This window comes from Enterobacter sp. BIDMC109, from assembly GCF_001037885.1.
GTDB classification, from domain to species: domain Bacteria; phylum Pseudomonadota; class Gammaproteobacteria; order Enterobacterales; family Enterobacteriaceae; genus Enterobacter; species Enterobacter hormaechei_C.
Map to the genome: position 1 here is coordinate 2,639,665 of NZ_KQ090002.1, position 56,083 is coordinate 2,695,747.

Sequence of the window (56,083 nt, forward strand, 5' to 3'; positions counted from 1 at the left end):
ATTGGGAATGCCAGACCTGCCAGTACCGCGTGGATGATGTACAGGATCGGCGCAACGAACATGAAGGAGAACTCGATCGGCTCGGTGATACCGGTCAGGAACGAGGTCAGCGCTGCGGAGATCATGATACCGCCCACTTTTGCACGGTTCTCTGGTTTAGCAGAGTGCCAGATCGCAATTGCGGCGGCCGGCAGACCGTACATTTTGAACAGGAAGCCACCAGACAGTTTACCTGCCGTTGGGTCACCCGCCATGTAGCGTGGGATGTCGCCGTGGAACACCTGGCCTGCTGCGTTGGTGTATTCACCAATCTGCATCTGGAATGGAACGTTCCAGATGTGGTGCAGACCAAATGGTACCAGGCAGCGCTCAATGAAGCCGTAGATACCGAACGCCACAACCGGGTTCTGGTAAGCCGCCCACTGAGAGAAGGTCTGGATTGCCGTACCGATTGGTGGCCAGATGAAAGACAGAACCACACCGGTGAAAATCGCGGCCAGACCAGAAATGATCGGCACAAAACGTTTACCCGCGAAGAAGCCCAGATACTCAGGCAGCTTGATGCGATAGAAGCGGTTAAACATATACGCTGCAATCGCACCGGAGATGATACCACCGAGAACACCGGTGTCCGCCAGATGCTTAGCGGCAATCTCTTCAGCAGGTAAATGCAGTACCAGCGGCGCAACCACAGCCATGGTTTTCACCATGATGCCGTAAGCAACAACGGACGCCAGCGCGGATACACCGTCGTTATTGGTGAAGCCCAGAGCAACACCGATAGCGAAGATCAGCGGCATGTTAGCAAAAACAGAACCGCCTGCTTCGGCCATCACGTGGGAAACTACGGCTGGCAGCCAGCTGAAGTTTGCAGAACCGACACCCAGCAGGATACCTGCGATAGGCAGTACGGATACTGGCAGCATCAGCGATTTACCGACCTTTTGCAGGTTAGCAAATGCATTCTTAAACATAATTGAGAGTGCTCCTGAGTATTTGTGCTTTTTTTACGTTTTCACGCATTGGCCCGGGGGGAGTACCGCGCCGTGGACAGGACATCTAAGCGCCCTTTATTTATTACACAGAGTAAAATAATTCCCTCTGAGTTTGTTTGACGGCTATCACGTTTCAGTTCAAGACGGCCAAAAAACTTGCAGATATTTACATAAAGCATGTCTGGATGTGTCTAAAAACGCCATCACCGCCCCAAATGAGGCGGTGAACTTTACTCGTTTTACTTATTAATTACGAGCCTAAAAATAACAGGCGTATCAGACAGATTGCAGGCGGGCGGGGTCGATATGGAACAGACTGGCGAAGTTTTCCGTTGTCACGCGAGCCAGCTCTTCAATACTGACACCTTTCAGAACGGCCATATACTCAGCGACATCCCGGGTCATCGCTGGCTGATTTTCTTTGCCGCGATGAGGCACCGGTGCCAGGTACGGGGAATCGGTTTCCACCAGAATACGATCCAGCGGAACATATCGCGCCGCATCACGCAGTTGCTCAGCATTCCGGAACGTTACAATCCCCGAGAACGAGATATAAAAGCCTAAATCAAGCAGCTTACCCGCCGTTTCTCTGTCTTCAGTGAAACAGTGTAGTACGCCACCGCAATCCGTCACCTTTTCTTCCCGCAGGATCGCCAGCGTGTCGGCGCGCGCATCGCGGGTATGAACGATAACCGGCTTATTCAGTTCACGGCCAATACGGATGTGGTTGCGGAAGGATTCCTGCTGGCGAGGTTTCGTTTCCGGGGTGTAGAAATAGTCGAGACCGGTCTCGCCCATCGCCACTACGCCCTCTTCTGCGGCAAGACGGCGTAAATCCTCAACGTCGTACGCTTCATCCTGATTCAGCGGATGCACGCCGCAGGAGAAGACGACATTATCGCGCTCGCCTACCAGTTCACGCATGGCGCGGTAACCCGGCAACGTGGTCGCCACGGCCAGGCAAAATTTCACATCGCGCGCGGCGGCTTTCGCCAGCACGTCGTCCACATTTTTATGCAGGGACTGATAATCCAGGCCATCGAGATGGCAGTGTGAGTCGACTAAAAACATAACGTCTCTCTCAGAGGTGGGAAACCGGCGGTATGACGCCTGGTTGCAGGTAGTGTTCGATACGCAGTAACTGGTCGGTCAGTAAAAGCTCGCGATTGAGACCGGTTACCGTCAAAAGTTGTTCACGACTCTGGCAGATATCATGAAGGATAGCGTGCAGCGACTGCCCTGACAGGCGATTCGCCAGCGTGGTGACCAGCGCCCACACGTCAGGGTTAGTCAGAAGCGTCGCCCCCTGCTGGATTTTGAGCGCATCCAGCAGCAGCGCGGCCAGCCAGTGCAGCCGTTCCGGTGCCTGATCGCTGTTCAGCGCTGGCAGCACGCTCAGCCAGTCATGGCTGTCGAGGGCTGATTCAACCGCACGACATAGCGTTTCACGCTGGGACCACACCTCCGGCTGCAATAAGGCCAGCGCAGCCGCAGGCGCACCGCTGCACAGGCGCAACGCCGAGCGCGCCGCATCTTGTGACACCGTCACTTCTCGCTCAAGCCAGGCGAGCGCCCAGGATTCCTGAGGGACAGCGAGGTGGTGAAGAAGGCAGCGACTGCGCAGCGTCGCCAGCAAGCGTTCCGGCTCGCGGCAGGAGAGGAAAAACCAGGTATTCTCTGGCGGCTCTTCCAGGGTTTTTAACAGGGCGTTGGCTGCGGCTTCCGTGAGTAGCGCGGCGTCATTCAGCCACACCACTTTCGCCCCCCCCAGACGCGCATATTCGTACAGTTTCTCACTGACCTCACGCACCGCGTCGATACCGAGCGTATTTTTGCCCTTCTCGGGTTCGAGGGTGTAATAGTCAGGATGCGTGCCCGCCTGCATGAGCTGGCAACCCCGGCATTTACCGCAGCTTTTATGTCCTTCCGGCTGTTGGCACATCAGAAAGCGGGTGATGGCGTAAATCAACGCATCATCACCCATTCCCGGCAGCGCCTGGATCAGTAACGCATGATGCCCCCGACCAACCTGATAGCTGCCGATCAGCTGTTCAAAGTGTGGGCGCAACCATGGATACCATTTCATGCCTGCTGCTCCTGTAGCCACTGCGTAACGGTCTGCTGAATATCACGCGTAACGTCTTCAAGGGATTGCGTCGCATCGATGGTACGAATGGTCTTGTCCTGCCCGGCCAGTTCCAGATAACGCGCACGGGTGCGGTTAAAGAAATCAAAAGACTCCTGTTCAATGCGGTCCAGTTCGCCGCGGGCACGGGCGCGCTTCAGGCCCACCTCAGGAGTTACGTCCAGATACAGCGTCAGGTCAGGACGGAAATCGCCCAGAACCGCGTCGCGAAGCGTAGCCAGCATGGCCTGATCGATACCCCGGCCCCCGCCCTGATACGCCTGGGTTGAGAGATCGTGGCGATCGCCAATCACCCATTTCCCTTCTGCCAGAGCGGGTTTGATCACCGTCTCCACCAGCTGAACGCGCGCAGCATAGAACATCAGCACTTCCGCTTTGTCGGTAATAACTTCATCGCCAACGGATTTGATATCCAGAACCAGGCTGCGCAGTTTTTCCGCCAGCTGCGTACCGCCCGGCTCGCGGGTAAAGACCATGTCGACAACGCCAAGCGACGTAAGCGTATCCACCACCACGTTACGGGCGGTGGTTTTGCCCGCCCCTTCGAGTCCCTCAATGACAATGTATTTACTGCGCATTTTTTTCCTTAAGTGCCTTCAGATAGTCCTGAACGGAGCGATTGTGGCTGGCCAGGTTGGTATTAAACGTATGCCCCCCTTTTCCGTCAGCCACAAAATAGAGATACGGCGTTTTGGCCGGGTGCGCGGCGGCCTTCAACGATGCTTCACTCGGCGTCGCGATCGGTCCAGGCGGCAGGCCGCTAATCACGTAGGTATTATACGCCGTTGGCGTCTCCAGATCTTTTCTGGAAATCCTGCCGTTGTAGTTTTCGCCCATGCCGTAGATGACGGTAGGATCGGTTTGCAAACGCATGCCGATGCGCAGACGGTTAATAAACACCGAGGCAACCTGGTCACGTTCGGCAGCAACGGCCGTCTCTTTCTCGATGATCGAGGCCATCGTCATGAACTGGTTTTGATCTTTATAAGGCAGGCCCTCTGCTCGCCCTTTCCAGGCAGCGTCTACCGCCGCGACCATTTTGTTGTGCGCGCGCTTCAGAATGGCCACATCCGTCGTGCCTGCCGTATACATCCACGTATCGGGCCAGAACCAGCCTTCCACCCACTCGGGATGTTCGAATTTTAAGGCGTCTGCCACGGTCTGGTAGCGGTCATCTTTCAGCGTATGCTTAATGTATGGCGCGTCCCGCAGCTGCCTGAGGTAATCGCTCAGACGCATACCTTCCACAAAACGCAGCGGGAACTGGGCTTCTTTACCACTCTCCAGCAGTTGCAGCATCTCGCGCACGGTCATGCCAGGGGTAAAGCGATAGGTGCCGGCCTTGAAATGGGACAGGTCCGGTTCAATACGCAGCAGCCACTGGAATACGCGTGGGCGATTGATAATTTTGTCGTCATACAGCTGCTGACCAAGCGCCTGCCGCCCGGTACCCGCTTTCAGGGTAAAAATCGTCTCGTCTTTAATCAGGATCTGACTCTCCGCCAGCTGACGGACTTTCCACACTCCCGCTCCGCCAGCGATACCGAACGCAACGATAAGAAGGAGGACAAAGCGTAACATTTTCTTCATGACTACCTGGTTTGCTCACATAACGGGGCCAGAAACTGGAACAGCTCGCGGGATGACCAGCATTTGCGGCCATAAGCGCGAACGGGGACAACGGGCATCAGCGCATTGCAGATAACAACTTCATCGGCAGACAGCAGCGCCTCTTCCTTAGCGTTGACTTCGACAACGCGAAAGCCTGCACGTGCCAGCTGGTGCATACAAAACTGCCGCATAATGCCGTTGACGCCGGCCTGCTCCAGCGAAGGCGTGAACACATCACAGCCCTTCCGCCAGAGTAAATTAGCCGCACAGCATTCCGTAATGTACCCTTCGCTGTCAAGAACCAGCGCCTCCCCGGCCTCCGTCTGCTCAAGATGAGTACGAATAAGCACCTGTTCAAGGCGGTTGAGATGTTTTATGCCAGCGAGCATCGGGTTTCGCCCCAGACGTACCGGACTTAACGCCAGGGCTACGCCCTCTTCACGCCAGTGCGCATAATGGGAAGGATAATCTGAAACGGAAAGGACCCGCGTAGGATGCAGACAGGCAGAACCGCTATAGCCCCGGCCACCGCTCCCGCGGCTGATAATGACTTTCAGGACGCCGCTTGCTTTATCTGACGCCAGCCGACGCATTTCACTTTCAAGAATGTCCCACTGCGAGAAAGGGATCAGTAGTGCTTCGCAGGCTTTTTGTAAACGAAGGATATGGGCCCCGAGCAGACACACGCCACCGTCGAGAATACGCGCAGTCGTGAAACAGCCATCGCCAAACTGGGTCGCCCTGTCGCTTGCCGGCAGCGTTTCTTGCTCAAGGCCATTAATTAAAAACATGGTGGCTCCTTATGCGTGGAGGCTCAGTCTGGCAGGATGTGGACAGCCGGACAAGGGGATTTCGCCTAATAAAAAAGGCCCGGCAAGCGGACCTTTTTTTATCGTCAGCGACCAACCAGACTCAGACCTTTTTGAAGATCAGAGAGCCGTTAGTCCCACCGAAGCCGAAGGAGTTACACAGGGTATACTCCATACCGCTAACCTGGCGTGCTTCGTGAGGAACGAAGTCCAGATCGCAACCTTCATCCGGATTATCCAGGTTGATGGTTGGCGGTACAGCCTGATCGCGCAGCGCGAGAATTGAGTAGATCGACTCTACCGCCCCCGCAGCACCCAGCAGGTGACCGGTCATGGATTTCGTGGAGCTTACCATTACGCGGCCGGCAGATTCGCCGAAGATAGACTTAACAGCCTGCGCTTCTGCTTTATCGCCCGCAGGGGTAGACGTCCCATGGGCGTTAACGTAGCCAATCTGTGCCGGCGTAATGCCCGCATCGCGGATGGCGTTTTCCATCGCCAGCGCAGCGCCTGCGCCGTTCTCTGGAGGAGACGTCATGTGATAAGCATCGCTGCTCATGCCAAAGCCAACAACTTCAGCATAAATTTTCGCGCCACGTTTTTTCGCGTGTTCGTACTCTTCCAGTACGATCATGCCTGCACCGTCACCCAGCACGAAACCGTCACGGTCTTTATCCCACGGACGGCTCGCCGCCTGCGGATTATCGTTTCGGGTAGAGAGCGCACGCGCTGCACCGAAGCCACCGACGCCCAGCGGGGTACTGGCTTTTTCAGCGCCGCCCGCAACCATAGCATCTGCATCGCCGTACGCAATGATACGCGCGGCCTGGCCGATGTTATGCACGCCAGACGTACAGGCTGTCGCGATTGAGATGCTTGGGCCACGCAGGCCGAACATAATGGTCAGGTGACCTGCCACCATGTTGACAATCGTAGACGGAACGAAGAACGGGCTGATTTTACGCGGGCCGCCATTCATCAGAGATGTATGGTTTTCTTCAATCAGACCAAGACCGCCAATCCCGGAGCCGATAGCGGCGCCGATACGGGTCGCGTTCTCTTCCGTAATCTCAAGGCCAGAATCCTGCATGGCCTGAACGCCAGCGACAATTCCATATTGAATGAAGGCATCCATCTTGCGCTGTTCTTTGCGCGAGATGATCTCTTCACAGTTAAAATCCTTTACTAAGCCAGCAAATTTCGTTGCATAGGCGCTAGTATCGAAATGGTCGATTAGGCTGATGCCGCTCTGACCGGCAAGGAGAGCTTTCCAGGTGGACTCTACGGTATTGCCGACAGGAGACAACATGCCAAGTCCGGTCACAACTACACGACGCTTAGACACGCTTGTCCTCCAGGGAGGGATAAAAAAAGAGATTCGTGGGACAACAAAAGATAAAACTCAGGCGGTCGAATGACCGCCTGGAGATGTTCACTTACGCCTGGTGACCGTTGATGTAATCAATGGCAGCCTGAACGGTGGTGATTTTCTCAGCTTCTTCGTCCGGAATCTCAGTATCAAACTCTTCTTCCAGAGCCATTACCAGCTCAACGGTGTCAAGAGAATCTGCGCCCAGGTCTTCAACAAAGGAAGCGGAGTTCACAACTTCTTCCTGCTTAACGCCCAGCTGTTCGCCGATAATTTTCTTAACGCGTTCTTCGATAGTGCTCATACTCTTAAATTTCCTATCAAAACTCGCTTTCGCGATGGTTTTCGTAGTGTATAAAATGTTGAAAAATTTGCAACTAAATCCCGGCAGGTCTTACCACGATTTTACGTTATTTTGAGGCCATTTGCCCAAATAACGCAAATATTTTCGATCGTGATTAAACCATGTACATCCCGCCGTTGACGTGGAGGGTTTCACCAGTGATGTAACCCGCTTCGTCAGAGGCTAAAAATGCAACCGCGCTGGCGATTTCTTTAGGGTCGCCAAGACGACCCGCCGGAACTGCCGCCAGCGTACCCGCACGCTGCTCATCAGTCAGCGCACGCGTCATGTCCGTTTCAATAAAGCCCGGAGCAACAACGTTTACAGTAATTCCGCGGGACGCGACTTCACGCGCCAGCGACTTACTGAAACCGATCAGACCTGCTTTCGCCGCAGCGTAGTTAGCCTGACCAGCATTTCCCATGGTACCAACCACAGAACCTACAGTGATAATACGACCATGACGCTTTTTCATCATAGCGCGCATTACCGCTTTTGACAGACGGAATACAGATGACAGGTTGGTTTCGATAATATCGTTCCACTCGTCGTCTTTCATTCGCATCAGCAGGTTGTCGCGAGTGATCCCGGCATTATTGACCAGAATATCCACTTCGCCAAACTCTGCGCGAATATTTTCCAGAACAGATTCGATAGATGCTGGTTCAGTCACATTCAGTACCAGACCTTTACCGTTCGCACCCAGATAGTCGCTGATGGCCTGTGCGCCATTCTCACTGGTCGCAGTCCCGATCACCGTCGCGCCGCGCGCAACCAGTGTTTCAGCAATAGCGCGCCCAATACCGCGGCTTGCGCCGGTCACCAGGGCAATTTTTCCTTCAAAACTCATGGTATTCCTCTTTTATTGCGAGAGTGCCGCTTTCATGGCTTCCGGCTCGTTAATCGCCGAGGCAGTCAGGGTGTCTACAATACGTTTTGTCAGACCGGTAAGTACCTTACCTGGACCAACTTCATACAGATGTTCAACGCCCTGAGACGCCATAAATTCAACGGTTTTAGTCCACTGAACCGGGCTGTAGAGCTGGCGAACCAGCGCGTTACGGATAGCCTCCGGCGCGGTTTCGCACTGCACATCGACGTTATTCACAACGGAAATCGTCGGTGCGTTAAAGGTCATTTTTTCCAGCTCAACCGCCAGCTTATCGGCAGCGTGCTTCATCAGCGCGCAGTGAGACGGTACGCTCACCGGCAGGGGCAGTGCACGTTTTGCGCCCGCAGCTTTACAGGCAGCACCTGCACGCTCAACCGCTTCTTTATGACCCGCGATAACCACCTGGCCTGGCGAGTTAAAGTTTACCGGAGAAACGACCTGACCTTCAGCAGATTCTTCACAGGCTTTAGCGATAGACGCATCATCCAGACCGATGATGGCAGACATGCCGCCCGTGCCCTCTGGCACCGCTTCCTGCATGAATTTACCACGCAATTCAACCAGGCGTACCGCGTCAGCGAAGGCAATCACCCCTGCGCAGACCAGCGCAGAGTATTCACCCAGGCTATGACCCGCCATCAGCGTCGGCGCTTTGCCGCCCTGCTGCTGCCATACGCGCCACAATGCGACGGAGGCTGCCAGCAGTGCCGGTTGAGTCTGCCAGGTTTTGTTCAGCTCTTCAGCGGGGCCCTGTTGGGTCAGCGCCCACAGATCATAACCCAGCGCGTCAGAGGCTTCACGGAAAGTCTCTTCAATAACCGGATAGTTTGCTGCCATTTCAGACAACATCCCAACAGTTTGCGAGCCCTGTCCCGGGAACACAAAAGCAAATTGCGTCATTTTTTAATCCTTATCCTAGAAACGAACCAGCGCGGAACCCCAGGTGAACCCGCCACCAAAGGCTTCAAGCAAGACCAGTTGGCCCCGTTTAATTCGTCCATCGCGTACCGCTTCGTCAAATGCGCACGGTACCGATGCCGCAGAGGTGTTGCCGTGGCGATCAAGCGTCACCACAACGTTATCCATAGACATGCCCAGCTTCTTCGCCGTCGCGCTGATGATACGCAGGTTCGCCTGATGCGGCACCAGCCAGTCGAGTGCGGTGCGTTCAAGGTTATTGGCTTCCAGCGTCTCATCGACAATATGCGCAAGCTCAGTCACCGCCACCTTGAATACTTCATTACCTGCCATGGTGAGATAAATGGAGTTATCAGGATTAACGCGATCGGCGTTAGGCAGCGTTAACAGCTCGCCGTAGCGGCCATCGGCATGCAGGTGCGTGGAGATGATGCCCGGCTCTTCGGACTGCCCCAGCAGCACCGCGCCCGCGCCATCGCCAAAAATAATGATCGTGCCGCGATCGGTTGGATCGCAGGTACGCGCCAGCACATCAGCGCCGATCACCAGCGCATATTTTACGGCGCCCGATTTTACATACTGATCGGCGATGCTCAGCGCATAGGTGAAACCCGCGCACGCTGCTGCAACATCAAATGCCGGGCAGCCTTTGATGCCGAGCATGTTCTGCACCTGGCACGCTGCGCTTGGGAAGGCATGCGTGGCAGAGGTTGTCGCCACCACAATAAGCCCGATCTGTTCTTTATCAATGCCAGCCATCTCAAGCGCTCGCTGAGCGGCTTCGTAGCCCATGGTGGACACAGTTTCGTCTGGCGCGGCGATACGACGTTCACGGATACCTGTGCGCGTGACAATCCACTCGTCAGACGTATCTACCATTTTTTCAAGATCGGCGTTGGTACGCACTTGTTTTGGCAGGTAGCTGCCGGTACCTAAAATCTTCGTATACATGTACGCTCAGTCACTTTTAGCTAATACAGATCCCAGGCGAGCGGCAATCCTCTGAGGGACTTGTCGCTGCACCGCCTGCACTGCCTGTTCAATCGCGACGGTAAATGCTCGCTGATTGGCGGCGCCATGACTCTTAATCACGATGCCGCGCAATCCTAACAGACAGGCGCCATTATACTGGTCGGGGTTGAGGTGACTGAATCGCCGCGTCAGGCTTTTTTGTAACCAACGCTTTAATAAAATCAGCCACCAGGACCTTTTTTTACCTTCTCCCTGCGATTTCAGCAGAGAAAGGAACATTCGTACGACCCCTTCCATGGTCTTCAACGTCACGTTTCCGGTGAAGCCATCACACACTAATACATCCGTTTTGCCCGTCAGCAACTCATTGGCTTCGAGATAACCAATATAGTTGATGGAGGGGACCTGTTTGAGTATTTCCGCAGCGTCGCGGATACTGTCCAGGCCTTTAGTCTCTTCTTCACCAATATTCAGTAAAGCAACGCGGGGATTGTTAATCCCGACCACGTCTTCAGCCAGCACCGACCCCATAACGGCAAACTGAGCCAGCATTGTACTATCACAATCCACGTTAGCGCCCAGATCCAGCACCACCGTTTTGCCCTTCTGCTGATGCGGTAACACCGTCACCAGCGCCGGACGCTCAATGCCCTCAATCGGCTTGAGCAATAATTTCGACAGCCCCATCAGCGCGCCAGTATTTCCCGCGCTGACGCAAGCCTGCGCTCGCCCTTCTTTCACCAGCTCCAGCGCCATTCGCATAGAGCTACCGCGGCTATTACGAATAGCCTGCGATGGCCGGGCATCACTGGCAATAACTGACTGCGCAGGAATAATCTGCAGACGCGAACGTTGTTCAAAGTCAGCTTTTGCAAGTAATGGCGTGATTGTGTCGGGATTACCGACTAAAAGAAGTGTGAGTTGCGAATTAGAATTCAGTGCCTGCAATGCTGCAGGCACTGTCACGGTAGGGCCAAAATCTCCCCCCATGACATCTAACGCCAGGGTTAGACGTGTCAAGGTATCGTCGCAGCCTGGTTCGGTAAACTCCCCGTTTGCACGGGGAAGTTCCTCACTAAGCCTAATCACGCTGACGCGTGATTACTTAGTGATAACCTTGCGGCCGCGGTAGAAACCGTCAGCGGTGATGTGGTGACGCAGGTGTTTCTCACCAGAAGTCTTGTCTACAGACAGGCTGGTAACTGCGGTCAGCGCGTCATGGGAACGACGCATGCCACGTTTGGAACGGGTTGGTTTATTCTGTTGTACGGCCATGGACCTTACTCCTCAATTACTTACGCTTTAAGCTGGCTAATACGGCAAATGGGTTTGGTTTTTGCGCTTCATCAGGCAGTTCCCCAAAGACCATGTCCGCCTCGGACACTTCACAGTGTTCAGAATCATGCACCGGAACGACTGGCAGGGAGAGGATGACTTCATCTTCAACCAGCGCCAGAAGATCGATTTCACCGAATTCGTTAACCTCAATCGGCTCATACGCTTCCGGGAGTGCTTCAGCCTGTTCGTCAGAACGAACCGGACTAAAACAATACGTTGTGTGAACATGCTGTACAAACGGTTTCCCGCAACGCTGACATTCGAGCGTTACCGTCACCTTTGCATCACCGGTTAACACGGCGAGACGCTGGTTGTCGATAGCGAACGACATGGAGCATTTTACATCACTGTCCACACTGACTACAGATTCGGCAATACGCTCAGCCTGATCGGAAGAATAGATTCCTTCGTAATCGAGGCGTTTTTGAGCCGTACGAACCGGATCAAGAGTCAGGGGTAATTTTACCTTTTGCATAGGGCGCGCATATTAACTTTGTAACGTCATAGAGTCAAAGAAAAAGGCAACCAGAGCTGCCTTTTGCCAATTATTCGCACACATTGCGGCCTGTAGTTTAAAATGGCTGGCATCGATACGCTATATCTGGTGATAAAAATATGCCAAATCTCGTCCTTGCTTCCACTTCACCTTATCGCCGAATGCTGCTGGAAAAGCTCGGAATCCCGTTTGAATGCGCTGCGCCGGAGGTGGATGAAACGCCACAGCCGGGCGAGTCACCGCGTCATCTGGTGACCCGTCTCGCGAAAGAGAAAGCACAGTCGCTGGCCGTACGTTACCCCGCACATCTGATTATAGGCTCCGATCAGGTTTGTGTGCTGGACGGCGAAATCACCGGCAAACCGCATACGGAAGAAAACGCCTGCCAGCAGCTGTTGCGTGCGCGAGGCGGTATCGTGACCTTTTATACCGGCCTGGCGCTTTATAATTCGGCTTCCGGTCATCTGCAAACCGAGTGCGAGCCGTTTGATGTGCACTTCCGTCATCTTAGCGAGCAGGAGATTATGGATTATGTGCGTCGGGAACGTCCGCTAAACTGTGCAGGGAGCTTTAAAAGTGAAGGACTAGGGATTGCGTTGTTCGACAAGCTGGATGGTCGCGATCCCAACACGCTGGTGGGGTTGCCGCTGATTGCGCTGTGCCAGATGTTAAGGCGAGAAGAGTGTAATCCACTGACGGCGTGAGTTTGCCCAGCGGCGCTTCGCTTGCATGGGCCTACGGATTTCGTAGGCCGGGTAAGCGCAGCGCCACCCGGCACAAAATCAGCCGCGCAGAACTTTCAGACAGCGTTTGAGCTGCTCATCCAGCGGCGCTTCAATACGAATAATTTCACCGGTATTCGGATGGGTAAACTTCAGCGCTGCCGCATGCAGGAACAGACGCGACAGCCCGGTCCCCGCCAGCTGCTTATCAAATTCGCGATCGCCATAGCGGTCATCAAACGCAATCGGATGGCCCGCAAACTGGGTATGGACGCGAATCTGGTGGGTACGCCCCGTCACCGGACTACAGCGCACCAGCGTGGCGAATTCGTAGCGCTCTTCGACTTTAAAGCGCGTCTCAGACGGTTTCCCTTCCTGATTAACGCGAACAATGCGCTCGCCGCTTTGCAAAATATTTTTCAGCAGCGGCGCCTGCACCACTTTCACGTGGGACTGCCACTGGCCGCGAACCAGCGCCAGGTAATCTTTCTGCATCCCTTTTTCACGAAGTTGCTCGTGCAAAGAACGCAGCGCAGAACGTTTTTTCGCCACCAGCAGCACGCCAGAGGTATCGCGGTCAAGACGGTGAACCAGTTCGAGGAAACGCGCTTCCGGGCGCAGCGCGCGTAACCCTTCAATCACGCCGAAGCTCAGACCGCTCCCCCCGTGTACCGCCGTTCCGGACGGTTTATTCAGCACCAGAATGTGGTCGTCCTCATAAAGGATAACGTCGCTCAGGGCCGCGACTTTTTGCAGCTTCGGAGAAACGACCTCTTCTTCACGCTCTGCAACACGTACCGGTGGAATCCGGACTTCATCGCCCGCCTCGAGCTTATACTCTGGCTTCACGCGTTTTTTGTTCACCCGCACCTCGCCCTTACGCAAGATGCGATAAATCATACTTTTTGGCACGCCCTTCAACTGGGTGCGCAAAAAATTATCGATACGTTGCCCCGCCTCGTCGTCGGCGATGGCAACCATTTTTACGGCTGGAGTCTCTGTTTTCATGGTTGGCGATTCTAAATAGCGTCAGACATTAGCGCCACTCATTTTTCTATGCTTATATTTACTTTTATCCGGACCACTCCCCTTTCGCGCAATCGATTTGGTGGTTATTAAACCAATCACCCCGTTGAAGTGAAGAAACTGTGAGTAACCGGGTGATAATTGGTAAAAGTCATCTTGCTATAACCCGGCGAGCAGTGGAATAATGAATCCGTTTTCCGCGTTAAATCCGGGTTTTGTAAGGATGTCGACGGAATGACCAATTTTGTCTGACCGATCATCCACGCAGCAATGGCGTAAGACGTATTGATCTTTCAGGCAGTTAGCGGGCTGCGGGTTGCAGTACTTCCCGGTATAAGGATTGTTCTCTGGAGAGTTTTCCCAGGCAATTCCCCTGATAATTGCGCTGTGTTTCCGTATGAAACACAGGCAACCGACACTCTGCGCCTCTTAAGCGAGCGACAACCGTGAGGTTGGCGACGTGAATAGACACGAGGCCATCGGTTCATACCCCGGAAAGCGTCACCTTGCCCGCAGCTTTGTCGTCAATGTAAGAATAACGAGTAAGTTACGATGAAAAGAATGTTAATCAACGCAACTCAGCAAGAAGAGTTGCGTGTCGCCCTTGTGGATGGGCAGCGCCTGTACGATCTGGATATCGAAAGTCCTGGACACGAACAGAAAAAAGCGAACATTTACAAAGGCAAAATCACCCGCATTGAACCAAGCCTTGAAGCTGCATTTGTCGATTACGGTGCTGAGCGTCACGGTTTCCTTCCTCTCAAAGAAATCGCCCGCGAATATTTTCCTGCAAACTACAACTCCCATGGCCGTCCGAACATTAAAGATGTTCTGCGTGAAGGTCAGGAAGTTATCGTCCAGATCGATAAAGAAGAGCGTGGCAACAAAGGTGCCGCACTGACCACCTTTATCAGCCTGGCAGGAAGCTATCTGGTATTGATGCCAAACAACCCGCGTGCGGGTGGCATCTCTCGCCGTATCGAAGGCGATGACCGTACCGAGCTGAAAGAAGCGCTGGCAAGTCTCGAGCTGCCAGACGGCATGGGCCTTATCGTGCGCACCGCAGGCGTCGGCAAATCTGCCGAAGCGTTGCAGTGGGACCTGAGCTTCCGTCTGAAGCACTGGGAAGCCATCAAGAAAGCGGCTGAGAGCCGTCCTGCTCCGTTCCTGATCCACCAGGAAAGCAACGTTATTGTGCGTGCCTTCCGTGATTATCTACGTCAGGACATCGGTGAAATTCTGATTGATAACCCGAAAGTGCTTGAGCTGGCTCGCCAGCACATCGCCGCGCTGGGTCGCCCGGATTTCACCAGCAAAATTAAACTGTACACCGGTGAAATCCCGCTGTTCAGCCACTATCAGATTGAATCCCAGATCGAGTCTGCCTTCCAGCGTGAAGTGCGTCTGCCGTCCGGCGGTTCTATCGTAATTGATACCACCGAAGCGCTGACCGCTATCGACATCAACTCCGCGCGTGCAACCCGTGGCGGCGACATCGAAGAGACCGCCTTCAACACCAACCTTGAAGCCGCTGATGAAATCGCCCGCCAGCTCCGCCTGCGCGACCTGGGTGGTCTGATTGTTATCGACTTCATCGACATGACCCCGGTTCGCCACCAGCGTGCGGTTGAAAACCGTTTGCGTGAAGCGGTGCGCCAGGATCGCGCACGTATCCAGATTAGCCATATCTCGCGCTTCGGCCTGCTGGAAATGTCCCGTCAGCGTCTGAGCCCGTCACTCGGCGAGTCCAGCCATCACGTCTGCCCGCGCTGTTCCGGTACGGGTACCGTGCGTGACAATGAATCGCTCTCCCTCTCTATTCTGCGTCTGATTGAAGAAGAAGCGCTGAAAGAGAACACCAAAGAGGTTCACGCCATCGTTCCGGTGCCGATTGCCTCCTACCTGCTGAACGAAAAACGTGCAGCGGTAAGCGCAATCGAAGCGCGTCAGGGCGGTGTTCGCTGCATCATCGTGCCAAACGACGAGATGCAAACCCCGCACTATCACGTGCTGCGCGTGCGTAAAGGCGAAGAGACAAGCACCCTCAGCTACCTGCTACCGAAGCTGCATGAAGAAGAAATGGCGCTGCCATCGGATGAAGAGCCTGCCGAGCGTAAACTGCCTGAGCAGCCTGCATTAGCAACCTTCATCATGCCGGAAGCCCCGCCGGAAGCGACGCTGGAAAAACCAGCGGCAAAACCTGCCGTGCAAAAGGCGGCCCCTGCCGCGCCAAAAGCGCAGCCTGAGCAGCCGGGTCTCCTGAGCCGCATCTTCGGCGCGTTGAAAAAAATGTTTGCTGGCGAAGAAGTTCAGCCTGAGCAGCCGAAAGAAGCGCCAAAAGAAGCGAAACCTGAGCGTCAGCAGGACCGTCGTAAGCGTCAGAACAATCGTCGCGATCGTAATGACCGCAACGACCGTAGCGATCGTAACGAGCGCCGTGATAATCGTTCCGAGAACAACGAAGGTCGTGAACAACGCGAGGACAACCGTCGCAACCGTCGCGAGAAGCAACAGCAGAACGTTGAAGATCGTGAGATTCGCCAGCAGGCGGGCGATGAGTCCGAGAAGAGCAAACAGCGTGACGAGCAGCAGCCTCGCCGCGAGCGTAACCGTCGTCGTAACGACGAGAAACGCCAGGCCCAGCAGGAAGTCAAAAACCTGAACCGCGAAGCGCCTGTTGAACAGCAGGACACGGAGCAGGAAGAGCGTACTCAGGTTATGCCGCGTCGTAAGCAGCGTCAGCTGACCCAGAAAGTACGTGTGGGTGCTGTTCAGGCGGAAGAAAACGACGTTATCGCGGTTGAAGCAGCAGAAAGCACAACGGGTACCCAGGTTGCGAAAGTTGACCTGCCAGCCGTCGTGGAAAATCAGGTTGAGCAGGACGAAAGCAGCGAAAACCGTGACAACGCAGGTATGCCGCGTCGCTCCCGTCGTTCTCCGCGTCATCTGCGCGTGAGCGGTCAGCGTCGTCGTCGTTACCGTGACGAGCGTTACCCGACTCAGTCGCCAATGCCGCTGACCGTGGCGTGCGCGTCACCTGAGATGGCATCCGGCAAAGTCTGGATCCGTTATCCGGTTGCTCGCCCGGAGCAAGCTGTTGAAGAACAGGCTGTGACCGAAGAGGTGATTGCACCGGTAGCAGCGGTGGAAGACGTCGTGACTGAAGCGGCAACCGTGGTTGAACCGCAGGTTGTTGACACGGCGGCACCGCAGGCTGTGGAAGTGGAAACGACCCATCCTGAAGTGATTGCTGCGCCGGTTGATGCCGCTCCGCAGATCATTGCCGAAGAAGATACCGTGGTGGCTGAAGAAGTCGCGGAAGAAGCTGAACCAATCTCCGCAGCAGAAGAACCCGCAGACGTTGCCGTCGAGACGGTGACGGAAGAGGTTGTTCAGGACGTCGAGATTCAGGTTGAACCTGTTGTCGAAGAGGTCAAAGCGCCTGAAGTGAAATCCGAGCCGGTTGAGGTCGTTGCCGCTCCAGCGCCTGCTCACGTAGCTACCGCGCCGATGACTCGCGCCCCGGCACCTGAGTATGTACCTGAAGCGCCACGCCATAGCGACTGGGTTCGTCCGGCATTCAACTTCGAAGGCAAAGGTGCTGCCGGTGGTCACAGTGCGACGCACATGGCTACTGCGCCAGCTACCCGTCCTCAGCCTGTTGAATAACGCACGCTAAGTAAGACTGAAAGCCGACCTTCGGGTCGGCTTTTTTATGGCTGTTGCAGGGGCTTTCTCATCCCGGTGACCTCCGGCATTATCTGCCGCATCAGCTCCAGAAAACGCCGCAAACGCGCCGGATAATAACGAGACCAGGGGTAAACCAGATGTACCGGTAACGCTGCCGGCTGCCACTCTGGCAGTAGATGCACCAGTCTTCCTTCCCGAATATCATCCTGTACCGTCCAGCTGGATACCACCGCTACGCCAAGCCCGGTGAGTGCCGTATTGCGCGCCACATACAGGCTGTCGGTACTCAGGCGTGGCGTAATGGTAACCCGCGCCGGGGCGGATGATGTGTCGTGGAAAAGCTCCACATGGCGTTGATAAAAAGAGCTGATGGCAATCCAGGGAAGCTGTTGCAAATCTTCCGGCGTTTTAACAGCGGGATAACGGGCCAGTAATTCCGGTGACGCCACCACCGAGCGCGGCACTTCAGCCAGCAGCACGGACACGGTTGCCGGATCGACTTCCACACCCACCCTAATAGCACAGTCAAGGTTGTCGCCGAGGAAATCAACCGAGCGATCGTTGAGCATCCACTCAACAGAAAGCTGGGGATAGCGCTGTAAAAATTCGGTTAACGGTTTCAGAAGCTGATCCTGGCCAAACGCGTGCGGGGCGCGCACCCTCAGCACCCCAACCGGTTCATCTTCCGTCTGCCCTACCTCGTCTTCCAGCGCCAGCCAGCTGTCAATCACCCGTCGGGCATGCTGATAGCAGCGTTCGCCGTCATCGGTCAGCCGGGTCGTATGGGTTGTGCGCAGCATCAGGCGTACTCCCAGCATGGTCTCAAGCGACTGCAACCGTCGGCTCACCGTGGCCTGGGTTGTTGCCAGCTGACGTGCCGCCGCAGAAAGAGACCCCGCCTCCACAATGCGAACAAACGTTCGCATCAGTTCTACCCGATCTATACGCTCAGACCTTTTCATACCATTTTTACCCATACGCCACACGTATAAGCGTTTTACCACCGCGCCCGCTACCGTCGCAAGGCGTACTGATAAAAAATAGCCGCACACGACGAATGAGGAACATCTTATGAACACAACCACCACCCGGGCCGTAAGCCGCTGGGTAATCTTAATGCTGGCGCTCGGTGCGGGCTTTAGCGTGGCATCCATCTATTATGCCCAGCCTCTGCTGCCGCTGATGGGCTCAGACCTGCATCTGAGCATCGAAGGCATGGGCATGGTCCCGACGCTCACCCAGGCGGGTTATGCCCTGGGCATCCTGTTTCTGCTCCCGCTCGGCGATCGTCATGACCGCAGAACGCTGATCCTGATAAAAAGTGCGGCTCTGGCGCTGTTCCTGCTGGGTTGTAGCCTGACCGGACAACTGCACTCCCTGCTGCTCACCAGCCTGCTGATTGGCATGGCCGCCACCATGGCGCAGGATATTGTCCCGGCCGCAGCGATCCTCGCGCCGGAAGGTAAACAGGGAAAAACGGTCGGCACGGTGATGACCGGCCTGCTGCTGGGGATTTTGCTCTCCAGAACCGTGAGCGGCGTGGTGGGTGAGGCCTTTGGCTGGCGGGTGATGTATCAGCTTGCCGCCACAAGTATTGCCTTTATTGGCGTGGTGATGTGGGCCGTGCTTCCCCGCTTCGCCGTTCACTCCACGCTGAGCTACCCGGCGCTGATGCGCTCCATGGAACACCTCTGGCGCCGCTATCCGGCGCTGCGTCGGGCCGCGCTGGCCCAGGGTTTTCTGTCGATTGCCTTTAGCGCATTCTGGTCAACGCTGGCGGTCATGCTGCTGGAACGGTATCACCTTGGCAGTGCCGTAGCGGGTGGATTTGGTATTGCCGGAGCCGCTGGCGCGCTGGCCGCACCGCTGGCGGGTGGTCTTGCCGATAAGCTGGGCGCAGGTAAAGTGACCCAGCTGGGTGCCGCGCTGGTGACCCTCTCGTTTGCCCTGATGTTCATGATGCCGGCACTGGGTGTACACGGTCAGTTGATCCTGATTGCCCTCTCCGCGGTCGGTTTCGATCTCGGCTTGCAGTCCAGCCTCGTGGCCCACCAGAACCTGGTCTACAGCCTTGAGCCGCAGGCCCGCGGACGCCTGAACGCCCTGCTGTTTACCGTCATTTTCATCGGAATGGCGCTGGGTTCGGCATTAGGCAGCAATATCTATACGCTGGCAGGCTGGTCTGGCGTGGTGGCTCTGGCAACCCTGTGTGGTGCCATTGCGCTGGCTATCAGAGTGATTGAAAGCGCCCGGGTGCTGTCCGCACAGGCAGAAAGTGTGTAAAAAAAATGCCCAACCCGGACGGGTTGGGCAGTCAAAACATGCCCAGTTTCAAGACATGTCAAACAGGTCAGAGTCTTATTTGTTCATCTGGAACAAAGACATACCCTGCATATCGCTAAAGGCTTTATACGAGGCCTGCAACGCCGCCTGCTGCATGGTGTAGGACGAAATCACCGAGTTCCAGTCCACGTCAACCAGGTTACTCATCTGCTGCGTCTGACCCAGCGCGCGGTCTTCACCCAGAGCGTCCAGCTTGCCCAGCTCATCCAGCTTGATGCCGAGGTCGGCGCGCACGGTCAGCACGTTGTTGAGGGAGTTGCTCAGGCCACGGTTGGCTTTATCAATAGCCGCCGTAAACGCCTCGGCTTTCGTTTCGTCCTCCCCAATCGGCGTATTCAGCGCTTCAATTGCGGAGTCGAGGATCTTGAACAAATTCGTTTCCGGCGCACTACCATCTGGCTCTGGCTTGGCATTGCTGGTGAAGCTATCGAAAACTTCAGTGCCCGTATGGCTAATTTGCATCGTGCGCGCGGAGTCAACCTGCTGGCTGATTGGCGTTCCGCCGCCCTTATAATCACCCGTCGCCTGGTCGAAAGCCGCCGCTTCGGTCTTGTAACCGGAAAAAATATAGCGACCGTTACCGTCCGTGCTGTTAGCCAGGTTCATGAGCTGATCGCGAATACCTTGCAGGTTCGTGGCCAGCGAAGCGCGGTCATCGTCACTTAACGTACCGTTGCCCGCATTGACAATCTTTTCCTGAGCAGCCTGGATGGCGGTTGTCACTTGCGATAACACGTTCTCTTCCAGCGAGACTTTCGTCGTAGCGAAGGAGCGTGCCAGCGCATACTGGCTGTTTTGCGTTTGAGCCTGAGAGAGCACAACGGCCTGCGAGGCGGCAATCGGATCGTCAGACGGACGGTTGATACGCTTCCCCGTAGACATCTGCTCGCCGTAGCTGAGCCAGAGACTTTGGGAGTTCGTCACACCGCGCATGCTTTGCTCATACATCATTTGAGTACTAATACGCATTTTTTATGCCTCAGCCTTAGCGGATATTGATCAATGCATCAAACAGCGTGCTCGCCGTTTGCAGCACCTGCGCATTCGCCAGATAGTACTGCTGATAGCGTTGCAGGTTGCCATACTCTTCATCCAGGTTAACCCCGGAGATTGACTGCTGTTGTTTGGTCAGCTGCGTCACCACGTTAACTTTGGTTTCGCTGCTGGTTTTCAGCGACGCCGTGGTGCTGCCCACCGTACTGACCAGCGCGGCATAAGCATCGTTAAAGGTTTTGCTCCCTCCCACCAATTTGGCGCTCTGTAAATCCAGCAGCTTCTGGCCATTGGTATTGTCGCTTTCGCCGCTTCCTTTCGCGGAGGCCATCGCCAGTTTGGATTCGTCGCTGATCGCAACGTCCATTTTCACGATGACGTCATTCACCGGCTTCACGATAAAGCTGTCTTTATTATTGGCCGAACCGCTAATCTTAACGTTGAGACCATCAAACGACAGATTACCGCTGGCGTCAGGCTTGGCCGTGAAGCTGGTGTTGTCCGACAGACGCGTAATTGTCCAGTCTGTACCGTTGTATTCAACTTTATAGTTTGTCGCCTGGACCTTTGTACTGTCCGTCATCGTGGCCGTAACGGACGCGCTTCCGGTGTTTTTACCGTTACTCAGCACTGCCGGGGAGCCAAAATCAAACAGCTTACCGCCTGGATCCCCGTTGGCATCAAAGCCTGCCTGGTGCTGGGTATTCATGGCATCGGCAAACGCCAGCGCCATCTGGTTAAGGGTGTTTCGCGCCTGATCCAGATCCTGAGAACGGAACGTTAACAGCCCGCCAAGCGACCCCGTGGTGATCTGTTTTTCTGAGATCTCCACGTTGCCCGCTGCGGCATCCACATACGCAATTGTTGTACGCGCTGGGTCCGCACTGGATTTCACCGCCGCCAGCTGGCTGGCGTTGCTGCCCTGTACCAGGGTGTAACCGTTGGCGATAGAGATGTTGTAGGTGCCGCTGTCCTGTACGGTGACATCCACACCGACAATCTTGTTCAGTTCACTCACCAGCTGATCGCGCTGATCGAGCAGTTCATTCGGGGATGCGCCCGCACCGACGCCAGTCAGCCGGGAGATCTGATCGTTAAGATTGGCAATCTGTTTCGCGTAGTTATTGATCTGATCGACGCTGGTAGAAATCGCCGTATTGACCTGCGCATCCTGATCGCGGAGGTATTGATCGTTGGTTTTAAACTGGTTTACCAGACCATCCGCCTTCCCGAGTACCGTCTGGCGTGCAGCCGGATCTTCTGCGTTACTCACCAGCGTTTGCAGGCTTTTAAAGAAATCCTGGAGGTTGGCAGAAAGCGAGTTCGTGGTATCAGAAAGCACGTCGTCAATTTTTGACATCTGCTGGTAGCGCGTGGTCAGCCCACTGCTCTGGTTCTGCGCCGCGCGCAGCTGGTTGGTGATAAACGCATCATATTCACGCTGAACACCGGAGACATAGACCCCGTTACCCACCCAGCCACCGCCGGTCAGGGTGCTGTTTGATGCCCCCAGAATGGTGGTCTGGCGGGTATAACCTGCCACGTTGTAGCTTGAAATATTATTACTGACGGTATTGAGTGCCGACTGCGCAGCACTGAGGCCACTCATGGCGCTGTTAATCAAACTGGACATGGGGGTTCCTTTTATACGTTCAGACACGAGTCCTGATGAAGGTTATCGGCAACCTCCACCGGGACTTGAGAACTTTCAGAACAGATTTTCGAGATCTGTGCTATACGCTTTGCTGACCTTCTCAGACATGGATTTCAGCTGCTGGATCATGCTGGTCAGCTTGCGCGCATAGTTTGGATCGGTCGCGTAGCCAGCATTCTGCAATGCCTGAGCGCCCTGCTCTGGCGTGGCGGCCTGGGTCACGGCGGTGTAGCGCGGATTCCGGCTCAGCAGCCCGACATAATCCGACAACGCTTCCAGATACGAGCTGTAGACGCGGAATTTGGCTTTCACCTTCACTGCCGCACCGTTCTCATATTCGGTGGTGGTGATTTCCGTGGTCGGCCCTTTCCAGCTGGAGGTGGCCTTCACGCCAAAGATGTTGAAGCTCGGCTCGCCGTTCTCCCTGCGGATCTGACGTTGCCCCCAGCCCGACTCCAGCGCCGCCTGCGCCAGAATCAGATGGTGCGGCACGCCGCTCTCTTCACTGGCAAGACGCGCCGGGAGGGAGAGCTGCGCCAGGAAGTCTTTGCTGTCGCCGGAGAGCGGCTCGTCACGCGTTTCTGCCGGTTTCGGCATCGCCTTACGCACCATCTGCGTCAGCGCCTGATTTTGATAACTGGTCACCTTTTCCAGATCAAACTTCAGCGGCACCTGCGGCGGGGCCTCTTCAGGCGGGAGCCCCTGAGCGGCTGCGGTCTGCTTCACGATCATGTCCGCCAGGCCGAGCCCCTTTCCGGCGGTCATTTGCTGGGCAATCTGCTGATCGTACATGCTGGTGTAAAGCCGCGTGGAATCGCTGCTGAACATGCCATCTTTCGGCAGGGTTTCACGCATGCTTTTCAACATCATCTGTACGAACATGCCTTCCACCTGACGGGCCACCGGGCGGATATTCGCCGCCGGATCCTTGCCCGCTTTGGTTTTCAGCTCGTTGAGCGACTGGGCATCCCAGGCGGCACTGGTCAACAGTTTGCTATCGGTCAGCATTTAGATGATTTCCAGTCTGGCGCGCAGGCAGCCTGCACTTTGCATGGATTGCAGAATGGACATCAGATCCATTGGCGTTGCACCCAGCGCATTCAGAGCACGCACCACGCTGTTCAGGTTGGCGCTGGAGCGCACGCTCTGCAACGAACCGCCGCTCTGTCGTAAATCAATCTGCGTTTGCGGGGTCACTACCGTCTGACCGCCACCAAACGGGGTATCCGGCTGGCTGACGTTGGCCGAGCGGTTAACCGTGACGGAGAGATTGCCCTGCGCCACGGCGCAGCTGTCCAGCGTCACTTCGCGGTTCATCACCACCGAGCCGGTACGGGAGTTGATAATGACTTTCGCATCCTGCACCGGCACGTTCACTTCCATATTCTGGATATCGGCCAGCAACCGCACCTGGTTGCTGCTGCCGGTTGACGTGCGGATCTGCACGGTACGGGCATCCAGCGCGGTGGCGCTGCCGTAGCCCCGGCTGCGGTTGATGGTGTCAGCGATCTGCTGCGCCATCGTAAAGTCTTCGTTATTCAGTTGCAGGTTAATGGTGTTGCCGGTGCCGAACTGGGTCGGCAGCTCACGTTCGATGATCGCGCCGTTGGTAATACGTCCCCCGTTCAGCTGGTTCACCTGCACGCTGCTGCCGCCCGCCGACGCGCCTGCTCCGCCAACCAGAATGTTGCCCTGCGCCAGAGCATACACCTGGCTGTCGACGCCTTTCAGCGGCGTCATCAGCAACGTACCGCCGCGCAGGCTTTTGGCGTTACCCATCGACGAGACAACCACGTCGATGGTCTGCCCCTGACGCGCAAAGGCCGGATAAGACGCGGTCACCATCACGGCCGCCACGTTTTTCAGCTGCATGTTGGTCCCGGCCGGTACGGTAATACCGAGCTGCGAGAGCATGTTGTTCAGGCTCTGGGTGGTGAACGGCGTCTGGGTCGTCTGGTCACCCGTCCCATCCAGCCCCACCACCAGGCCGTAGCCAATCAGCGAGTTTTCGCGCACGCCCTGCACGCTGGTGAGATCGCGTATGCGATCGGCCTGCGCAACGGTAGCGACCAGCGACAGCGCCACGGCGAAGAGAAATTTATACATAGGTCACCTCGCTTACATCGGCGATAAGTTAAGGAAGAAGCGTTGCAGCCAGCCCATATTTTGCGCTTCGTTGATGTAGCCGTTGCCGACGTACTCAATGCGCGCATCCGCCACCTGGGTGGACGGTACGGTGTTGGTGCCGCTGATAGTGCGAGGGTTAACCACACCGGAGAAGCGAATGAATTCCGTACCCTGGTTAATGGCGATCTGTTTTTCGCCCACCACGTGCAGGTTGCCGTTCACCAGAACCTGATCAACCGTAACCGTCAGCGTTCCGCTGAAGGTGTTGCTGGCGTTCGCACCACCTTTACCGTTAAAGGTGTTGCCGCCGGAGGCTTCCACATCCGCACGGGCGTTGCCGAACAGCCCTTGCAGATAGCGCGGCACGGTGTCGAAGCCAAAATTGGTTTTGCCATCGCGGCTGGCGTTCGCCGACGAGCTCTTACTCGCACTGACGTTTTCCTGCAACACAATGGTCAGCGTATCGCCAACGTTACGCGGACGACGGTCTTCAAACAGCGGCTGATAACCGTAGTTAATCGGCTGCGCGGTCTGGAAAATAGAGCCGTTCACCACCGGCGCGGGGCCGGGAACGGGTTGGGCGGTAGTCGCACCCTGTACCAATGGTTTAGACGGGATCCAGGCACACCCGCTGAGGGTGACGGCCAGAACAGTCAGGATCGGATAACGAAACGCCGCGTTTTTTTGCATTGCCTTCATCTTCGAAAACAGGGAGCCGGTGCGACGTTTACCGCACCGGGCTACACCTTAGAGTTGCGTCAGTTTTTGCAGCATCTGGTCGGTCGTCGACACTGCTTTACTGTTAATTTCATAGGCGCGCTGGACCTGGATCATATTCACCAGCTCTTCCGCCACGTTAACGTTCGAGGTTTCCACATACCCCTGATACAGCAGCCCCGCCCCGTTCAGGCCCGGGGTACTTTCATTTGGCGTGCCGGAAGACTGCGTTTCGGTGTAGAGGTTCTCGCCGATGCTTTCCAGTCCGGTATCGTTCATGAAGGTGGTCAGGTTGAGCTGTCCAACCTGGACCGGCGCGGCCTGACCTTGCTGAGTGACGCTGACGATGCCGTCACGACCAATGGTGATACTCAGCGCGTTCGCCGGGATGGTGATCGCAGGCTGAACCTGGAAACCGCCCGCCGTCACCAGCTGGCCGTTCTGATCCACCTGGAACGAACCATCGCGGGTATAGGCGGAGGTCCCGTCAGGCAGCTGCACCTGGAAGAAACCCTGACCTTTAATGGCAACGTCTTTACTGTTGTTGGTCTGCGACAGGTTGCCCTGGCTGTGCAGACGCTCGGTGGCGACCGGGCGCACGCCGGTACCAATTTGCAGACCGGACGGCAGCGTGGTTTGCTCAGAAGACTGCGCCCCTGGCTGACGAATCGTTTGATAAAGCAAATCTTCGAAAACCGCACGCTGGCGCTTGAAACCATTGGTGCTGACGTTTGCCAGGTTGTTGGCAATCACATCCATATTGGTTTGCTGTGCGTCCAGACCGGTTTTCGCGATCCATAAAGAACTGATCATAGGGAGTCCTGTTAACTCATAGCCAGAAGTTGGTTAGCCTTGCCTGCGTTTTCATCGACGCTGCTGATGATTTTCATCTGCATTTCGAAGCGGCGGGCGCTGGCGATCATGTCGGTCATGGCTTCCACCGGTTTGACGTTACTGCCTTCCAGCACGCCGGACATCACGCGGATGGTCGGGTCGGCCTGTAACGTGGCGCCACGCGTGGCCTGCGCCGCCTGGGTCAGACGGAACATCCCGTCATCGCCACGCTGCACTTCGTTGCCTTCCGCTTTCACCAGCTTCAGACGACCGACAGGCGCAACGGTGTTCGCCGGGTCGCCCGGGTTTAACGCCGAGATCGTCCCGTCTGCCGCAATGGTCAGCTCTGACCCTTCCGGCACCGTCAACGGACCGGCTTCGCCCATAACCGGATGCCCCTGAATCGTCAGCTGCCCGGTGGCGCTCACCTGGATATTACCGTTGCGGGTATACCCTCCCCCGCCGTCAGCCGTTTGCACCGCCAGCCAGCCGTCCTGCTGAAGGGCAACGTCCAGCGGACGCGCGGTGTAATCCATCTGACCTGGCGTCATGTCGGCGCCCGGCGTGGAGGCGGTGACCAGCGTACGCGTGGGCAATGACAGCCCTTCTACCGGCACCGCACGCAGCGCGTTGAGCTGCGCACGAAAACCTGGCGTGGAAGCGTTCGCAAGGTTGCTGGCGGTAACAGCTTGCTGATTGAGCGTCTGGCTTGCTGCGCCCATCGCTGTATATATTGCGTGATCCATTGCGCTTTCCCGTCAGCTGCTTAACGCAGGTTAACCAGCGTGTTGAGGATCTGATCCTGGGTTTTGATGGTCTGCGCGTTGGACTGGTAGTTACGTTGCGCGACGATCATGTTCACCAGCTCTTTACTCAGATCGACGTTGGAGGCTTCCAGCGCGCCGTTAGTCAGCGTGCCGAAGTTACCGGAACCCGCGGTTCCCAGCAGGGCAACCCCGGAAGACTGCGTGGCAGACCAGACGTTATCCCCTTCGGATTTCAGGCCTTCGTTGTTGGCGAAGTTTGCCAGCACGATCTGGCCCAGCACCTGGGTCTGTTCGTTCGAATAGTTACCGACAACGGTACCGTCATCGTTGATCTGGTAGCTCACCAGATCGCCCGGCTTATAGCCGTTCTGGCTCGTCGCCACGATGTTGTTCGCACCGGTGTTTTGCTGCATGGAGTTGGCGAAACTCATGTCAAACGTGGCTGGCGTCGCGCCCGGAACGGTGCCCGTTGTGATCTTGATATCATCGCCACCCGTCAGCACACCACTCTCGTTAAAGGTCAGCGTGGTTGCCAGTTTCGCTGCATCTCCCGCTACGCTGCCGTCCTGCGAATACACCTTCCAGGAGTTAGCTGGCGTCTCGTTTTTGACATAAAACAGGTTCATGTTGTGCGCATTACCCTGGCTGTCAAACACCGTCACGGTGCCTTTCTTGTTGTAAGAGTCAGGGTTGGACGGATCGAAGGCGACGGTTGGCGCGGTATCGGTGGAGTTCAGGTTGATCTGCTGAGAGGCAGTGGTGGTGGACTTCGCCGCCATCAGCGTCGTTGGGATGGAGATCGCCTGCGGATTCGCACCGGTTTGCACCGTAGGCGGCGTGCCGGCAACCGGATAACCGGTTAACTGAAGCCCCTGCATGTTCACCAGGTTACGGTTTTCATCCAGCTTGAACTGGCCGTTGCGGCTGTAGAACACGGAACCGTTGGCATCCACCATACGGAAGAAACCGTTCTGGCTGATGGCGACGTCCAGACCGCGACCGGTGTTGGTGGTCGTCCCGTCGGTGAAGTCCTGGGTGATACCCGCAACCTTCACGCCCAGACCCACTTTAGAGCCTGCAAACATATCTGCAAAAGACGCAGAACCGGATTTAAAACCATAGGTCGCGGAGTTGGCGATGTTGTTGCCAATGACGTCCAGGTTGGTGGCCGCAGCATTCAGGCCGCTGACCGCTTGAGAAAAGGCCATGACTTACTCCTGATAAGTATTAAGGCTTAGATAATCTGCCGAACTTCGTCGAGTGTGGTGGTACCGGAGGTACCCAAATCCAGTTTGTTGCCATCGCTACCCTTGATGACGCCCTGAACCAGGGCAAACTGTAGCGGCTGAGCCACCAGCTGAGTGGTGCCGTTGCTGGCGCTAATCGCAACCTGATACGAGCCGTTAGGCGCTTTAGTGCCGTCGGTCAGGCTGCCATCCCAGGTAAAGGTATGAACGCCCGCTTTAAGCTCGCCAATCTCAATCGTGCGCACCACGTTGCCGCTGGCGTCTTTGATTGTGGCGGTGACTTTGTCGGCCGGCTGCTGCAACTCAACGCCAAACGGCGTCGTGGTGGTGGTGGACGTGCCATCGGTAGTGCTGGTGCCCGCCAGAATCGTGGTCCCCGGGATCATCACCCCGTGACCGATCAGGTTGGCGGCCTGCAAGGACTGGCTGTTATCGATTTGACCGGAGACCGAGCCGAGCGTGGTGTTCAGTTTCTCAATGCCGCTGACGGTACTGATCTGCGCAAGCTGCGTGGTCAGTTCGTTGTTCTGCATCGGATTGGTCGGGTCCTGATTTTTCAGCTGCGCCACCAGCAGGGTCAGAAAGCTGCTCTGTAAATCGGAGGCATTGCTCCCGGTGAGAGAGCTGGAACCGGTCGCACTGCTGGTGCTGTTGACGCCGGTATTTGTCGGGTCATTCACGTTTACGGCGATGGACATGCGTGTCTCCTTTACTGGCCGAGAGTGAGTGTTTTGAGCATCATGCTCTTCACGGTATTAAGCACTTCGACGTTTGCCTGGTAGCTACGCGACGCGGACATGGAGTTCACCATCTCCCCGACCACATCCACGTTCGGCATTTTCACGTAGCCGCTGGCATCCGCGAGCGGGTTGCCAGGCTCGTAAACCAGCTTGTCGGGTGCCTGGCTCTCAACCACGTCCGCCACTTTTACGCCGCCCGTTGCCGCACCCGGTGCAGCATCAACCTGGAAGACAACCTGTTTAGCGCGATACGGTTGCCCGTCAGGGCCGGTCACGCTGTCGGCGTTGGCCAGGTTACTGGCGGCCACGTTCAGCCGTTTGGACTGCGCCGTTAATGCCGAACCGGCGATATCAAAAATATTCAGCAAGGCCATTTACTAATTGCCCCCCTGTAGGACGGTCATCATGCCTTTAATTTGCCCGCCGAGTAGCGTCAGACCTGTCTGGTATTGCAGGCTGTTATCGGCAAACTGTGTGCGCTCCCGGTCCATGTCGACGGTATTGCCATCAAGTGAGGGCTGATCGGGAATACGGTAAAGCAGGTCGGTCGTTGGCGCGGTCATCGCCTGAGCGGGAATATGACGTGAGGATGTCAGGGCCAGTGAGACACCCGTTCCTTCGGCACGTCCACGCTCCATCACTTTTTTGAGTTCACTGGAAAAATCAATATCGCGCGCCTGATACCCGGGGGTATCCGCGTTGGCGATATTGGCGGCTAAAATCTCCTGCCGCTGGGCGCGTAAATTGAGCGCTTCCTGCTGAAAACGTAACGCGGCGTCGAGTTTATCGAGCATGTCTCCTCCGCTGATGAGAAAATTTCAGTTCACAGCTTAAATCTCACCCCGTCTCCCCTATCGACGGAATAAGCGCAAAATGCGTCGCTATTTGTTGCGTTGATGGAAAACCACTGCGGGTAGAATTTGCTAAATTCTGGACATGGTGGAACGTGCGATGCGGACTTTTAAACGTGGCCTGGCGGCGACCCTACTGCTTTTAAGCCCTCTGGTGCAGGCTGAGGGGTTAGAGGACCAGCTCAATGCATTCTTTGCGCAGAAGCTGGCCGGTTTCAGCGATGACGTACGCGTGACCGTGCGCACCCCGCCTAACCTTTATCCTTCCTGCGAAGCCCCGTCATTTAGCGTGACCGGCAGCACCCGCTTATGGGGCAACGTGAACGTGCTGGCGCGTTGCGCCAATGAAAAACGCTACTTACAGGTTGCGGTTCAGGCGACGGGCAATTATGTTGTCGCCGCCGTTCCCATTCCCCGGGGCAGCCTGCTGCAACCTGACAGCGTAACGCTGAAGCGAGGCCGTCTGGATCAGCTTCCACCGCGGACGATGCTGGATATCAACCAGGCTCAGGAGGCGGTCAGCCTGCGCGATGTCGCTCCTGGACAGGCGATACAGCTATCCATGCTGCGCCAGGCGTGGCGGGTGAAAGCAGGACAACAGGTGATGGTGGTCGCCAATGGCGAAGGCTTTAGTATCAACAGTGAAGGAAAAGCGCTGAATAATGCCGCAGTGGCGCAAAATGCCCGGGTCAGAATGTCCTCAGGCCAGGTGGTCAGCGGCACGGTCGGTCCTGATGGGAATATTCTGATTAACCTGTAATCTTTTTAAAGATTTCGCGGCGACTGCCGATAAATATTCAACAAATGATGATGTCAGGCGCAAACGCCGCGAACCCTCGATGAGGACAACACTATGAGCATTGATCGTACATCAGCCCTGAAGCCGGTTAGCACTGTACAACCTCGCGAAACGAATGAGGCTGCCCCGCATAAAACGCGTCTGGAAAAAACGTCGACGGCTAACAGCACCAGCGTCACGCTGAGCGATGCGCAGTCGAAGCTGATGCAGCCAGGCAGCAGCGATATCAACATGGAACGTGTTGAAGCGCTGAAAACGGCTATCCGTAACGGCGAACTGAAAATGGATACCAGCAAAATCGCTGATGCGCTGATTCAGGACGCACAGAGTTTCCTCCAGAGTAACTAACCGTATGAGTCGACTGTCAGAAATACTGGATCAGATGACGGTGGTCCTGAACGACCTGAAAACGGTGATGGATGCAGAACAGCACCACCTCTCTTCTGGTCAAATCAACGGCAGCGCGTTGCAACGCATAACTGAAGATAAAAGCTCGCTGCTGGCGACCCTGGATTATCTGGAAAAACAGCGACGCGCTGAGCAAGACGCGAAACGCAGCGCCAATGATGAGATCAACGAACGCTGGCAGACCATTACAGAAAAAACCCAGCATCTTCGCGATCTTAACCAGCATAACGGCTGGCTGCTGGAAGGACAGATTATCCGTAATCAGCAGGCGCTTGAAGTGTTAAAGCCCTATAAAGAGCCGGGGCTGTACGGTGCGGATGGTCAGACGGCCACGGCACGTATCACGGGTGGGAAAAAGATTTCGATTTGACGCAGTAGCGGCACGTCATGAAGCGGGGAGCACCTTCTGGTGAACTCCCCTTTTGGCGTTTATACCGTGCGGCGGGTGAACTCTTTCACTTTGAAGCCAAGCACCGCCAGCGTGGCAAAGTACGCCACCACACCGACCACCACCACGGCCATCAGACGCATCAGGCGGTAAGGCATGGTGCCCTGCGCCCACTCAGGCATGACATACAACATGCCAACCAGCGCGGCCGCCATCACCACTACCGCAATCGCCAGACGCAGCAGGAAGCTTGCCCAGCCCGGCTGCGGTGTGAAGATATCCTGCTTGCGCAGCTGCCAGTACAGCAGCCCGGCGTTCAGACAGGCCGCCAGACCAATCGACAGTGACAGCCCCGCGTGTTTCAGCGGTCCAATAAACGCCAGGTTCATCAGCTGCGTCATGATCAGCGTCACAATGGCAATCTTAACCGGCGTTTTGATGTCCTGACGTGAATAGAAACCGGGCGCAAGCACCTTCACGACAATCAGCCCCATCAGCCCCACCGAGTAGGCTACGAGCGCACGCTGGGTCATGGCGGCATCAAAGGCGGTGAACTTTCCATACTGGAACAACGACACCGTCAGCGGTTTCGCCAGGATCCCCAGCGCCACCGCGCTTGGCAGCGCCAGCAGAAAACAGAGACGCAGGCCCCAGTCCATCAGGCGGCAGTATTCATCGTGGTTGCCGCTGGCGAAACTTTTCGACAGCGACGGCAGCAGAATAGTCCCCAGCGCCACGCCCAGCACCCCGGATGGAAACTCCATCAAACGATCGGCGTAGTACATCCAGGACACCGAGCCCGACACCAGGAAAGAGGCGAAGATGGTATTGATGATCAGCGAGATCTGGCTAACGGACACACCGAGTATCGCCGGTCCCATCTGTTTGATAACGCGCATTGCGCCCGCATCTTTGAAATTAATGCGCGGCAGAACCAGCATGCCGATTTTTTTCAGGTGCGGAAGCTGGTAAGCAAGCTGTAACACGCCGCCGACGGTCACGGCCCAGGCCAGCGCCAGCACCGGTGGGTTAAAATGCGGCGCGGCGAACAGCGCAAAGCCAATCATGCTGACGTTGAGGAACGTGGGGGCAAAGGCCGGAACGGAGAAGCGGTTCCAGGTATTCAGTATGGCACCCACCAGCGACGCCAGCGAAATCAGCAGAATATAGGGGAAGGTTATACGCAGCAGTTGGGTGGTCAGGGTAAATTTATCCGCTGTGTCAGCAAAACCCGGCGCCGTCACCATGATCACCCAGGGCGCTGCCAGCATCCCCAGGACGGTCACGATCGCCAGCGCCAGCGTCAGTAACCCGGAAACGTAGGCCACAAAGACGCGGGTGGCATCTTCGCCCTGTTTGCTTTTATATTCTGCGAGGATCGGAACAAATGCCTGTGAAAAGGCCCCTTCGGCAAAAATACGGCGCAGCAGGTTTGGCAGCTTAAAGGCGACGAAAAAGGCGTCAGTCGCCATCCCGGCGCCAAAAACCCTTGCCACAATGGCATCGCGCGCAAAGCCAAGCACGCGGGAAAACATGGTCATCGAGCTGACGGCCGCCAGCGATTTTAATAAGTTCATTAACGTGAAGTTCCACAACCCTACGGATTTCCAGGACGGGCAAGCGTTAGCGCCACCCGGCAAAGCCAACAAGCGGCGCTTAGTCTAACCGGATTTCAACGAATTACTATCGGCAGATGTTACAACGCGTTATTCCGACATGGCTTCGCGCCAGAGTCGTTCCACAATGCGCTGCGCCAGAATAGCCTGCTCCCCGGACGTTTCAGGAACCGTCTGATTCTGCACGCAGGTGATGAAGTGACGCGCGCAGCCCACAAAGCCACGCTGCTCCAGGGTGCTTTGCCAGCCGGGAACCGGTAACGCGACCACGCCATTGCCCTTCTCTTCCCGCCACTCTCGCATATCGGTGACGTCATACAGCGCGCCATCCGTAACGGCCTGCACGGACTCGCGCTGGCTGCCCGCCCGACGATGCATGCTGGTCGTCACCTGCAAATGCTCAACGGCAAAATGATGTTCGGCGTAAACCATCTCACCCTGCTCGTTAGTCAGCAGCGTGCCGCTTTGCAGCTGGGCTTTTCCGTTACTCAGCCAAAGGGCCGTATCCACGACGTGGAGATAATCATCCAGCAGCGTGAAGTGCAGATCGTTCGGCCCCACGCTGTCGGTACGGTGCTTATCCATACGCAGGGAGGCGAACGAGCCGGACTGCGCTTTAAGCTGCTGATAGAGCGGCGCAAAACGGCGGTTGAAGCCGACCATCAGCGTCAGCTTTTTACGCGCGGCCAGCTCAATCAGTCGCTCAGCATCCTGTACATTTTCCGCCAGGGGTTTATCCACGCAGACGTGAACGCCTGCGTTAAGCAACTCGCTCACCACCTGGTAGTGCGTCGCGGTTGAGGTATGCACAAATACCGCATCACATTCACGGGCTAAATCCTGTAGCGAACCGGCATAAGGGATGCGCCAGGTTTTGCAGATGCGCTCTGCTTTCTCGCGGGTGGGCGACCACGCCCCTTGCAGCGTCCAGTCGGACGCGGCGCCTAAAACGGGCAGCCAGGCTTTTTGCGCGATCCCTCCCAGCCCCACAACACCAATGCGTAATGTTGTCACGATTAATCTCCCAGATGTGCGAGTAACGCATCCAGACGCTGCTTCAGCCCGGCAACCTCGTCTTCCAGGGCCGCCACGCGCGCGTTCAGGCTGTCGTTTGATGCTGGCGTGTCGGATTCTACGGCCAGCGCAGAGGGCTCAACGTCGCCGCTAAAAAGGTGCATGTAGCGGCTTTCACGCTTGCCCGGCTCGCGTGGCAGACGCACCACGTAAGGACCGTCCTCGCGTGAGGCTAATCGCTCCAGCGTCTGTTCAACGTCCTGCATATCCTGAAACTCATGCATGCGGGAGGCGCGCGTGCGCAGTTCACCCGGCGTCTGCGCCCCGCGCAGCAGCAGCGTGGTGATCACTGCCACTTCCGCGGCACTGAGTTTTAAATCGCCAAATTCGGAATTACAAAAGCGCTGTTCATATTTAGTGACGCGATTACCGAAGCCGCTGACGGTGCGCAGGTAGTGGCGCTTCACCAGCTCATCAAGGATATCCTGCACCTCGTGCTCGCCAAGGTTCATCACCGGCTCACGGTTCGTCTTCTGGTTGCAGGCCATCGTGACGGAATTCACGGACAGAGGATACTGTTCCGGCGTGGTGACCTGCTTTTCCAGAAGGCAGCCGACCACGCGCGCTTCGGCGCCATTTAACTGATATTTCATTTTTTCTCCTTAACGACCCGCGGTCCACTCCTGGGTGGTGAGCGCGGTGAGCACATGGTCCCGCCACTCGCCGTCAATCAGCAGATAATCTTTGGCATAGCCCTCTTTCTCAAACCCCAGGCGGGCCAGCAGATCGCCGCTGCGCTTATTGTGCGGCATGTAGTTGGCCATAATGCGATGGATATGTTGCGTGCGCTGCATGTAGCGAATCGCCGCCGTCAGCGCCTCAAACATGAGCCCCTGCCCCTGCCATTTCTGACCGATGGAATACCCGAGGTAACAGGCGTGAAACGACCCGCGTACCACGTTTGAAAAATTGGCAATGCCAACGATCTCTTTCTCTTCCGGATCGAGAAGCGCGAAATAAAACGCACTTCCCTGTTTATGAAATTCTGCAATCATACTGAGGCGCGCCTGCCAGCCAGAGGGGTAGCAGTGGCTCTCGTCCCGAACGGGTTCCCAGGGTTTTAAAAACTGGCGATTCTCGGCGTAATAATCCGCCAGACGCCAGGCATCACGCTCATGCACCAGACGAACGACCAGCCTGTCCGTCGTCAGACGCACTTTTGGCACATTACTGCGATAGCCAAACATCGTTACCACTCCTTCCCGTCGCTTCTGCTCTGCCTGTTAGCTTTACTATACCTGCGCCTGTGCCTTCTGTGAAAACAGTGACATACCATTTTGATCGCTTTTCACATTTTTCGATGAGAACTCTCTATCAAAGCACCTTTTTGATAAAAAAATATTGTCGCCAGCGGGTATGGGAAAAAGCCCGGCGACACCGCAGAATGTTAGCGTGCTCACCTTTTATTTTCCCTGGAGGGAAAATGTCCCGCGTATCACAGGCCAGGAGCCTTGGTAAATATTTCCTGCTCGTCGATAACATGCTGGTCGTGCTCGGCTTTTTTGTCGTTTTTCCGCTTATATCGATTCGTTTTGTCGATCAAATGGGCTGGGCGGCATTGATGGTCGGGATCGCGCTGGGTCTACGCCAGTTTGTACAACAGGGTCTGGGCGTGTTTGGCGGCGCAATAGCCGACCGCTTCGGCGCGAAACCGATGATCGTCACCGGCATGCTGTTACGTGCGGCGGGATTCGCCACCATGGCAATCGCTCATGAACCCTGGCTGCTGTGGTTCTCCTGTTTCCTTTCCGGGATTGGCGGCACCCTTTTCGACCCACCGCGTACCGCGCTGGTGGTTAAGCTTATCCGTCCGCAACACCGGGGGCGCTTCTTCTCCATTTTGATGATGCAGGACAGCGCTGGCGCGGTGGTGGGCGCCCTGCTGGGAAGCTGGCTGCTGCAATACGATTTCCGCCTGGTCTGCGCCACCGGCGCGGTGTTGTTTATTCTCTGCGCGCTGTTTAACGGTCTGTTTCTGCCCGCGTGGAAGCTGTCGACGGTGAAGGCGCCTGTGCGGGAAGGGCTTGACCGCGTGCTGAGCGATAAACGCTTCGTCACCTATGTGTTAACCCTGACTGGCTACTACATGCTCGCCGTGCAGGTCATGCTGATGCTGCCCATTATGGTTAACGATATTGCCGGCACGCCGGCAGCGGTGAAATGGATGTATGCCATTGAGGCCTGCCTCTCTCTGACGCTGCTCTATCCGATTGCCCGCTGGAGCGAGCGCCGTTTCCGACTTGAGCACCGTCTGATGGCCGGGCTGTTGCTGATGACGCTGAGCATGATGCCCATCGGCCTGGTGAGTTCGCTTCAGCAACTGTTTATGCTCATCTGCACCTTCTATATTGGCTCAATCATTGCCGAGCCAGCCCGTGAAACGCTGAGCGCGTCACTTGCCGACGCCCGGGCCCGAGGCAGCTACATGGGCTTCAGCCGTCTCGGGCTGGCGCTTGGCGGCGCACTGGGTTACACCGGTGGTGGCTGGCTGTTTGATGCCGGAAAAGCGCTCCATCAGCCGGAGCTGCCGTGGGTCATGCTCGGCATGGTCGGCTTTATGACGCTGATTGCCCTCTGGTGGCAGTTCAGTGATAAACGCAGCACCCGCGGGATGCTGGAGCCTGGCGCCTGACCCCTTTCATTATCAGTTTTTTCTGCTGGTTTCTGTTGGATCACCCTGACATACTGGCGTATCAGGACAGATGCGCCGATTTTATGTTGAGGAACGCCATGAAAAAGATCGTTATTGCCGCTGCGTTAATTGTCAGTGGTCTGCTGGTGGGATGTAACCAGCTTACGCAGTACACCGTCAGTGAGCAGGAAATTAATCAGGCGCTGGAAAAACATAATAACTTTTCAAAAGATATCGGCGTGCCCGGCCTTGCGGATGCGCATATCGTCCTGACGAATCTCGCCAGCCAGATTGGGCGCGAGGAGCCTAACAAAGTCACCCTTTCCGGCGATGCCAGCCTCGATATGACCTCGCTCTTCGGCAATCAGAAAGCGGATATCAAGCTGAAGCTCAAGGCGCTGCCGGTCTTTAATAAAGAGAAAGGGGCCATTTTCCTGCAAGAGATGGAAATCGTCGATGCAGTTGTGACGCCGGAAAAAATGAAACCGGTGCTGCAAACGCTGATGCCGTATCTCAACCAGTCGTTGCAGAACTACTTTAACCAACAGCCTGCCTATGTTCTGAGCGAAGACAAGAGCAAAGGCGAATCCCTGGCGAAAAAATATGCCAAAGGGATAGAGGTGAAACCGGGTGAAATCATCATCCCTTTCACCGACTAAACACTCCGGGCGCTCAGGCGCCCGTTTTTTTTAACGGAATAGTGTGCAAACGAAAACGTTTCCGCTTATGATTTGTGTCCGGCAAAAACAGCCCTCTTATGACTGATCTCTTTCAAGCCGGAGCTTCCATGACTGTACAATCCCAGGTTCTCAAAATCCGCCGCCCAGACGACTGGCATATCCATCTTCGTGATGGCGACATGCTGAAAACCGTCGTGCCGTATACCAGCGAAATTTATGGCCGTGCGATTGTTATGCCTAACCTGGTTCCGCCAGTCACTACCGTCGAGGCCGCGATTGCCTATCGCCAGCGTATCCTTGACGCCGTTCCGGCCGGACACGATTTTACCCCATTGATGACCTGCTACCTGACGGACTCGCTGGATCCGAATGAAGTTGAGCGCGGGTTTAACGAAGGTGTATTCACCGCCGCGAAGCTCTACCCGGCGAATGCCACCACCAACTCCAGCCATGGGGTGACCAGTATTGATGCCATCATGCCTGTTCTGGAGCGTATGCAAAAACTGGGCATGCCGCTGCTGGTGCACGGGGAAGTGACCCACGCTGACATTGATATTTTCGATCGCGAAGCACGTTTTATCGAAACGGTCATGGAGCCGCTGCGCCAGCGTCTTCCGGGACTGAAAGTGGTGTTTGAACACATTACGACTAAAGATGCCGCAGAGTATGTCCGGGATGGAAACGAGCTGATTGCCGCCACCATCACCCCGCAGCACCTGATGTTTAACCGTAACCACATGCTGGTGGGCGGCGTTCGCCCACATCTGTATTGTCTGCCAATCCTCAAGCGCAACATCCACCAGCAGGCGCTACGTGAGCTGGTCGCCAGCGGCTTCCCGCGCGCGTTCCTCGGCACGGATTCCGCCCCGCATGCCCGTCACCGTAAAGAGGCGAGCTGCGGCTGTGCAGGCTGCTTTAACGCCCCGACCGCCCTGGCAAGTTACGCAACCGTGTTTGAAGAGATGAATGCGTTAGACCATTTCGAAGCCTTCTGCTCCCTTAACGGCCCGCGTTTCTACGGTCTGCCGGTTAATGACACGTTCATTGAGCTGGAGCGCAAAGAAAGCCAGGTTGAAGCGTCGATTGCGCTCACCGACGATACGCTGATCCCCTTCCTGGCCGGTGAAACCGTAAACTGGACGGTAAAACGCTAAAAAAATCGCGCCCCCTGTTGTCAAAGCGACAATATAACTGTATAAATAAACAGTATATTACACAGGGGGCATTTATGCGTATCGAAGTCACCATTGCCAAATCCACCGTCCTGCCTGCTGGCGCACTCGACGCTCTGGCGGGTGAACTATCCCGACGTATTAGCAGCACTTTTCCTGAAAACGATGGCGCCGTAACGGTACGTTATGCGACAGCAAACCATCTTTCCGTCATCGGCGGCGCGAAGGAAGACAAAGAACGCATCAGCGAAATTTTGCAGGAAACATGGGAAAGCGCCGACGACTGGTTCATCACTGATTAAAATTTGCTCCCTCATTGTGTTTTTTTGCCGGGTCGCCCCGGCTTTTTTTCGTTTCGTCTCCTGAAAGTTCAAAATATTTCAGCATCTTCTTAGAAAATCGTGAACAAGATGGCGTTTTATTGTTCGAACAATCCTAAAAAGCATAAAAATGTGTTGCTACCCGTTTATTTTTTCCTTCTGAACCCTTATTAATTGATATACTGAAATTGCTTTCAGAAAAATATGCATTGAACCTCAAAGTCGTTGTCTTCTAACACGCATTAAGGGGGTTATAATGGAAAAGAATAGTGAAGTCATCCAGACCCATCCGCTTGTTGGCTGGGATATCAGCACCGTAGACAGCTACGATGCGCTGATGCTGCGTTTGCACTACCAGACCCCAAATCAGCAAAACCGTGATGAAGCGGAAGTTGGACAGACGCTGTGGCTTACAACAGACGTCGCCCGTCAGTTTATCTCTATTTTAGAAGCAGGCATCGCAAAAATAGAATCTGGCGACTATCAGGAAAATGAGTATAAACGGCATTGACCTTATGCCCCTTTTCACTCAACAGGCACCCTCGCGGTGCCTTATTTATTTCGCTCTTGTATAAGCCCACTTAGTTAATTACTCTGCTAACAAAGCGTTAGTAAAGAGAAGCCTATGAAATACGATTTAATCATTATCGGAAGCGGCTCCGTAGGATCTGCCGCCGGTTATTACGCCACGCAGGCGGGTCTGAAAGTGCTGATGATTGACGCCCACCTTCCCCCCCACTCTGAAGGAAGCCATCACGGCGATACCCGTCTGATCCGTCACGCTTACGGCGAAGGTGAACGTTATGTACCGCTGGTGCTTCGGGCTCAGACGCTGTGGGATGAGCTGGCCACACTCACCGAAGATCGCATTTTTGAGCGCACCGGGGTCGTTAACCTGGGGCCAGCCAGCTCCACGTTTCTGGCGACCGTCGAGGAGAGCGCGAAAGCCTACCGCCTGGACGTCGAGCGTCTGGATGCAAACGGCATCATGGCGCGCTGGCCGGAAATTTCTGTCCCTGACGACTACATTGGGTTGTTTGAAGCCAACTCTGGCGTGCTGCACAGCGAAACGGCCATTAAGACCTGGATTGATCTCGCCGCCAAAGCGGGCTGCGCACAGTTGTTCAACTGTCCGGTCACGGGCATCACCCACCATGCAGAGGGTTCAACCGTCACCACCTCTGAAGGTGAATATACCGCCACGCGTCTGCTGGTGAGTGCGGGAACGTGGGTGACGAAACTGCTGCCGGACCTACCCATCCAGCCGGTGCGAAAAGTCTTCTCCTGGTTCCAGTCTGACGGGCGTTACAGCAGCCAGAACAAATTCCCGGCGTTTACAGGCGAGTTACCCAATGGCGACCAGTTCTACGGTTTCCCTTCGGAAAAAGACGCGCTCAAGATTGGCAAACATAACGGCGGACAGGTAATTTCCTCTACGGAAGAACGCAAGCCTTACGGTGCTTATCCGCAGGATGGTTCCGAAGCCTTCACGTTCCTGCGTAATATCCTGCCGGGCATAGGCGGGTTGCTTTACGGCGCAGCGTGCACCTACGACAACACCCCGGATGAAGATTTTATCATCGACACCCTTCCGGGACACGATAACACCCTGCTCGTAACCGGACTCAGCGGTCACGGGTTTAAATTTGCCTCTGTGTTAGGTGAAATCGCCGCCCAGTTTGCGCAGGGGATCGCGCCTTCGTTTGATCTCAAGCCCTTCGCGCTCTCGCGCTTTGATCGATAATACCTCTACAGGCTCCGAATAACCGGGGCCTGTTTAGCGATAGAGGCATGATGCGCAGACTGGTGAATTACTTTATCAATAACATCCGCGAGCATTTTATGCTCTACATTGTTCTTTGGTCGCTGCTGGCGATCATTGACGTTATCTATATTGTATTCTTCTGAAAATTCTCGCTGACGTTTATTGACACTCCTTTAAATTTATTTAACTTATATTTTTTAAAAAACGTCACCTCAAATTTATTGAACGAAGCGATTGAAATACATTGCGGAAACACATTCAAATTCGCTGAAATAAATTAAATAAAAAACATTATTCATTTTTTTCAGTTGCATTATTTATTTAACCCGTCCATTTTTATTGCTCAGTCATTTGAGAACGGAAATTCATATGCAATGGCGTAACTCCTCCCGTCGCTACGGAATAATATCCATGTGTTTACACTGGCTATTTGCACTTGCCGTCTATGCCATGTTTGGTCTCGGCCTCTGGATGGTGACATTAAGCTATTATGACGGTTGGTATCATCAGGCCCCCGAATTGCACAAAAGCATTGGGGTTCTGCTGATGATGGGTCTGGTTTTTCGCGTGATCTGGCGACATATCTCTCCGCCCCCTCCAGCGCCCAAAAGCCATGGCCGCCTTACCCGCATAAGCGCTGTTGGCGCACATATCGCACTCTATGCCCTGCTGTTCGCCATTCTGATCAGCGGCTATCTCATTTCGACCGCAGACGGTAAACCGATCAGCGTGTTTGGGCTTTTTGACGTCCCAGCCACGCTGGCTGACGCCGGTTCACAGGCTGACACCGCAGGTGTGGTTCATCTGTGGCTGGCATGGAGCGTGGTGATCCTTTCTGTCCTGCATGGCCTTGCGGCCCTGAAACATCACTTTATTGATAAAGACGATACGCTGAAGCGCATGCTTGGCCGTTCGTCAGTTGACTCTGGAGCATAAAATGAAAAAACGCCTGTTGGGTATCGCATTAGGTTCGCTGCTATTTACCACCGGTTCGGCCATTGCCGCTGACTATAAAATTGATAAGGAGGGCCAGCATGCCTTTGTCAATTTCCGTATTCAGCATCTGGGTTACAGCTGGTTATATGGCACATTCAATGATTTCGATGGCACATTTACTTTCGACGAGAAAAACCCTGCTGCCGATAAAGTGAACGTCACCATTAATACCAACAGCGTCGACACTAATCACGCCGAGCGTGATAAACATCTGCGCAGCGCTGAATTTCTGAACGTGGGCAAATTCCCGCAAGCTACTTTCGCGTCGACAGAGGTGAAGAAAGACGGTGATAAGCTCGCTATTACCGGTAATCTGACGCTGAACGGCGTAACAAAACCGGTCACACTGGATGCCAAATTAATTGGACAGGGCGACGATCCGTGGGGTGGCAAACGTGCTGGCTTTGAAGCCGCAGGCAAAATTCATCTGAAAGATTTTAATATCACCACGGATTTAGGCCCGGCATCGCAGGATGTTGAGTTGATTATTTCGGTGGAAGGCGTTCAGCAGAAGTCATAAAACAGGCCCGGCAGGCTTTCGCGCCGCCGGGCAGTGTTTTACTCCGGGTCCGGAATACCCAGTTTGGTATTCAGTCGGCCCCGGGATTTATTAAAGATCTTATTCCCGTTCTCGCGTCCGGCACGGCGACGACGTTGCTCTTCTTCAGGCAAGATACTCTCTTCACTGCACAGCTCGCTACAGCAGCCATTAAACTTCTCGGCACATGCAGGGCACTGAATAAACAGCAGATGACATCCGTCGTTTTTGCAGTTGGTATGCGTATCGCACGGCGTACCGCACTGGTGGCAGTGCGCGATCACGTCCTCTGAAATTCGCTCGCCCATACGCTCGTCAAACACAAAGTTCTTACCGATAAAACGCACCGGTAAACCCTGCTCACGGGCGCGACGGGCATACTCAATGATCCCACCCTCAATGTGCCAGACTTTATTAAACCCGTTGTGCTTCATCCAGGCGCTGGCTTTTTCACAGCGGATCCCCCCGGTGCAGTACATAACGATCTTTTTGTCTTTATGCTCCTGCATCATCTCAACGGCTTTTGGCAGTTGCTCGCGGAAGGTGTCGGCAGGAATTTCCATCGCATTCTCGAAGTGCCCCACTTCATATTCGTAGTGGTTACGCATATCAATGAACACCGCATCCGGATCGTCGAGCATCGCGTTCACTTCAGCGGCCTTCAGGTACTCCCCCACATTAGCGGCATTGAAGCTCGGATCGTCAATGCCATCCGCCACAATACGCTCGCGCACCTTCATGCGCAGCACCCAGAATGATTTACCGTCATCATCCAGCGCAATGTTCAGGCGTAAGCCGTTAAGCGCCGGATCAAACCCGTAAAGGAGGTCGCGGAAGGCGCTGACCTTGCTTTCCGGCACGCTGATCTGCGCGTTAATCCCCTCACGCGCCAGATAGACGCGACCAAACACGTTCAGGGCGGTAAAAGCCTGGTAAAGCGCATCGCGGGTCGCCTGGGGATCATCGATGGTGAAATACTTATAGAAAGAGATCGTTGTGCGCGGTTCGGTTTCGGCCAACATACGCGCTTTCAACATCTCATTCGAAACGCGGTTGTGTAACACTGGCATGGTGTACAAGTCCTGCAATCGTTGAGAAATAAAAATCGGTCGGCATGATATAGCAAACAAAGACAATTTACATCCACACAATTTACGCTACATTTCAGTCAACCTGATTAATCAGACTTAACATTTGCATATTCTTTCATGTTTCGATGACAGACATTTTGGCTATGCCTTAAAAAATGAGACAATATCCTTTCAGGACGTTAGAACACAGGACAGACATGACCCAGTTACCGAAATTTACTGCCGCGCTTTTGCATCCCCGCTATTGGTTAACATGGTCAGGCATTGGCTTGTTGTGGCTAATTGTACAGCTGCCTTATCCCGTCATTTTCCGCATGGGTAAAGGACTGGGCCGCATTGCTCAGCAGTTTATGAAGCGTCGCGCCAGGATCGCGTATCGTAACCTTGAGCTTTGTTTTCCTCAGATGAGTGAATCTGAGCGCCACGACATGGTGATTAAAAACTTCGAATCTGTCGGCATGGGGCTGATGGAGACCGGTATGGCCTGGTTCTGGTCGGATAAACGCATGGCGCGCTGGACGGAAGTGGCCGGGACCGGCATGGAGCCGGTGCATACTCTTCAGGCCAACCAGACTGGCGTCCTGCTGATTGGCGTTCATTTCCTGACGCTCGAAATTGGCGCGCGCATGTTCGGCATGCAGGCGCCGGGTATAGGCGTTTATCGTCCTAACGATAATCCGGTGATCGATTTGATCCAGACCAACGGACGCATGCGCTCCAATAAAAGCATGATCGATCGCAAAGACCTGAAAGGGATGATCCGCGCCCTGAAAGCAGGTGAAGTGGTCTGGTATGCCCCGGATCATGACTATGGCCCGCAATCCAGCGTGTTTGTCCCGTTCTTTGCGGTGGAAGATGCAGCGACGACCACCGGGACCTGGATGCTGGCGCGGATGTCCAAAGCGGCTATCGTGCCGTTTGTGCCGCGCCGTAAACCAGACGGTTCAGGCTATCAGCTCATCATGCTGGAGCCGGAACTCGCGCCACCGCTGATTGATGCAGAAACCACCGCCCGCTGGATGAACGGCGTTGTCGAGAAATGCATTATGCTCGCGCCGGAGCAGTACATGTGGCTGCATCGCCGCTTTAAAACCCGGCCTCAGGGCGTCCCTTCCCGGTATTAACCTGCGTGCGGCCTTCCGGGCCGCATGTTGTTTTAGCTTTAAAAGCTCCCCGTCATTGCGGCAATCATACCCCGGGCGCATAATTAGCAGGCTTATTACCTCACTGTTCACGGTGCCCTGCACCTCATTATGCGGATAGTTATGTCCCCCACAGATGCTCCCATAAACTGGAAACGTAACCTGACGGTTGCGTGGCTGGGTTGTTTTCTTACTGGCGCCGCCTTTAGCCTGGTGATGCCCTTCCTGCCCCTCTACGTTGAACAGCTCGGCGTCACCGGACATAGCGCCCTGAATATGTGGTCCGGCCTGGTGTTCAGCATTACGTTCCTGTTCTCCGCCATTGCGTCGCCTTTCTGGGGTGGGCTGGCGGATCGCAAAGGCCGCAAAATTATGCTGCTGCGCTCCGCGCTCGGCATGGCGATCATTATGCTGCTGATGGGGGTGGCGCAGAATGTCTGGCAGTTCCTGATACTACGCGCGCTTCTGGGCCTGCTCGGGGGATTTATCCCTAACGCCAACGCCCTGATCGCCACCCAAATCCCGCGCCAGAAAAGCGGCTGGGCGTTGGGCACGCTATCCACTGGCGGCGTAAGCGGCGCACTGCTGGGCCCACTGGCGGGCGGGCTGCTGGCCGACCACTACGGACTGCGGCCGGTATTCTTCATTACCGCCAGCGTGCTGTTCCTCTGCTTCCTGGTGACGCTTATCTGTATCCGCGAGAATTTCACGCCCGTGGCCAAAAAAGAGATGCTGCACGCCCGGGATGTGCTGGCCTCGCTGAAAAACCCAAAGCTGGTGCTGAGCCTGTTTGTAACCACCATGATTATCCAGGTGGCCACCGGTTCAATCGCGCCTATACTGACGCTCTACGTACGCGACCTGGCGGGAAACGTCAGCAATATCGCCTTTATCAGCGGCCTAATCGCCTCTGTTCCCGGCGTGGCGGCGCTACTGAGCGCGCCGCGGCTCGGCAAGCTGGGAGACCGTATCGGCCCGGAAAAGATCCTGATCTGCGCCCTGATCGTCTCCGTCCTGCTGCTGATCCCCATGGCGTTGGTGCAGTCTCCGTGGCAGCTCGGCGTCCTGCGCTTCCTGCTGGGGGCTGCGGATGGTGCGCTACTCCCGGCTGTACAGACGCTGCTGGTCTATAACTCCACCAACCAGATAGCCGGTCGTATTTTCAGCTATAACCAGTCGTTTCGCGATCTGGGTAACGTCACCGGACCGCTGGTTGGCGCGGGGATTTCGGCCAGCTTCGGTTTCCGGGCGGTCTTTATCGTGACGGCAGGCGTCGTGCTGTTCAACGCCGTTTATTCGTGGCTCAGCTTATCCCGGGCGCTACGCCCGGCGCGAATAAGACCACATCGTGACGGCTAATTTTCGCATTCATACTTGCAAAATCACATAATCAGCTATTCTTTCCCTGAATACCTTCACGAAAAACAGGGAGACACCAATGACCATGTACGCCACGCTGGAAGAAGCAATTGATGCCGCTCGCGAAGAGTTCCTCGCCGATAATCCCGGCGTTGAGGAAGAAGATGCTGACGTGCAACAACTCAATATCCAAAAATACGTCCTACAGGACGGCGATATTATGTGGCAGGCCGAATTCTTTGCTGATGAAGGTGAAGATGGTGAATGTCTGCCGATACTCAGTGGTGAAGGTGCGCAGGCGGTATTCGACGGCGACTATGACGAAATTGAGTTACGTCAGGAGTGGCTGGAAGAAAATACGCTGCACGAATGGGACGAAGGTGAGTTTCAGCTCGAACCGCCGCTGGATACCGAAGAGGGTCAGGCCGCAGCGGACGAATGGGACGAGCGATAAGTCACCGCTACTCGTAGGGGCCGTGGCTGGCATCGATGGGCAGCAGTAGCGTGTCGAAAATCAGAGAAAACGGCAGATCGAGCACGGTGAGATAGCGCCATGCGGAATCACGGACATCCCACTGTAGGCCGGGGTAGTACTGATTCCCGTGGCCCTGCCCGGGGATGGTGCGGCTGATAATGCTGCCGCAACCGCTGAGCAGGCATGCCATCATGACGACAATGATTACTTTCATTTCTGACCTCTAAAAAAATACCGGCGATTAAGCCGGTATTTTATTTGGCGGGTGGCGCTTCGCTTACCCGCCCTACTTAACAACTTACTTCGCCTTCAGGGCCAGCGGATTGAGCTTCACGTCCTTGTAGTAGTTCACCCACGAAGAGTATCTCTCCGGAGAGGACCACACGCGGTAGTGAAGCCGTGCCATCGTCACCGGATCGCTCAACAACACCAGACGACGGTCGCGGTTAAGCTTTTCTGGCGTCTCGTTCAGCGCCTGCTCAACGTGGCGATCGCGGGCGATCTCCAGCACCTGGCTGGCGCGGTGACGCGCCGTCGCCATCGCGGTTGCCAGCGCGTTGAATGACGGGTTAAACACGGCATGCATAAAGCCATCATCCAGCGTGCGTTTGCGGTTCTGCTCCAGATAGGTATCGGTATCCACCAGCACCTGCGGCTGAGAATACTCTTCCGGGATCAGGAACAGCTTCCAGCGTTTGGTACGCAGGCCCACCGTGGAACGGCTGGAGATCACCGATACAAACGGCGACAGGATCAGCGAGAACACAATCGGCGCAAGCCAGAACAGGAAACGCAGATCCAGCCAGGCCATACCAACGGCCCACACCAGGCCCAGCAGCAGCTGAGAGCCGTGGCGCATAAAGGCTTCACTCCACGGCGTAGAGTCATCGTCACGCTGCGGTGAATTCCACACCACTTCCCATCCCAGGAACGCGCTCACCACAAACACCGTATGGAACAGCATACGCACCGGCGCCAGCAGGACCGAGAACAGCACTTCCAGCAGCAGTGAAAGGGTCACGCGGCAGAAACCACCGTACTCCTTCGAACCTTTGCACCAGATCAGAATGATACTGAGCAGCTTAGGCAGGAACAGCAGCACCATGGTCGACGCGAACAGCGCGATCGCAAGCTCCGGACGCCACTGCGGCCACACCGGGAACAGCTGGCGCGGTTGCAGGAAATACTGCGGCTCCGTCAGGGCATGCACAACCTGCAACGCGGTTGAGAGCGCCAGGAACATAAACCACAGCGGCGCAGACAGATAGGACATAACGCCCGTCAGGAACACCGCACGGTGAACAGGGTGCATCCCTTTCACCAGGAACAGGCGGAAGTTCATCAGGTTACCGTGACACCAGCGGCGGTCGCGTTTGAGCTCATCCAGCAGGTTCGGCGGCAGCTCTTCATACGAGCCAGGCAGATCGTAGGCAATCCAGACTCCCCACCCTGCACGACGCATCAGCGCGGCTTCCACAAAGTCATGCGACAGAATGGACCCGGCAAACGACCCTTCACCCGGCAGCGGCGCCAGGGCGCAGTGCTCGATGAATGGCTTCACGCGGATAATGGCGTTGTGGCCCCAGTAGTGGGATTCACCCAGCTGCCAGAAGTGCAGACCGGCAGTAAACAGCGGCCCGTAGACGCGGGTCGCAAACTGCTGGCAGCGCGCATACAGCGTGTCCATACCGGACGCTTTTGGCGAGGACTGAATAATTCCCGCGTTCGGGTTGGCTTCCATCAGACGGACCAGCCCGCTCAGGCAGTCGCCGCTCATCACGGAGTCTGCATCCAGTACCACCATGTAGCTGTACTGGTTACCCCAGCGACGACAGAAGTCATCAATGTTTCCGCTCTTACGCTTAACACGACGACGACGACGACGGTAGAAGATCTGCCCTTCGCCCTGCACCTCGGCAATCAGTTCCATCCAGGCTTTTTGCTCCGCCACGCAGATATCCGGATTGTAGCTGTCGCTCAGGATATAGACGTCGAAATGCGCCGCGTTACCGGTCGCCTTCACGGACTCCCAGGTAGCACGCAGCCCGGCGAATACGCGGTCAACGTCTTCGTTACAGATAGGCATGATCAGCGCGGTACGATGCTCAGGATTGAGGGGCTCATCCCCGACCGTCGACGCGGAAATGCTGTATTTGTCACGCCCCATCAGCAGTTGCAGGAAGCCCATCAGCGCCGTCCAGAACCCGGCGGAGACCCAACAGAACAGCACCGCGAACAGCAGAAGAATGCCGCTCTGTAAAATATACGGCAGCAGCTGCATGAAGGAGACCCAGATATCCTGGCCAATCATGTCAGCAGGGTTAATCAACGCCCAGCCCTGGTACGGCAGAATGGTTTTCATGTACCAGGTGGCGACAACCGTCTGCGCCAGCGTCAGCAGCAGCAGAATGTAACGACGAATCGTTCCCACGGTACGCCATTTCTGCTCGGATGCCTGCTGTTCTTTGGTCAGACGTGACAGATAGCGCGGCGTCACGTCACGCCCACGCAGGCGATCCCAGAAGCGGCCCACCGGGTTGGTGCGCCACGGATCGGGGAACATGGAGGAACGCGTGGCCTTCGGCATCGCCTGTAGCTGGTCACGCCCTTCGTCATCCTTGATTAGCTGCCCTTCTGCCAGCGAGTCCGGCCATGCCTGCTCCAGACGTGCCTTCACTGACCCCAGCGGCGTATCATCATCACGGGAAAAGTGACGATGTTCACCATCCAGCGCGGTGTGAACCGCGCGGATGTCGCTCGCAGGGAGTGCCGCTTTTTCAATGTCCGTCAGCGGCATGGCATCAATATATTCAGATGTATTATTCATTGGCAGGTAGCTGATAGCTCCAGGTTTCACTCAGCGGCTTATCGTTACTGACCAGCGCGGCGCGCATTTCAGTGGTCTGTTTCGGATCTTTCACCTTCACGCGCAGGGTCAAACGCCACCCTTTGGTGACCGGGTTGTAACGCACGGCGTTCTCAACGATTTCACCGTTATCGCCAATGCTGGCCTGTGCCGTCACGGCAGTATCCGGGGCCAGTTTTTTCATATCCTGCCCGGTGAAGTCCACGATAAATGCCAGCGTGCCATCCGGCTGACGAATCAGGTTGGACTGCTTCACGTCACCCGTCGAACGACGCGTCTGCATTACATACGCGTTATCCGGTGCGTGCAGTTTGTCTTCGTCACGGCTGAAGGTGATCGCATACTTGAAGTTCATCTCTTTACCGGCTTCCGGCAGCTGATCCGGTGTCCAGTACGCCACAATGTTATCGTTGGTTTCATCGTTAGTTGGAATTTCAACCAGCTCAACCTTGCCTTTACCCCAGTCGCCTTTCGGCGTAACCCAGGCGCTTGGACGCAGATCGTAGCGGTCATCCAGATCTTCAAAGCGGGAGAACTGACGGCCACGTTGCAGCAGACCAAAGCCCTGCGGGTTTTCCATCGCAAAGCTGCTGACGGCGAGGTGTTTCGGGTTGTTCAGCGGACGCCAGATCCACTCGCCGTTACCCGCATGAATGGAGAGGCCATTGGAATCATGCAGTGCAGGACGGAAATTGGTCGCCGGAGAGGGCTGGTTCGGCCCGAACAGGAACATGCTGGTCAGCGGCGCGACGCCCAGTTTGCCCACTTTATCGCGCAGGTAAACTTTAGACTGTACGTCAACCACCGTGTCACGCCCTGGCATGATCACGAAGCGATAAGCGCCTGTCGCACGAGGGGAGTCCAGCAGCGCATAAATTGTCAGACGTTTGTCGGTTGGTTTTGGACGTTCGATCCAGAACTCGCGAAAACGTGGAAATTCTTCACCTGATGGCAGCGCGGTATCAATTGCCAGACCGCGCGCAGAAAGCCCGTACACCTGCCCCGCGCCAATCACGCGGAAGTAGCTGGCGCCAAGCATGCTGACGATTTCGTCGTTTTTATCTTTGCTGTTAATCGGATAAAGCACCTTGAAGCCTGCGAAGCCGAGGTCTTTTACCGTGTCTTTATCGTGTTGCACATCGCCAAAATTGAAATAATCCGGGCTGTACTTGATTTTGCGTACCGCGGTCGCCGTCACTTCGTTGATGGCAACCGGCGTGTCGAAGTACATACCCTGGTGGTAAAATTCAAGCTTGAACGGGGTTTTAATATTGTTCCAGTACGCTTTATCGTGATTGAACTGGATCTGCTGATAGTCCGCGTATTTCATGTCGCGGAAAACGGAGGGCAGGTTACTTTTTGGCGCTTCGTAGCTCTTGCCCGCCATCGATTTAGCCTGTTTTGCGACATCATCGATGTTAAAGGCCAGTGCAGATGAGGTATACAGTGACAACAGCACTGCTACACCCAACCAACGCATTTTCATCATTTGTGGTTTATGTTTCATAATAAGTAAGCACTTCCCCCTTTGTGTGCTTATATCGATCCGATCCATTTTAATGGAAACTCAGGCAATCCGACAACATTATCACTGCTTTGTTCAGCTCGCTGGCTCATGGATTAAGCAAATGAAAGAACCCGCTTTTCACTTTGCGTGCTTATCCTGGAGACAGGGTGTCGGTCTTGGTGTAGGGTTGGCTCCGAATGTAACCATTATGAGCCTTAGGGATAAGGCGAAAAGTCTGAGAATGCGCAAAGTTATATGAGCACAACCCCTGTACAACGTGAATATTTCCTCGACTCGATCCGCGCATGGCTCATGCTATTGGGGATCCCTTTTCATATTTCACTGATCTATTCCAGCCACACCTGGCACGTGAACAGCCAGATGCCCTCCTGGTGGCTGACGCTGTTTAATGATTTTATCCATGCCTTCCGCATGCAGGTGTTTTTTGTCATTTCCGGTTATTTCTCTTACATGCTCTTCTTGCGCTATCCCCTCAAACGATGGTGGAAAGTGCGCGTGGAGCGCGTGGGCATACCGATGTTGACGGCCATTCCGCTGCTGACGCTGCCGCAGTTCATCATGTTGCAGCATGTTAAAGGCAAGGCGGAAAACTGGCCGAATCTCTCCTTCTATGAGAAATACAACACCCTGGTCTGGGAGCTGATTTCCCACCTCTGGTTCCTGCTGGTACTGGTGGTGCTAACCACGGTGAGTTTGTTGATCTTCAGCCAGCTGCGCCAGCGTGCGAGCACCGCATCCTCGACCTTCTTCGCCAACATCACCCTGGGCAAGCTGTCTCTGCTGTTTCTTGCGCTGGGGGTCGCGTATGCCGCCGTCAGGCGTACCCTGCTCATTGTCTACCCTCCCATTCTGAGCGATGGGCTGTTTAATTTCGTGGTGATGCAGACCCTGTTTTACATTCCCTTCTTCCTGATTGGGGCGCTGGCATTTATTCATCCTCGGCTTAAAGCGCTGTTTACCACCCCCTCCCCCTGGTGTGCGGTGGGTGCTGCGCTGGCCTTTGCCGCCTATCTTCTCAATCAGCGCTATGGCAGCGGGGACGCGTGGATGTATGAGACAGAGAGCGTGATAACGATGCTGATGGGCCTGTGGATGGTTAACGTGGTGTTCGCCCTTGGCCATCGTCTGCTGAATTTTAAATCCAGTCGCGTCACCTATTTCGTTAATGCTTCGCTGTTTATCTACCTGGTTCACCATCCGCTGACGCTGTTTTTCGGGGCGTACATAACGCCGCATATCGCCTCGAATGCGCTGGGCTTCTTCACCGGCCTGGTCTTTGTGGTTGGCATTGCCATCGTGTTGTATGAAATCCATCTGCGGATCCCGCTTTTGCGTTTCCTGTTCTCAGGCAAACCTCAGGTTAAAGCGGGATAACAAAACGGCGCCTCCAGGGCGCCGTTTTTGCACTTCAGACATCAAAATGCCTGGCTGCGCGCGGTCAAAATCCGCTGATACAGGTCGGCGGTGTGCTCATCGAAACAGACAAAAATGACTTTTTCCGGCATGGGTTTGAGGGAAAGGTAGTGATAAACGGTATTCACGGCGATTGTAGCTGCCGCTTCCTTTGGATAACCGTACACGCCGGTGCTAATGGCGGGGAACGCCATGGTCTTATACCCGTTATCCGCCGCAAGCCGCAGGCAGTTCCGATACGCCTGCTCCAGAATCTCAGCCTCATGGCGGTCGCCACCGTGCCAGACGGGTCCAACGGTATGGATCACCGCTTTGGCCGGGAGATCGCCTGCAAGCGTAATAACAGCATGCCCCGGCGGGCACTCTCCCTGCTGCTGACGCACGGTTTTGCATGCTTCAAGGAGTTGAGGGCCTGCGGCCCGGTGAATGGCACCGTCCACCCCGCCCCCACCCATCAGGGAGGAATTGGCTGCGTTGACGATCACGTCAACGTGTACCGTCGTGATATCGCCATGAATAACATCGATTTGCGGTCTCATAAACGCCCTCTGCAACCCGCCTTTTTCATCAGTGTATCGCAGAGGGAGAAGGAGAAAAACTGCCGTGAAAAAATCGTCGGTTAGCGGTAATCCACCTGAACGACCGCAAGCGTTTTCTGTTCATTCAGGTATTTCATGCTGACAGCGGCCAGAGCTGAATGAGGATGATGGCCCCGGAGCGCCTCGTCATAACTGATGGTATGCGTTTTCATACGGTTATTTTCCGGACAGGAGATCGCAAACTGCTGATGCCGGGGCGTGACTTCGCACGGGTCAGCGACCACCGCGCCACGAAAATGAATCACCCCACCATTTTCTATAGTTGCTGAATAAGCCGGAGATAAAAAAGAGGACAGGATCAGTCCCAGACCAGAAATAATACACGCTGCGGATTTGAACATTATTTGTACTCCTCAATGAAATTCGTCCTTGAGGGGTAAAAACGCTCCGTTATGACGTATCAATTTAAGCAACCCGATGACTGGGTTCTTGATATCAGCATAGCTTACCTGTGCAGCGCCGCCACTTTATTAAATCATTGATTTCATGAATTATTAAAGCGTACTTACCGGTGCGTTCCACTGCTGTGATAAATGAAGCGATTTTCCATCGGAAACGGTGACGATTATTTTTACCGCATCCCCTGAACGAATATTTAAACTGATTCGGCTTAAATCAATCGGCTGATTAGCGGGTATAAAAAGAGTATTTTTCTGCCGCGATGTACTTTGTCCCGCTTGCCCCTGTCGGACAGATAACACCTCAACCTGACATTCGCAGGCGTCTGCCAGCGTGACCTGAGGAATAATGGTTGTCATATTTGCCTGCTGTGAGGTGCTGAACGTTATCTGGCTGGCAAGCGCAGCAAGGAGAATGAAGGTGCTCATGAGATCCTCCCGAAAAAAAACAGGGCACATGCCCTGTTTTTTGGTACAGAATTGAATCAGTACTGATGTGCGGTCGCGTTGTTGCCAAAGCCAACCTGGTGCACAGTCACCGTTGAGCCGGACGCTGTCTGGTCTACCGCCGCGCCGTTGCCGCCGCCGAACTGTTTCACGTTGATAACAGAGTCTTTGCTATTCCACTGGTCGATGGTGGCGCTGTTACCAAAGCCTTTTTGCAGCAGATCGATAGAACTGTCATCAGAGCCCTGACCAACATCTGCGCCGTTACCGCCACCGTGCTGGGTAATGGTCAATTCAGAATCTCGGGCGTCCGTCTGCAAAGCAAGCGCGGAGTTACCGCCGCCGTACTGGTAAATGCTCAGGGTTGAGTCAGGGCCGTTATTGCCGCCACCCCAGCCACCACCGTGGCCGCCGCCAAATTGTGGTACCGCACCTGCGAAAGCACTGCCAGAAACTACGATTGCTGCAATAACTGCCACTTTGAAAAGTTTCATGGTAAACCCCCATCGGATTGATTAAGGCGTCACACATCGCTAGCGTTGAATAACGCGAATAGCCATTTGCGACTGTCTCTGTACTACAACTGCTGTTTTCTGCGTACCATACTGCGTTATATTCGCCCTGTTACCCGAGCCTTTCTGGATAATCATGGCGGTGTTGCCAAAAGCGCCCTGCTTAATACTCGCATCGTTGCCGTTACCGGTCTGATCGATATAAGCAAGGTTATACGTCCCTGACTGATCAACATGCGCGCGGTTATTCCCGCCCTCCTGGGAAATAATGGACAGCAATTTAGAACCGCCCTGGCGTACATCAGCATTATTACCTGAGCCCTGTTGACCAATAATGGCTGCCTGATTGTATGAAGCTTTACTTAATTCATTTATCGCAAAATTATATTCAGAACTGGCTAAATCTGAATCACCTGCGATTACAAACCCAGGCGCACCCAGTAATGTAAACATCATAAACAACATTTTGTTTTTCATGCTGTCACCCTGGACCTGGCTATAAAATAGGTATGTCTTTACCCGTTAACGCGATTCGTTTTGTTAACGCCGCGTTACGGAAAAGAGTATGTCTGCCGAAACATATTTAATATCTCACCCGTGTGCCTTATTTTTATATGCTCATTCACCTCAAAGTCGTAAATCTCGCCTGAAACGACGCGACACACCACTAATGCAGAAATAAATTCTTGTCTGAGCGTCTGGACAACAGCGAGACAGGCTGTCCAACCTGTACCGGCTTCTACAGACAAACATGGCAATGTCTTTTGTCCGGTGCGTGACACGAAGCAAGTTTTCTTAAGAAAAATTTCCAGCTTAGAGAAGTCTTAACTTTTTAGCTGAGTTCATACTTTTTACCGGCTGGCTTACAATAATTAAAAGCTCAATAATTCAATCCGTTATAATATATTGTATGACTTTCAAAATCTGTGCACGTTTATACACCTGTACAACTTTCCCCTTATCTTAAAATCTATTCACCCTGCAAAATACACAACTTAATATCGAATTTTACATTCTGTTACATGATTAACACTTGCTTTAAAGTTTGCAATAGCTAGATTGAAAACAGCAGTACGTTATTTGTTTTTAATTTTACCGCCTCCTTTGGAGGAAGGTTTTTTAACTACACACAGCAGTGCCACACCTGTCAGTACTTCTGGTGCCTTTTTCAATAATACGAGGGCAGCTGCCGGGTGTCATAAATAACGTGGGGTTTCATCATGTTTAATGAAGTCCATAGCTTACCCGGTCATACATTATTGTTGATCACAAAACCTTCCCTACAAGCGACAGCGTTATTGCAGCATTTAAAACAATGCCTCTCGCTTAACGGGAAACTGCATAATATTCAACGTTCTTTTGATGATATCGCTCCTGGCAGCATCATTCTTCTCGATATGATGGAAGCGGATAAAAAACTGGTCCATTACTGGCAGGATAATTTAAGCAGGAAAAACAATAATATCCGCGTATTGTTATTAAATACGCCTGATGAGTATCCTTTCCGCGATATTGAGAGCTGGCCGCATATTAACGGCGTGTTTTACGTCACTGAAGAAGAAAACCGTGTCGTGGAGGGTTTGCAGGGCATATTGCGGGGGGAGTGTTATTTCTCGCAAAAACTGGCCAGCTACCTCATTACCCACTCCGGAAATTATCGCTATAACAGTTCAGAATCTGCACTTCTGACGCACCGTGAGAAAGAGATCCTGAACAAACTGCGTATTGGTGCTTCAAATATTGAAATCGCCCGTTCGTTATTTATCAGCGAAAATACGGTTAAGACGCATCTTTATAATCTTTTCAAAAAGATAGCTGTTAAAAATCGCACGCAGTCGGTGTCGTGGGCAAACGATAACCTCAGGCGTTAATAGCATGAAACGCACCCTAAGTTGGATTGCCGCCGCAGGCATTATGCTTGCTGCCGGAAACCTTCAGGCTGTTGAGGTGGAAGTTCCCGGACTGTTGACCGACCACACCGTCACCTCTGTCGGACACAATTTTTATCGTGCCTTCAGCGATAAGTGGGAAAGCGATTATCCGGGTAACTTAACCATCAACGAACGGCCCAGTGCGCGGTGGGGAAGCTGGATCACAATAACCGCTAATCAGGACGTTATTTACCAGACTTTTTTATTCCCAACGAAAAGAGACTTCGATCAGAACGTCGCTTTCGCGCTGGCACAAACAGAAGAAGCTATTAACCGCCTACAGTTAGACAAAGCCCTTTTGAGCACAGGCGATTTAGCAAAAGATGAGTTCTAG

General features: G+C 54.8%; 61 protein-coding genes (1 of these 61 cut by a window edge). 21 read left to right on the top strand and 40 right to left on the bottom strand.

The window, feature by feature from the left end:
• From ptsG to yceD, 14 genes are all read right to left on the bottom strand, one after another.
• A protein-coding gene (gene ptsG / locus SK62_RS12525; RefSeq protein WP_003857942.1) for a PTS glucose transporter subunit IIBC crosses the window boundary here: on the bottom strand, positions 1 to 974 show its 5' portion. 460 nt of this gene lie to the left of the window's left edge; the window shows 974 of its 1,434 coding nt (coding positions 1–974); its start codon is at positions 972 to 974; the stop codon falls past the left edge of the window.
• Between the two features lie 297 nt (positions 975 to 1,271).
• Positions 1,272 to 2,066 carry a metal-dependent hydrolase gene (locus SK62_RS12530; RefSeq protein WP_023303429.1) on the bottom strand — a complete coding sequence of 265 codons (795 nt, stop codon included), beginning with the start codon at positions 2,064 to 2,066 and terminating at the stop codon, positions 1,272 to 1,274.
• 10 nt (positions 2,067 to 2,076) lie between these two features.
• The gene (holB, locus tag SK62_RS12535; protein ID WP_017384721.1) at positions 2,077 to 3,081 is read right to left on the bottom strand and encodes a DNA polymerase III subunit delta'; all 1,005 of its coding nucleotides are present in this window, start codon (positions 3,079 to 3,081) and stop codon (positions 2,077 to 2,079) included.
• Positions 3,078 to 3,719, bottom strand: a complete 642-nt coding sequence (gene tmk, locus SK62_RS12540) for a dTMP kinase (protein ID WP_032670125.1) — start codon at positions 3,717 to 3,719, stop codon at positions 3,078 to 3,080. Before tmk ends, holB begins: the two co-directional genes overlap by 4 nt.
• The gene (yceG, locus tag SK62_RS12545) at positions 3,709 to 4,731 is read right to left on the bottom strand and encodes a cell division protein YceG (RefSeq protein ID WP_017384722.1); all 1,023 of its coding nucleotides are present in this window, start codon (positions 4,729 to 4,731) and stop codon (positions 3,709 to 3,711) included. Before yceG ends, tmk begins: the two co-directional genes overlap by 11 nt.
• Positions 4,732 to 4,733: 2 nt before the next feature.
• Positions 4,734 to 5,543, bottom strand: coding sequence for an aminodeoxychorismate lyase (pabC, locus tag SK62_RS12550; RefSeq protein WP_015570822.1), 810 nt, complete (start codon positions 5,541 to 5,543; stop codon positions 4,734 to 4,736).
• Positions 5,544 to 5,664: 121 nt separating this feature from the next.
• On the bottom strand, positions 5,665 to 6,906 hold the full coding sequence (fabF, locus tag SK62_RS12555) for a beta-ketoacyl-ACP synthase II (RefSeq protein WP_032104090.1): 1,242 nt from the start codon (positions 6,904 to 6,906) through the stop codon (positions 5,665 to 5,667).
• Positions 6,907 to 6,997: 91 nt separating this feature from the next.
• On the bottom strand, positions 6,998 to 7,234 hold the full coding sequence (gene acpP, locus SK62_RS12560; RefSeq protein ID WP_003857954.1) for an acyl carrier protein: 237 nt from the start codon (positions 7,232 to 7,234) through the stop codon (positions 6,998 to 7,000).
• Positions 7,235 to 7,388: 154 nt separating this feature from the next.
• Positions 7,389 to 8,123 carry a 3-oxoacyl-ACP reductase FabG gene (gene fabG / locus SK62_RS12565; RefSeq protein ID WP_003857956.1) on the bottom strand — a complete coding sequence of 245 codons (735 nt, stop codon included), beginning with the start codon at positions 8,121 to 8,123 and terminating at the stop codon, positions 7,389 to 7,391.
• Positions 8,124 to 8,135: 12 nt separating this feature from the next.
• Positions 8,136 to 9,065 carry an ACP S-malonyltransferase gene (fabD, locus tag SK62_RS12570; protein ID WP_047719358.1) on the bottom strand — a complete coding sequence of 310 codons (930 nt, stop codon included), beginning with the start codon at positions 9,063 to 9,065 and terminating at the stop codon, positions 8,136 to 8,138.
• 15 nt (positions 9,066 to 9,080) lie between these two features.
• Positions 9,081 to 10,034, bottom strand: a complete 954-nt coding sequence (locus SK62_RS12575) for a beta-ketoacyl-ACP synthase III (RefSeq protein WP_017384725.1) — start codon at positions 10,032 to 10,034, stop codon at positions 9,081 to 9,083.
• A gap of 6 nt (positions 10,035 to 10,040) precedes the next feature.
• A complete protein-coding gene (gene plsX, locus SK62_RS12580; protein ID WP_017693638.1) occupies positions 10,041 to 11,075 on the bottom strand; it encodes a phosphate acyltransferase PlsX in 1,035 nt (344 codons plus the stop codon).
• 81 nt (positions 11,076 to 11,156) lie between these two features.
• Positions 11,157 to 11,330 (bottom strand): 50S ribosomal protein L32, encoded by a 174-nt coding sequence (rpmF, locus tag SK62_RS12585; RefSeq protein WP_003857964.1) that lies wholly within the window; start codon positions 11,328 to 11,330, stop codon positions 11,157 to 11,159.
• 16 nt (positions 11,331 to 11,346) lie between these two features.
• Complete coding sequence (gene yceD, locus SK62_RS12590; protein WP_047719357.1) at positions 11,347 to 11,868, bottom strand: 23S rRNA accumulation protein YceD; 522 nt, start codon at positions 11,866 to 11,868, stop codon at positions 11,347 to 11,349.
• Positions 11,869 to 12,008: 140 nt separating this feature from the next.
• Between yceD and SK62_RS12595 the strand changes: the two genes are divergently transcribed.
• Positions 12,009 to 12,593 carry a Maf family protein gene (locus SK62_RS12595; RefSeq protein WP_032670934.1) on the top strand — a complete coding sequence of 195 codons (585 nt, stop codon included), beginning with the start codon at positions 12,009 to 12,011 and terminating at the stop codon, positions 12,591 to 12,593.
• Positions 12,594 to 12,671: 78 nt separating this feature from the next.
• On the opposite strand, the gene rluC is transcribed toward SK62_RS12595, so the two are convergent.
• A complete protein-coding gene (gene rluC / locus SK62_RS12600; RefSeq protein WP_047719356.1) occupies positions 12,672 to 13,619 on the bottom strand; it encodes a 23S rRNA pseudouridine(955/2504/2580) synthase RluC in 948 nt (315 codons plus the stop codon).
• 570 nt (positions 13,620 to 14,189) lie between these two features.
• On the opposite strand from rluC, the gene rne reads away from it, so the two are divergent.
• Entirely contained in the window at positions 14,190 to 17,306 is a 3,117-nt protein-coding gene (gene rne / locus SK62_RS12605) for a ribonuclease E (protein ID WP_047719355.1), read from the top strand.
• Positions 17,307 to 17,350: 44 nt separating this feature from the next.
• Here rne and SK62_RS12610 read toward each other — a convergent pair whose 3' ends face one another.
• A complete protein-coding gene (locus SK62_RS12610; protein ID WP_047719428.1) occupies positions 17,351 to 18,304 on the bottom strand; it encodes a LysR family transcriptional regulator in 954 nt (317 codons plus the stop codon).
• A 94-nt stretch (positions 18,305 to 18,398) separates the two neighbouring features.
• Between SK62_RS12610 and SK62_RS12615 the strand changes: the two genes are divergently transcribed.
• Positions 18,399 to 19,610, top strand: a complete 1,212-nt coding sequence (locus SK62_RS12615; RefSeq protein WP_040117492.1) for an MFS transporter — start codon at positions 18,399 to 18,401, stop codon at positions 19,608 to 19,610.
• Positions 19,611 to 19,685: 75 nt separating this feature from the next.
• On the opposite strand, the gene flgL is transcribed toward SK62_RS12615, so the two are convergent.
• The 11 genes from flgL to flgB form a co-directional block, all read right to left on the bottom strand.
• Entirely contained in the window at positions 19,686 to 20,639 is a 954-nt protein-coding gene (flgL, locus tag SK62_RS12620; RefSeq protein WP_017384730.1) for a flagellar hook-associated protein FlgL, read from the bottom strand.
• Between the two features lie 16 nt (positions 20,640 to 20,655).
• A complete protein-coding gene (flgK, locus tag SK62_RS12625; RefSeq protein WP_048249586.1) occupies positions 20,656 to 22,296 on the bottom strand; it encodes a flagellar hook-associated protein FlgK in 1,641 nt (546 codons plus the stop codon).
• A gap of 75 nt (positions 22,297 to 22,371) precedes the next feature.
• Positions 22,372 to 23,325: a flagellar assembly peptidoglycan hydrolase FlgJ gene (gene flgJ, locus SK62_RS12630; RefSeq protein WP_017384732.1), complete on the bottom strand. Its 954-nt coding sequence runs from the start codon at positions 23,323 to 23,325 to the stop codon at positions 22,372 to 22,374.
• Positions 23,326 to 24,423, bottom strand: coding sequence for a flagellar basal body P-ring protein FlgI (locus tag SK62_RS12635; RefSeq protein WP_017384733.1), 1,098 nt, complete (start codon positions 24,421 to 24,423; stop codon positions 23,326 to 23,328).
• A 12-nt stretch (positions 24,424 to 24,435) separates the two neighbouring features.
• The gene (gene flgH, locus SK62_RS12640) at positions 24,436 to 25,134 is read right to left on the bottom strand and encodes a flagellar basal body L-ring protein FlgH (protein WP_003857987.1); all 699 of its coding nucleotides are present in this window, start codon (positions 25,132 to 25,134) and stop codon (positions 24,436 to 24,438) included.
• Positions 25,135 to 25,191: 57 nt separating this feature from the next.
• A complete protein-coding gene (flgG, locus tag SK62_RS12645) occupies positions 25,192 to 25,974 on the bottom strand; it encodes a flagellar basal-body rod protein FlgG (RefSeq protein WP_000625853.1) in 783 nt (260 codons plus the stop codon).
• Positions 25,975 to 25,985: 11 nt separating this feature from the next.
• Positions 25,986 to 26,741, bottom strand: coding sequence for a flagellar basal body rod protein FlgF (locus SK62_RS12650; RefSeq protein ID WP_047719353.1), 756 nt, complete (start codon positions 26,739 to 26,741; stop codon positions 25,986 to 25,988).
• A 20-nt stretch (positions 26,742 to 26,761) separates the two neighbouring features.
• Positions 26,762 to 27,970, bottom strand: a complete 1,209-nt coding sequence (gene flgE, locus SK62_RS12655) for a flagellar hook protein FlgE (RefSeq protein WP_015570832.1) — start codon at positions 27,968 to 27,970, stop codon at positions 26,762 to 26,764.
• A gap of 26 nt (positions 27,971 to 27,996) precedes the next feature.
• Positions 27,997 to 28,707, bottom strand: a complete 711-nt coding sequence (gene flgD / locus SK62_RS12660) for a flagellar hook assembly protein FlgD (RefSeq protein ID WP_003857994.1) — start codon at positions 28,705 to 28,707, stop codon at positions 27,997 to 27,999.
• 11 nt (positions 28,708 to 28,718) lie between these two features.
• The gene (gene flgC, locus SK62_RS12665) at positions 28,719 to 29,123 is read right to left on the bottom strand and encodes a flagellar basal body rod protein FlgC (protein ID WP_003857997.1); all 405 of its coding nucleotides are present in this window, start codon (positions 29,121 to 29,123) and stop codon (positions 28,719 to 28,721) included.
• A gap of 3 nt (positions 29,124 to 29,126) precedes the next feature.
• On the bottom strand, positions 29,127 to 29,543 hold the full coding sequence (gene flgB / locus SK62_RS12670) for a flagellar basal body rod protein FlgB (RefSeq protein ID WP_003857999.1): 417 nt from the start codon (positions 29,541 to 29,543) through the stop codon (positions 29,127 to 29,129).
• Between the two features lie 157 nt (positions 29,544 to 29,700).
• On the opposite strand from flgB, the gene flgA reads away from it, so the two are divergent.
• From flgA to flgN, 3 genes are all read left to right on the top strand, one after another.
• Positions 29,701 to 30,360, top strand: coding sequence for a flagellar basal body P-ring formation chaperone FlgA (gene flgA / locus SK62_RS12675; protein WP_023296301.1), 660 nt, complete (start codon positions 29,701 to 29,703; stop codon positions 30,358 to 30,360).
• A 93-nt stretch (positions 30,361 to 30,453) separates the two neighbouring features.
• The gene (gene flgM / locus SK62_RS12680) at positions 30,454 to 30,747 is read left to right on the top strand and encodes a flagellar biosynthesis anti-sigma factor FlgM (RefSeq protein ID WP_033487243.1); all 294 of its coding nucleotides are present in this window, start codon (positions 30,454 to 30,456) and stop codon (positions 30,745 to 30,747) included.
• Positions 30,748 to 30,751: 4 nt separating this feature from the next.
• Entirely contained in the window at positions 30,752 to 31,177 is a 426-nt protein-coding gene (flgN, locus tag SK62_RS12685) for a flagella biosynthesis chaperone FlgN (protein WP_003858003.1), read from the top strand.
• Positions 31,178 to 31,236: 59 nt separating this feature from the next.
• On the opposite strand, the gene murJ is transcribed toward flgN, so the two are convergent.
• From murJ to rimJ, 4 genes are all read right to left on the bottom strand, one after another.
• Positions 31,237 to 32,772, bottom strand: a complete 1,536-nt coding sequence (murJ, locus tag SK62_RS12690; RefSeq protein ID WP_023303424.1) for a murein biosynthesis integral membrane protein MurJ — start codon at positions 32,770 to 32,772, stop codon at positions 31,237 to 31,239.
• A gap of 129 nt (positions 32,773 to 32,901) precedes the next feature.
• Positions 32,902 to 33,825, bottom strand: a complete 924-nt coding sequence (locus tag SK62_RS12695) for a Gfo/Idh/MocA family protein (RefSeq protein WP_047719352.1) — start codon at positions 33,823 to 33,825, stop codon at positions 32,902 to 32,904.
• 2 nt (positions 33,826 to 33,827) lie between these two features.
• Entirely contained in the window at positions 33,828 to 34,478 is a 651-nt protein-coding gene (locus SK62_RS12700; protein WP_023303423.1) for a YceH family protein, read from the bottom strand.
• Positions 34,479 to 34,487: 9 nt separating this feature from the next.
• The gene (rimJ, locus tag SK62_RS12705) at positions 34,488 to 35,072 is read right to left on the bottom strand and encodes a ribosomal protein S5-alanine N-acetyltransferase (RefSeq protein WP_003858007.1); all 585 of its coding nucleotides are present in this window, start codon (positions 35,070 to 35,072) and stop codon (positions 34,488 to 34,490) included.
• A 236-nt stretch (positions 35,073 to 35,308) separates the two neighbouring features.
• Between rimJ and mdtH the strand changes: the two genes are divergently transcribed.
• From mdtH to SK62_RS12750, 9 genes are all read left to right on the top strand, one after another.
• A complete protein-coding gene (gene mdtH / locus SK62_RS12710) occupies positions 35,309 to 36,517 on the top strand; it encodes a multidrug efflux MFS transporter MdtH (RefSeq protein ID WP_003858008.1) in 1,209 nt (402 codons plus the stop codon).
• Between the two features lie 98 nt (positions 36,518 to 36,615).
• Positions 36,616 to 37,176, top strand: a complete 561-nt coding sequence (locus tag SK62_RS12715) for a lipoprotein (RefSeq protein WP_017384739.1) — start codon at positions 36,616 to 36,618, stop codon at positions 37,174 to 37,176.
• 128 nt (positions 37,177 to 37,304) lie between these two features.
• Complete coding sequence (pyrC, locus tag SK62_RS12720) at positions 37,305 to 38,351, top strand: dihydroorotase (RefSeq protein WP_017384740.1); 1,047 nt, start codon at positions 37,305 to 37,307, stop codon at positions 38,349 to 38,351.
• Between the two features lie 74 nt (positions 38,352 to 38,425).
• Positions 38,426 to 38,671, top strand: coding sequence for a DNA damage-inducible protein I (gene dinI, locus SK62_RS12725; RefSeq protein ID WP_017384741.1), 246 nt, complete (start codon positions 38,426 to 38,428; stop codon positions 38,669 to 38,671).
• A 274-nt stretch (positions 38,672 to 38,945) separates the two neighbouring features.
• Positions 38,946 to 39,200 carry a biofilm formation regulator BssS gene (bssS, locus tag SK62_RS12730; RefSeq protein WP_015570838.1) on the top strand — a complete coding sequence of 85 codons (255 nt, stop codon included), beginning with the start codon at positions 38,946 to 38,948 and terminating at the stop codon, positions 39,198 to 39,200.
• A gap of 114 nt (positions 39,201 to 39,314) precedes the next feature.
• Complete coding sequence (gene solA / locus SK62_RS12735; protein ID WP_047719351.1) at positions 39,315 to 40,433, top strand: N-methyl-L-tryptophan oxidase; 1,119 nt, start codon at positions 39,315 to 39,317, stop codon at positions 40,431 to 40,433.
• 50 nt (positions 40,434 to 40,483) lie between these two features.
• On the top strand, positions 40,484 to 40,597 hold the full coding sequence (locus SK62_RS12740) for a YceO family protein (RefSeq protein WP_023303419.1): 114 nt from the start codon (positions 40,484 to 40,486) through the stop codon (positions 40,595 to 40,597).
• A gap of 226 nt (positions 40,598 to 40,823) precedes the next feature.
• Entirely contained in the window at positions 40,824 to 41,390 is a 567-nt protein-coding gene (locus SK62_RS12745; protein ID WP_017384743.1) for a cytochrome b, read from the top strand.
• Position 41,391: 1 nt separating this feature from the next.
• Positions 41,392 to 41,970 carry a YceI family protein gene (locus tag SK62_RS12750; protein WP_017384744.1) on the top strand — a complete coding sequence of 193 codons (579 nt, stop codon included), beginning with the start codon at positions 41,392 to 41,394 and terminating at the stop codon, positions 41,968 to 41,970.
• Positions 41,971 to 42,008: 38 nt separating this feature from the next.
• Here SK62_RS12750 and SK62_RS12755 read toward each other — a convergent pair whose 3' ends face one another.
• Positions 42,009 to 43,058 (bottom strand): oxygen-dependent tRNA uridine(34) hydroxylase TrhO, encoded by a 1,050-nt coding sequence (locus SK62_RS12755; RefSeq protein WP_015570841.1) that lies wholly within the window; start codon positions 43,056 to 43,058, stop codon positions 42,009 to 42,011.
• 218 nt (positions 43,059 to 43,276) lie between these two features.
• On the opposite strand from SK62_RS12755, the gene SK62_RS12760 reads away from it, so the two are divergent.
• From SK62_RS12760 to SK62_RS12770, 3 genes are all read left to right on the top strand, one after another.
• Entirely contained in the window at positions 43,277 to 44,203 is a 927-nt protein-coding gene (locus tag SK62_RS12760) for a Kdo(2)-lipid IV(A) acyltransferase (protein ID WP_017693649.1), read from the top strand.
• 141 nt (positions 44,204 to 44,344) lie between these two features.
• Positions 44,345 to 45,580, top strand: a complete 1,236-nt coding sequence (mdtG, locus tag SK62_RS12765) for a multidrug efflux MFS transporter MdtG (protein ID WP_017693650.1) — start codon at positions 44,345 to 44,347, stop codon at positions 45,578 to 45,580.
• A 79-nt stretch (positions 45,581 to 45,659) separates the two neighbouring features.
• Positions 45,660 to 46,034: a MysB family protein gene (locus SK62_RS12770; protein WP_015570844.1), complete on the top strand. Its 375-nt coding sequence runs from the start codon at positions 45,660 to 45,662 to the stop codon at positions 46,032 to 46,034.
• A gap of 7 nt (positions 46,035 to 46,041) precedes the next feature.
• On the opposite strand, the gene SK62_RS12775 is transcribed toward SK62_RS12770, so the two are convergent.
• From SK62_RS12775 to mdoG, 3 genes are all read right to left on the bottom strand, one after another.
• Positions 46,042 to 46,269 (bottom strand): YceK/YidQ family lipoprotein, encoded by a 228-nt coding sequence (locus SK62_RS12775; protein WP_047719350.1) that lies wholly within the window; start codon positions 46,267 to 46,269, stop codon positions 46,042 to 46,044.
• Positions 46,270 to 46,353: 84 nt separating this feature from the next.
• On the bottom strand, positions 46,354 to 48,882 hold the full coding sequence (gene mdoH, locus SK62_RS12780; RefSeq protein WP_048249588.1) for a glucans biosynthesis glucosyltransferase MdoH: 2,529 nt from the start codon (positions 48,880 to 48,882) through the stop codon (positions 46,354 to 46,356).
• Complete coding sequence (mdoG, locus tag SK62_RS12785) at positions 48,875 to 50,428, bottom strand: glucans biosynthesis protein MdoG (RefSeq protein WP_047719349.1); 1,554 nt, start codon at positions 50,426 to 50,428, stop codon at positions 48,875 to 48,877. Before mdoG ends, mdoH begins: the two co-directional genes overlap by 8 nt.
• 255 nt (positions 50,429 to 50,683) lie before the next feature.
• Here mdoG and mdoC point away from each other — a divergent pair, with 255 nt between their 5' ends.
• Complete coding sequence (mdoC, locus tag SK62_RS12790) at positions 50,684 to 51,823, top strand: glucans biosynthesis protein MdoC (protein ID WP_017384749.1); 1,140 nt, start codon at positions 50,684 to 50,686, stop codon at positions 51,821 to 51,823.
• Positions 51,824 to 51,864: 41 nt separating this feature from the next.
• On the opposite strand, the gene ymdB is transcribed toward mdoC, so the two are convergent.
• From ymdB to csgB, 5 genes are all read right to left on the bottom strand, one after another.
• The gene (gene ymdB / locus SK62_RS12795; RefSeq protein ID WP_015570849.1) at positions 51,865 to 52,401 is read right to left on the bottom strand and encodes an O-acetyl-ADP-ribose deacetylase; all 537 of its coding nucleotides are present in this window, start codon (positions 52,399 to 52,401) and stop codon (positions 51,865 to 51,867) included.
• A gap of 80 nt (positions 52,402 to 52,481) precedes the next feature.
• Complete coding sequence (locus SK62_RS12800) at positions 52,482 to 52,802, bottom strand: type 1 fimbrial protein (RefSeq protein WP_017384751.1); 321 nt, start codon at positions 52,800 to 52,802, stop codon at positions 52,482 to 52,484.
• A 153-nt stretch (positions 52,803 to 52,955) separates the two neighbouring features.
• Positions 52,956 to 53,288 carry a curli assembly chaperone CsgC gene (gene csgC / locus SK62_RS12805; RefSeq protein WP_045347292.1) on the bottom strand — a complete coding sequence of 111 codons (333 nt, stop codon included), beginning with the start codon at positions 53,286 to 53,288 and terminating at the stop codon, positions 52,956 to 52,958.
• A 56-nt stretch (positions 53,289 to 53,344) separates the two neighbouring features.
• Positions 53,345 to 53,800 (bottom strand): curli major subunit CsgA, encoded by a 456-nt coding sequence (csgA, locus tag SK62_RS12810; protein WP_003858043.1) that lies wholly within the window; start codon positions 53,798 to 53,800, stop codon positions 53,345 to 53,347.
• Positions 53,801 to 53,839: 39 nt separating this feature from the next.
• On the bottom strand, positions 53,840 to 54,295 hold the full coding sequence (gene csgB / locus SK62_RS12815) for a curli minor subunit CsgB (protein ID WP_017384753.1): 456 nt from the start codon (positions 54,293 to 54,295) through the stop codon (positions 53,840 to 53,842).
• Positions 54,296 to 55,038: 743 nt separating this feature from the next.
• Between csgB and csgD the strand changes: the two genes are divergently transcribed.
• Entirely contained in the window at positions 55,039 to 55,689 is a 651-nt protein-coding gene (gene csgD, locus SK62_RS12820) for a biofilm master transcriptional regulator CsgD (protein ID WP_048249591.1), read from the top strand.
• A gap of 4 nt (positions 55,690 to 55,693) precedes the next feature.
• On the top strand, positions 55,694 to 56,083 hold the full coding sequence (csgE, locus tag SK62_RS12825) for a curli production assembly/transport protein CsgE (RefSeq protein ID WP_017384755.1): 390 nt from the start codon (positions 55,694 to 55,696) through the stop codon (positions 56,081 to 56,083).

Bases quoted from the DNA above. Each gene is read 5' to 3' on its own strand.
- SK62_RS12530 (WP_023303429.1), bottom strand. From the start codon at position 2,066: ATGTTTTTAGTCGACTCACACTGCCATCTCGATGGCCTGGATTATCAG.
- holB (WP_017384721.1), bottom strand. From the start codon at position 3,081: ATGAAATGGTATCCATGGTTGCGCCCACACTTTGAACAGCTGATCGGC.
- tmk (WP_032670125.1), bottom strand. From the start codon at position 3,719: ATGCGCAGTAAATACATTGTCATTGAGGGACTCGAAGGGGCGGGCAAA.
- yceG (WP_017384722.1), bottom strand. From the start codon at position 4,731: ATGAAGAAAATGTTACGCTTTGTCCTCCTTCTTATCGTTGCGTTCGGT.
- pabC (WP_015570822.1), bottom strand. From the start codon at position 5,543: ATGTTTTTAATTAATGGCCTTGAGCAAGAAACGCTGCCGGCAAGCGAC.
- acpP (WP_003857954.1), bottom strand. From the start codon at position 7,234: ATGAGCACTATCGAAGAACGCGTTAAGAAAATTATCGGCGAACAGCTG.
- fabG (WP_003857956.1), bottom strand. From the start codon at position 8,123: ATGAGTTTTGAAGGAAAAATTGCCCTGGTGACCGGCGCAAGCCGCGGT.
- fabD (WP_047719358.1), bottom strand. From the start codon at position 9,065: ATGACGCAATTTGCTTTTGTGTTCCCGGGACAGGGCTCGCAAACTGTT.
- SK62_RS12575 (WP_017384725.1), bottom strand. From the start codon at position 10,034: ATGTATACGAAGATTTTAGGTACCGGCAGCTACCTGCCAAAACAAGTG.
- rpmF (WP_003857964.1), bottom strand. From the start codon at position 11,330: ATGGCCGTACAACAGAATAAACCAACCCGTTCCAAACGTGGCATGCGT.
- yceD (WP_047719357.1), bottom strand. From the start codon at position 11,868: ATGCAAAAGGTAAAATTACCCCTGACTCTTGATCCGGTTCGTACGGCT.
- SK62_RS12595 (WP_032670934.1), top strand. From the start codon at position 12,009: ATGCCAAATCTCGTCCTTGCTTCCACTTCACCTTATCGCCGAATGCTG.
- rluC (WP_047719356.1), bottom strand. From the start codon at position 13,619: ATGAAAACAGAGACTCCAGCCGTAAAAATGGTTGCCATCGCCGACGAC.
- rne (WP_047719355.1), top strand. From the start codon at position 14,190: ATGAAAAGAATGTTAATCAACGCAACTCAGCAAGAAGAGTTGCGTGTC.
- SK62_RS12610 (WP_047719428.1), bottom strand. From the start codon at position 18,304: ATGGGTAAAAATGGTATGAAAAGGTCTGAGCGTATAGATCGGGTAGAA.
- SK62_RS12615 (WP_040117492.1), top strand. From the start codon at position 18,399: ATGAACACAACCACCACCCGGGCCGTAAGCCGCTGGGTAATCTTAATG.
- flgL (WP_017384730.1), bottom strand. From the start codon at position 20,639: ATGCGTATTAGTACTCAAATGATGTATGAGCAAAGCATGCGCGGTGTG.
- flgK (WP_048249586.1), bottom strand. From the start codon at position 22,296: ATGTCCAGTTTGATTAACAGCGCCATGAGTGGCCTCAGTGCTGCGCAG.
- flgJ (WP_017384732.1), bottom strand. From the start codon at position 23,325: ATGCTGACCGATAGCAAACTGTTGACCAGTGCCGCCTGGGATGCCCAG.
- SK62_RS12635 (WP_017384733.1), bottom strand. From the start codon at position 24,423: ATGTATAAATTTCTCTTCGCCGTGGCGCTGTCGCTGGTCGCTACCGTT.
- flgH (WP_003857987.1), bottom strand. From the start codon at position 25,134: ATGCAAAAAAACGCGGCGTTTCGTTATCCGATCCTGACTGTTCTGGCC.
- flgG (WP_000625853.1), bottom strand. From the start codon at position 25,974: ATGATCAGTTCTTTATGGATCGCGAAAACCGGTCTGGACGCACAGCAA.
- SK62_RS12650 (WP_047719353.1), bottom strand. From the start codon at position 26,741: ATGGATCACGCAATATATACAGCGATGGGCGCAGCAAGCCAGACGCTC.
- flgE (WP_015570832.1), bottom strand. From the start codon at position 27,970: ATGGCCTTTTCTCAAGCGGTCAGCGGCCTGAATGCTGCGGCCACCAAC.
- flgD (WP_003857994.1), bottom strand. From the start codon at position 28,707: ATGTCCATCGCCGTAAACGTGAATGACCCGACAAATACCGGCGTCAAC.
- flgC (WP_003857997.1), bottom strand. From the start codon at position 29,123: ATGGCCTTGCTGAATATTTTTGATATCGCCGGTTCGGCATTAACGGCG.
- flgB (WP_003857999.1), bottom strand. From the start codon at position 29,543: ATGCTCGATAAACTCGACGCCGCGTTACGTTTTCAGCAGGAAGCGCTC.
- flgA (WP_023296301.1), top strand. From the start codon at position 29,701: ATGCGGACTTTTAAACGTGGCCTGGCGGCGACCCTACTGCTTTTAAGC.
- flgM (WP_033487243.1), top strand. From the start codon at position 30,454: ATGAGCATTGATCGTACATCAGCCCTGAAGCCGGTTAGCACTGTACAA.
- flgN (WP_003858003.1), top strand. From the start codon at position 30,752: ATGAGTCGACTGTCAGAAATACTGGATCAGATGACGGTGGTCCTGAAC.
- murJ (WP_023303424.1), bottom strand. From the start codon at position 32,772: ATGAACTTATTAAAATCGCTGGCGGCCGTCAGCTCGATGACCATGTTT.
- SK62_RS12700 (WP_023303423.1), bottom strand. From the start codon at position 34,478: ATGAAATATCAGTTAAATGGCGCCGAAGCGCGCGTGGTCGGCTGCCTT.
- rimJ (WP_003858007.1), bottom strand. From the start codon at position 35,072: ATGTTTGGCTATCGCAGTAATGTGCCAAAAGTGCGTCTGACGACGGAC.
- mdtH (WP_003858008.1), top strand. From the start codon at position 35,309: ATGTCCCGCGTATCACAGGCCAGGAGCCTTGGTAAATATTTCCTGCTC.
- SK62_RS12715 (WP_017384739.1), top strand. From the start codon at position 36,616: ATGAAAAAGATCGTTATTGCCGCTGCGTTAATTGTCAGTGGTCTGCTG.
- pyrC (WP_017384740.1), top strand. From the start codon at position 37,305: ATGACTGTACAATCCCAGGTTCTCAAAATCCGCCGCCCAGACGACTGG.
- dinI (WP_017384741.1), top strand. From the start codon at position 38,426: ATGCGTATCGAAGTCACCATTGCCAAATCCACCGTCCTGCCTGCTGGC.
- bssS (WP_015570838.1), top strand. From the start codon at position 38,946: ATGGAAAAGAATAGTGAAGTCATCCAGACCCATCCGCTTGTTGGCTGG.
- solA (WP_047719351.1), top strand. From the start codon at position 39,315: ATGAAATACGATTTAATCATTATCGGAAGCGGCTCCGTAGGATCTGCC.
- SK62_RS12740 (WP_023303419.1), top strand. From the start codon at position 40,484: ATGCGCAGACTGGTGAATTACTTTATCAATAACATCCGCGAGCATTTT.
- SK62_RS12745 (WP_017384743.1), top strand. From the start codon at position 40,824: ATGCAATGGCGTAACTCCTCCCGTCGCTACGGAATAATATCCATGTGT.
- SK62_RS12750 (WP_017384744.1), top strand. From the start codon at position 41,392: ATGAAAAAACGCCTGTTGGGTATCGCATTAGGTTCGCTGCTATTTACC.
- SK62_RS12755 (WP_015570841.1), bottom strand. From the start codon at position 43,058: ATGCCAGTGTTACACAACCGCGTTTCGAATGAGATGTTGAAAGCGCGT.
- SK62_RS12760 (WP_017693649.1), top strand. From the start codon at position 43,277: ATGACCCAGTTACCGAAATTTACTGCCGCGCTTTTGCATCCCCGCTAT.
- mdtG (WP_017693650.1), top strand. From the start codon at position 44,345: ATGTCCCCCACAGATGCTCCCATAAACTGGAAACGTAACCTGACGGTT.
- SK62_RS12770 (WP_015570844.1), top strand. From the start codon at position 45,660: ATGACCATGTACGCCACGCTGGAAGAAGCAATTGATGCCGCTCGCGAA.
- SK62_RS12775 (WP_047719350.1), bottom strand. From the start codon at position 46,269: ATGAAAGTAATCATTGTCGTCATGATGGCATGCCTGCTCAGCGGTTGC.
- mdoH (WP_048249588.1), bottom strand. From the start codon at position 48,882: ATGAATAATACATCTGAATATATTGATGCCATGCCGCTGACGGACATT.
- mdoG (WP_047719349.1), bottom strand. From the start codon at position 50,428: ATGAAACATAAACCACAAATGATGAAAATGCGTTGGTTGGGTGTAGCA.
- mdoC (WP_017384749.1), top strand. From the start codon at position 50,684: ATGAGCACAACCCCTGTACAACGTGAATATTTCCTCGACTCGATCCGC.
- ymdB (WP_015570849.1), bottom strand. From the start codon at position 52,401: ATGAGACCGCAAATCGATGTTATTCATGGCGATATCACGACGGTACAC.
- SK62_RS12800 (WP_017384751.1), bottom strand. From the start codon at position 52,802: ATGTTCAAATCCGCAGCGTGTATTATTTCTGGTCTGGGACTGATCCTG.
- csgC (WP_045347292.1), bottom strand. From the start codon at position 53,288: ATGAGCACCTTCATTCTCCTTGCTGCGCTTGCCAGCCAGATAACGTTC.
- csgA (WP_003858043.1), bottom strand. From the start codon at position 53,800: ATGAAACTTTTCAAAGTGGCAGTTATTGCAGCAATCGTAGTTTCTGGC.
- csgB (WP_017384753.1), bottom strand. From the start codon at position 54,295: ATGAAAAACAAAATGTTGTTTATGATGTTTACATTACTGGGTGCGCCT.
- csgD (WP_048249591.1), top strand. From the start codon at position 55,039: ATGTTTAATGAAGTCCATAGCTTACCCGGTCATACATTATTGTTGATC.
- csgE (WP_017384755.1), top strand. From the start codon at position 55,694: ATGAAACGCACCCTAAGTTGGATTGCCGCCGCAGGCATTATGCTTGCT.